The organism is Streptomyces sp. NPDC014006 (genome assembly GCF_043088925.1).
Taxonomy (GTDB): Bacteria; Actinomycetota; Actinomycetes; order Streptomycetales; family Streptomycetaceae; genus Streptomyces.
The window spans coordinates 1-56555 of the sequence record NZ_JBICAJ010000019.1; the positions used below are offsets into that span (position 1 = coordinate 1).

Genomic DNA, 56555 nt, shown 5'->3' on the forward strand with positions numbered 1-56555 from the left:
TCAACGCCCACAAGTCCGGCACCATCAAGGGCCTCACCGCCGAAGTCGGCGCCTCCCTCACCAGCGGCGCCGCCATCTGCGAGATCACGGACTGAGACACCCCGGGAAACCGGAAACCGAAACGCCCGGCGGGCCGCGGTGTCGCGGCCCGCCGGGCGGTCGTATGCCTTACGCCGGTGTCAGGCGCACCGGCACCTCCTGGTGGCCGTTGCTGATGAGGGAGGGCACCGGTCGCAGTTCACCGGCCGGCACGGCGAGGGCCAGCTCGGGGAAGCGGTCGAAGAGCTGCCGCAGCACCTCCACGACCTCCAGGCGGGCCAGCGGGGCGCCGAGGCAGAAGTGCACGCCGTGGCCGAAGGCGAGGTGCTCCTTGAGGGTGCGGGTGACGTCGAAGGCGTCGGCGTCGTCACCGTGCCAGTCGGGGTGGCGGTTGGCGGCCCCGTAGGAGGCGAGGATGGCCTCGCCGCGGGCGATGGTGCCGCCGCCGGGCAGCTCGACGTCGGTGACGGCGTAGCGCAGCGGCAGGTGCTTGACGGCGGGTGAGTGCCGCAGGGTCTCCTCGACGACGTCGTCCCAGCCGGCCTTGCCGGTGCGGACGAGCTCCAGCTGCTCGGGGTGGGTCAGCAGGGCGACCACGGCCTGGTCGATGACGTTGACGGTGGTCTCGTACCCGGCGCTGATCATCAGCAGCAGCGTGTCGCGCAGTTCCTCGGCGGCCAGGCCGCTGCCGTCCGTCTCCTCGTCGCGGGCCGCGATGAGCAGGGACGTCATGTCGTCACCCGGGGTGGCGGTCTTCGTGGCGATCAGCTCGTCGAGGACGCCGTACAGGGCGACGGTGTTGGTCTGGGACTCCTCCTGCGTGAGGGTGGTGTCGAAGACGCCGTCGACGAGCTGCCGAAAGCCCTCGCGCTGGTCCTCGGGGACGCCCATCAGGTGGCCGATCACGGAGATGGGCAGCGGGTAGGCCAGGTGTTCGCGCAGGTCCACGACCTGTCCGGCGGGCCGTGCGGCGAGCGCGTCGATCAGGTCGGTGACCATGGCCTCGATCGCCGGGCGCAGTTCGGCGATGCGCCGGGCGCTGAAGGCGGGGGCCACCATGCGCCGCAGCCTGCGGTGGTCGGCGCCGTAGGCGGTGAACATGTTCTTGACCGCGACCCACAGGGCGAGCGGCCACGTCGCGGCCCGCTGTTCGAACTCGGGCCAGTGGGCGCGCGCGTCCTTGGACACCGCCGGGCTGGTCAGCAGCTGCTTGAGCAGCGCGGGGTCGGTGACGGCCCAGGCCTGGACGCCGAGGATGTCCACGCGTGCGGCCGGGCCCTGCTCGCGCAGGATCCGCTGCTCCTCGGGGGCGGCGGCGCCGGTCGGGTCGAGGACGAGCGGGGGGTGCTGGGACATGCTGGTCTCCTTCGGGCGGCTGGCAGGGGAACGGGCTGGTTCAGACGACGGCCGGGAAGCGGACGGGCAGGCCTTCCAGCGCGCGGTGGAACGGGCCGGGCCGCCAGGTGAGTTCGGACTCGGGGCAGGCCAGGTCGATCTCCGGCAGCGCGTCCAGCAGGCAGCTGATGGCGGTCTCGGCGATGAGGTAGGCGTGGGTCCTGGCCGGGCAGGTGTGCGGGCCGATGCTCCACGACAGGTGGGCGCGGTTGCCTGCCAGCTGTGCGGCGGTGAGGCCGGCGGTGACGGCCGGGTCGTTGTTGCAGGCGGCCATGGAGATGACGACGGGCTGGTGGGCGGGGAGCAGCACGCCTTCGACGTCGATCGGGTACGGCGGGTAGCTGATGCAGTAGTTGGCCATGGGCGGGTCGGTGTACAGGACGGTGTCGAGGGCGTCGCGGACGGGCTGGCCGGCGTGCAGGCCCGCGGAGAACTGCTCGTCGGTGAGGATCCTGAGCACGGTGTTGCTGATCAGGTTGGTCAGCGGTTCGATGCCCGCGCCGTACAGCGTGACGAGCTGGTGGGCCATCTCGACGTCGTCCAGGCGGGCGGAGTGCGCGATCAGCCGGGAGGTGACGTCGTCACCGGGCTGCCGGCGCCGCAGGGCGACGAGATCGCCGACGGCCCGGCCGAGGATCTCGTTGCCCCGGGCGGCCGTCTCGGCCTCCGCCTCGAAGATCTTGGCCATGCCGTCGGCGATGCGACGGCCGATCTCGTCGGGGCAGCCCAGCAGGGCGCTCAGGACGCGGAAGGCGATGGGATAGGAGTACTGGGTGAGCAGGTCGGCGTGGCCGAGGGCGCGGAACTCGCCGAGGGCCGCGGCGGCGACCTGCTCCACCAGGGCGCGCAGCGCGTGCTGGTCGACGGCCTGCAGGCTCGCGGTGTTGGCCGCGCGGTAGCGGGTGTGCTCGGCGCCGGACGAGCGCAGCGCGTTGGGGCGCCACTCCATCATCGGCTTCACGGGGCAGGTCTCGGGGATCGACTGCTGCCAGATCCGCGGGTCGGCGGGGAAGTGCAGTGGGTCGTTGAGGATGCGCCGGGCCTGGTGGAAGCCGATGACCAGGGTCGCGGGGACGCCGGGGGCGAGGTCGACGGGGACCAGCGGTCCGACCTCGCGGCGCATGCGCTCGTAGGCCGCGTGGGGATCGTCGGCGAACTCGGCGTCGTAGAGCGCGATCCGCGTCGCGGGGCTCGCGCTGCCGGGGGCGTGGGTCGTCATGAGCGGGGCTCCACCAAGGGGGCTAAGGCCTGACGGGTGGTCAGGTACTCGAGGAGGGTGATGAGCGCGTACACACAGGAGCGCCGGTCACGCGCGTCGCACTCGGTCAGCGGTGTGTCGTCGTCCAGCGCGAGCGCCTGCCGGATCTCGTGCAGGGGGTAGCGGGGCGCGTCGGGGAAGACGTTGATGACGACGGCGTACGGCGTGTTCTGGTCCTCCAGCAGGCCCAGCACCTCGTGGCAGCCGTCGAGGTCGCGGGCGTCGGCGAGGACCACCGCGCCCAGCGCGCCTTCGGTCAGCCCCTGCCACAGGGGCCGGAAGCGGGTCTGGCCCGGGGTGCCGAAGAGGTAGAGCACCAGGCGGTCGCCGAGCAGATGGATGCGGCCGAAGTCCATGGCGACCGTGGTGGCCGTTTTGTGCGGCTTGCCGCGCAGATCGTCCACGCCGACGCTCGCCTCGGTGATCGGCTCCTCCATACGCAGCGGTGCCACTTCGGAGACGCTGCCGACGAAGGTGGTCTTGCCGACGCCGAACGCGCCGGCGACGACGATCTTCGCCGACCGGGTGACGCCGGGGGCGAGGTAGGAGAGGGCGGGCCGGTCAGACGATTTCGCGGAGTCCACGCAGCACCTCCTGTAGCAGGTCGAGTCCGGGCCGGTCCTCCTCGGCGGGGGCCGGTGCGGTGAGATGGCCGCTGTCCATGAGCGCGGAGACGAGGATGCGGACCGTGGACGGCGGCAGTTCCAGTGCGGCGGCGACGTCGGCGACGGCCAGTCCGCCGCGCCCGCCGGCGAACAGGCGCATCACCCGGCGGGCGTCCGGCCCCAGCCTGTCGGTGGGGCCGGACGCGGCGACGAGCACCGTCTCCAGGCGGACGTCGCGGCTGGGGCGGTTGCGGCCGCCGGTGCGGACGTACGGCCTGATCATGTCCGGGTCGTGCCGCGGACCGCTCACGTCGCGGTGCCGCCTTCCGCGGCCGGGCGGCGGCTGGCGACGTCCATCTCGTGGCCGAGCCGGGTCGCCAGGCGCACCATGTGATGGGTGATCAGGCCGACGTCCGCCTCGGGGCCGGTGGTGACGACCGAGAGCATGCTGTTCCTCGCGGCCGCGGTCGTCAGCCCGATGCGGCCCTGTGACTCGATCAGCAGCTGGCACATGCCCTTGCCGCCGACGTGCTCGTCCCATGCCTTGCCGGCGGCGCGCAGCGACGCGGTCACGGCGGCGAGCTTCTCGGCGTCCTCCTGTCCGATGGTCTGCGTACGGGCCTGCAGGAGGCCGTCGCCGCTCATCAGCACGGCGTACTCGACGCCCTCGACGGAGCCGAGTTCCTGGTCGAGCAGCCATCCGAGGCTGTTGCTGTGCGTGTCGCGCATGGTCAGTGTCCTTCGGTGGGTCCGTTGTCTTCCGGCATCCGGCGGCCGCGGCGGCTGCCTGCCGCCCAGGCGGCCGCGACGCCGGGCCGGCCCGGCACGACGGTGTCCTCGGCCGGTGGCGGGGGCGTGCTGCGTGGCCGGGCCGGGCGTTGGCGGACCGTCAGACCGCTGGCGGTGGTCCGGGCAGGCGCCGGATCGACGGCTTCCTGCGGGGCGGGGACGGCGGCGGGCGCGGCGACGGTGTCCCTCGCGGCGGGTGCGGCGGCGTCCTGCCGGGCGGGCACGGCGGCCGCTTCGGGTGCGGCGGGCCGCGCGACGGCGGGCCGGGGAGCGGTGGCCGGTGCGGCCAGGAGACTCTTGGGCAGCACCAGGACGGCCCGGGTGCCCTGGTAGATGTTCGGCGCGGTCAGCTCGACCCGGAAGCCGTAGTTCTCCGCGAGCAGCGAGGCGACCCGCAGACCGGTCTGCGGATGGGCGCCGAGCCGGGTGATGTCGTCGCGGTGCTTGCCGGACATGATGTCGCTGGCCCACATCAGCCGTTCGTCGTCCATGCGCAGACCGGCGTCGTCCACGATCAGGAAGCAGGCGTGGTGGCCCTCCTCGACGGAGACGTGCACGCGGGCGGTCGGCGGGGAGTACCGCAGGGCGTTGTCCAGCAGCAGCGCCAGGGTGTGCACGACGGCCTCGACCGCCCGGCTCTCCACCGCGACGGTGTCCAGCTCGTGGTGCTCGATGCGCTGGTAGCCCTCGATCCGGCCCATCGCGGCGCGGATCACATCGGTCAGGGTGGTCCGCGGCCAGCGCCGGGAGAGCTTGTCGCCGGCCAGGACGGCGTACCCCTGCGCGGTGAGGAGCATCTGCTGCGCGATGTGGTCGATGTGCACGAGGGTCGCGTACGCCTCGTCGTCCTGGTGGGAGCGCACGCCCTGGCTGATCTCCCGGCTCAGCCGGGACGCCTTGGCCACGACGTTGGAGGCGAAGCTGCGTACGGCGGCGCGGGTGGCCTCGCGTGCGTCGCGGTGCGCCTTTTCGATCTCCCGGTCGGCCGCGGAGCGGATCTGCGCGGTGTGCTCGTCGGCGGTGGCCTGCGCGGTCTCGCGCACCTGGGTCACGGTGGCGGTCACCTGACCGGTCAGGTCGCGCAGCCGGGCGGCGAGCGGCGTGTGGGCCAGCGACGGGGGCGGGAGGAGGTCGCCACCGGAAGCGTCGCCCGAGGCCAACGCGGGTAGTGTCGCAGTGAGTTGTCCAAGTGCGTACTCCGCGGCGCGCAGCTGCTCGGTGAGTTGCTGCGTGTGGCTTCGCAGTTGTTCGCCTCTGCCGCGTTCCCGCCGGTACGCGTGGCGGAAGTGCCAGGTGGTCCCTGTGGCCGCCAGGGCGACCGTGGCGCCGGCGGCCAGTAACAGGTCGGTCATCGAGTCCTCTCCAAGGTGTCCGGCCCGTGAACCGGCCGGCACGGGGCATGGCGACCGGGCGAGGTGATACCACCGGCTGGATGCGGGCATGACAGGCCGGACGCCGGGAGCCTCGTGAACCCGCGCACCCGAGGGCGGCCCTGCGCCGGTGCGGACACGGCATGGATCCGACCGGTGCCGACTGCGCTGGGGCCGAGGTGAACGGGCCTGCCGGCCAAGGCGGGGAAGGCGGCGGGCACAGTGTCCTTTCGGGTCCGCGGTCTCGTCGTCCTGCGCCGCATCAGCGACGCCCGGTGGCCGTTGCCGGTCCGCCCGGAGTTTATCGGCAAACCAGCAATGTGTTCGACGCTTCGGCCTGGAAGCTGTGAAAGATCCATGACGACCCGGCAGGGAGGCTGACCTGCGGGTCCGTTCCTTCGCCTATGTCCCGAACGACCCTGGAAAACAGGGAGGTTGACCCCTTTGCGGGCACGGTCCGGCATGGCCGCGTGAGCGTGGCCCGCCGGTCCGTACCGCACCTCGCACCGCCGCGGTCTGGTGTAATCGTCGCCGGAAGATCCCCCGGGGGGCGGGGGTGTCACTGGGGGGCGGGTTTGGAAGAGCTGACGGCGGCCGACCCACGGCAGGTGGGGCGCTACCGGATCCTCGCGCGGCTGGGAGCGGGCGGGATGGGCCGCGTGTTCCTGGGCCGCTCCACCAGCGGCCGGATGGTCGCGGTGAAGGTGGTGCGCTCCGAACTGGCGGAGGATCCCGAGTTCCGGCGCCGGTTCGCCCGCGAGGTGGATGCGGCCCGGCGTGTGACGGGGTTCTTCACCGCGGCCGTCGTCGACGCCGACCCCGAGGGCTCACCCGCCTGGCTCGCCACCGCCTACGTGCCCGGCATTCCGCTGGACGAGGCGGTCCGCGTCCACGGGGCGTGGCCCCGGCGTTCACTGCTCGTGCTCGGGGCCGGGCTGGCCGAGGCGCTGGAGGCCATCCACGGCACCGGGCTGATCCACCGCGACCTCAAGCCGTCGAACGTGCTGCTCGCGGCCGACGGCCCCCGCGTGATCGACTTCGGCATCTCGCTCGCCACGGAGGCGAGCGCCCTGACGCAGACGGGCATGGTGATCGGCACGCCGGGATTCATGTCGCCCGAGCAGGTGACGGGGAGAGCGATCGGCGCCGCCAGCGACGTCTTCTCCCTGGGCGCGGTGCTGGCCTACGCGGGCACCGGGGCGGCCCCGTTCGGAGCCGGCTCGCCGCACTCGGTGAACTTCCGCGCCGTCTACGAGCAGCCCGACCTTCGCGATCTGCCCGCGGGGACGGACTTCGTCGCCCGCCTGCTCGAGAAGGACCCGGTCCGACGGCCGACCGTCCCCGAACTGCTGGCCGAGTTCGCCCAGTTGCTCGCGGAAGGGGACGGACACGCCTTAGGGGGCCCGTTGCCGAAGGAGACCGACTGGCTGCCCGAGGCGGTGGCGCTCGCCCTCACCGAGCGCAACACCACCACTCCCCCGCTGCGGCCTGCGGACCCGGCGGCCCGGCAGGTCCCCGCCGACGCGGACGGCGGCCCGGGGGTGGGCTCGGGCACGGCACCGCCCACCCCCGATCCCCGGGTCTCCCTCGCGAAAAGCCCCGCGCCGCCGGACCCCTCCCCAGCGACGCCCGCACCGCAACCCGTCGTCGACGGCCCAGGGACACGGCGGCCCCTGCCGCCCCGCACTCCGGCACCGCCCACCCACGAGCCTTTCGTCCTCTCCCCCGGCACGCCCATCGACCCGCCCACGCCACCGCCCGGCCGTGCCGGGCGCCGCCGTCTCGTGGCGATCGCTCTCGCGGCGGCGCTCGTCACCGGTGGCGGCATCACCGCCCTGCTCGCCCAGCAGGGCCGGGACAAGGGCGAGACACCCCACAGCGGTCCGCGTGCCTCCGCCGCCGCCCCCACGGGCTTCGACGCCGCCGTCGGCCACGTGGTCAACGCCTCCGACCGCAAGGGCGGCACCCTGCGCCTGGTGAGCGGCGCCGACGCCGACTCCTGGGACCCGGGCCGCTCCTACTACGGCTGGGTGTGGAACATGCAGCGCCTCTACGCCCGTACGCTGCTCACCTACGCCCCCAAGCCCGGCAAGAGCGGTCTCACGCTCGTCCCGGACCTGGCCGAGGCCCAGCCGCAGGTCTCGGCGGACGGCCGGACGTACACGGTGAAACTGAGGTCCGGTGTGAAGTTCGAGGACGGCACGCCGATCACCGCGAAGGACGTCAAGTACGGCATCGAGCGCGTCTTCGCCCAGGACGTCGTCACCGGCGGCCCCACCTATCTGATCGAGACGCTGGACCAGGGGCAGAACTACCCGGGACCGTACAAGGACGGGGCGTCGGCGCGCTCCGGTCTGCGGTCCGTCGAGACGCCGGACGACCGGACACTCGTCTTCCGGCTGGCCAAGGCCGACTCGCGCTTTCCGTACCTGCTGGCCATGGGCGCCACCTCCCCCGTACCGCAGAAACGGGACACCGGCGCCGGTTACGGCGGCAGGCCCGTCTCCTCCGGACCGTACCGGTTCGCCTCGTACACGCCCGGACGGTCGCTCGTCCTCGTGCGCAACGAGAACTGGAGCCGGGCGACCGACCCGCTGCGCAGCGCGCTGCCGGACCGGATCGAACTGACCGTCACGACCGCCGGCGACGTGGCCGCGCGGCTCCTCGACGGCACCGCGGACCTCGACGTCCAGCAGGCCGGACTGGAGCAGAGCGCCGCGAGCAAGGTGGTGCAGGACCCGAAGCTCAAGGCCCACGCCGACGCCCCGCTCACCGGCTACCTGCGCAGCCTCGCACTCGTGTCGAAGACGGCGCCGCTCGACAACCCGCACTGCCGCAAGGCCGTGTTCTACGCCGCCGACACCACCGCGCTCCGTACCGCGCGCGGCGGAGTGACGGCCGGGTCCCTGCACGGCAACATGCTGCCCCCCACGCTGCCCGGCTCCGACGACTACGACCCGTTCGGCCTGACCGGCGGCAAGCCGCAGCCGGAGAAGGCCAGGGAGGAACTGCGGGCCTGCGGCAGAGCGCAGGGATTCACCACCAAGCTCGTCCTGCGTGAGGGCAAGCCGCAGGACGAGCGGACCGCACAGGCGCTGCAGCAGTCCCTGAAGGCCGTGGGGATCACCGTCGAGACCGAACGGCTGGACGTCTCGGACTTCTTCTCGGTCGTGGGCTCGCCCGGCGAGGTCAAGAAGAAGGGCTACGGCCTGATGCTGTTCGCCTGGGGCGCCGACTACCCTCACGCCTCCGGCTTCCTGCCGTCCCTGGCCGACGGGCGCCTGATCACGCCCGCCGACAACGTCGACTACGCCCAGATGAACGACCCGGAGGTCAACGCCCTCCTGGACCGGGCCAGGTCCGAAACCGATCCGGCGGGGGCGAACGAGCTGTACCGCCGGATCAACCACAAGGTCACCGACGGTGCCTACTACCTGCCGATCGTCGCCGACAAGGCGCTCAACTACCGCAACCCGCGGCTGACCAACGTCTACGTCGACGACGCGTACGGGATGGTCGACTTCCAGGCCCTCGGCATCGCGGACGGCACGTAGCTCACCGGCCCGGCGGCGAGGAGCGCACGCCCGCGCGGAACTTGGGGATGCGCACGGTGACCTTCATCCCCGCTCCGACGGCGGTCTCGATGACGAGTCCGTGGGTGTCGCCGTACACCTGGCGCAGCCGCATGTCCACGTTGCGCAGCCCGATGCCCGTGGCGGGCCCGCCGGATCCGTGCAGGATCCGGCGCAGCCGCTCCGGTTCCATGCCGACCCCGTTGTCCTCGATGATCACCCGGGCCTCGGGGCCGTCGTCCTCCGCGAGGATGGTGACGGAGCTGCGCTCCATGCTGTCCTCGAGTCCGTGCTTGAGGGCGTTCTCCACCAGCGGCTGCAGACACAGGAACGGCAGCGACACGGACAGCACCTCGGGCGCGATCCGCAGGTTCACCTCCAGCCGGTCGCCGAAGCGGGCCCGGGCCAGCTCCAGGTACTGCTCGATGGAGCGCAGCTCGTCGGCGAGCGTGGTGAAGTCGCCGTGCTTGCGGAAGCTGTAGCGGGTGAAATCGGCGAATTCGAGGAGCAGTTCGCGGGCCCGGTCGGGGTCGGTGCGGACGAAGGAGGCGATGGACGCGAGGGAGTTGTAGATGAAGTGCGGTGATATCTGCGCCCGCAGCGCCCGGATCTCCGCCTCGATGACGTCGGAGCGGCTGCGCTCGAGGTCGACCAGTTCCAGCTGCACGGATACCCAGCGGGCGACCTCGTCGGCGGCCCGGGCCAGGGCGGCGGACTCCTTGGGCCCGAAGGCTCCCAGCGCCCCGCTCCGGCGGCCGTCGACGGCGAGAGGGGTGACGGCACCCCAGCGCACGGTGCAGTCCGGACGGTCGCAGTCGACCTTGACGGCCCGGGTGCCGCCCTTGCCCACCACTTCGGGCAGCAGCCGCTCCACCAGGTCCCGGTGGTGGGCGCCCGGCCCCTCCCAGGCGAGCACCGCCTCCTCGTCCGTCAGGGTCATGGACGCCTCGCCCAGCAGAGGTCTCAGCCGCCGGGCCGCCTTGCGGGCGGTGTCGGGGGTGAGTCCGGCGCGCAGCGGACGCGCGGCGAGCGAGGCGGTGTGCAGGGTGTGGAACGTGGCGCGCTCCACCGGGGAACCGGGCCCGGGCGGCTCCCGGCGGCCCTGGCGGGCGGTCAGGTGACCCGCGCCCGCACCGAGGGCGAACAGCGCCGCGCCGCCGGCGGTGACGAGCGCGGTGGCCAGAGTACTCATGCGCGTTTCCTTACCGACGGTCGACGGGAGGACGGGAGGACTGGCCCGTCATGGTGACGAGGGGCGCGTACCGCCCGTCTCGGGGAGGTGCAGCCGGGCCATGATCGCGGCGGTGCTGTGCGGGACGCGGTGCCGGGTGGCGAGGGAGACCACGATCATGGTGGCGAAGCCCAGCGGCACCGACCACACCGCGGGCCAGGCGCACAGCACGTGCAGCCACCCGGAGCCGGGCGTGCCGCCCATCGCCGCGGCGACCGCGGCCAGCGCGCACCCCCCGCCCACCACGAGTCCGGCCGCGGCACCGGGCGGGGTGAGGCCCCGCCACCAGATCCCGAGCACGAGCAGCGGGCAGAACGACGAGGCGGAGACGGCGAAGGCCAGCCCGACGGCGCCGGCTGCGGGCAGGTCCGGCAGGGCGAGCGAGGCGGCGACCGGTACCGCGATGGCGAGCAGCGTGGCGAGCCGGAAGTGCCGTACCCCGAGGGTGGGCAGGACGTCCTGGGCGAGCACGCCGGCGACCGACAGGGCGAGCCCGGAAGTGGTGGACAGGAACGCCGCGAACGCCCCGCCGGCGACCAGCGCACCGACCAGGTCGCCGGCCATGCCGCCGATGAGCCGCTGCGGCAGCAGGAGCACCGCCGCGTCGGTGTCGCCCGACAGCATCAGATCGGGGGCGTACAGGCGGCCGAGCGCGCCGTAGACGGGCATGAGGAGGTAGAAGACGCCGAGCAGTGCGAGGACGATGACGGTGGTGCGGCGGGCGGCGCGTCCGTCCGGGTTGGTGTAGAACCGCACCACGACGTGCGGCAGCCCCATGGTGCCGAGGAACGTGGCCAGGATCAGGCCGTAGGTCGCGTACAGGCCGTGTTCCTCGCGGCTCTGCGCCACCGGTCGCGCCCAGCCGGCCGGCAGCGTGCGGGCCCGCTCCGCGGTCGCCGGCCGGGGCACGCCCGCTCCGGCGGGGAAGCTCAGCGAGCTGCCGGCCGCGACGCGGTGCGTGCCCGGGGCGAGCAGCAGCTCGTCCCGGTCGTGGTACGTGCCGTCGATCGTGCCCTGCGCGGTGACGCGGACGGGCCGGTCGATCGCGATGTCCTGCGGCGTGTCCAGGCTGACGAGCGTGGGCCGGTGGAAGGTGGCCGGGCGGTCCCAGGACGGCTGCGGGGTGTGGTCGGCCCGCCAGGCGGCGAGCAGGAAGACCACCGGGACGAGCAGCGCGGTCAGTTTCAGCCAGTACTGGAAGGCCTGGACGAAGGTGATGCTGCGCATGCCCCCGGCCGCCACCGCTGTCGTCACCACCGCGGCGACCAGCAGACCGCCGCACCACTGGGGGGCGCCGGTGAGCAGGCGCAGGGTGAGTCCGGCGCCGCGCAGCTGGGGCAGCAGGTAGAGCCAGCCGATGCCGACGACGAGCACGGAGGCGATGCGCCGCACCGCCTGCGATTCCATCCGTGCCTCGGCGAAGTCGGGCAGGGTGTAGGCGCCCGAGCGGCGCAGCGGGGCCGCGACGAAGATCAGCAGGACGAGGAACCCGGCCGTGTAGCCGATCGGGTACCACAGCATGTCGACGCCCTGGGCGAGCACCAGCCCGGCGACCCCCAGGAACGACGCGGCCGACAGGTACTCGCCGCTGATGGCGTAGGCGTTCAGCCGCGGTGGGACGCTGCGGGAGGCGACGTAGAAGTCGGACGTGGTGCGGGAGATACGCAGCCCGAGCGCGCCGACGAGCAGGGTGAGCGTCACGACCACCGACACCGCGGCTATCGCGTAGGCCTGGTTCAACCGCTCGCCCCCTGCGCGTCGTGTGGACCGGCCCGCGCCGTCTCACAGGGGTCCGGCACCGGGGCTCCGCTGGTCGTGCTCGCCGCCTTGGCGTTGATCACACGTGGCGGTGAGTGTACGCAGCGGTGCTGCGGTGGAACAGGTGCCGTGCCTTCTTCCCGGACGGCGGCGCGGGGCCGGGGAAGGCCGGTGCCCGGCGGGGTCAACGGCCGCGCCGAGGGGCTGCGTTCGCCCGTCGGACGAGCAGATCGCGCAGTTCGCGGGCGTTGCGCCGGCTCACCGCGAGGATCCGGTCGCCGATGCGTACGCTCAGGCTGCCGCCGTCGAGACGGAGTTCCTCGATGCTCGACAGACGGACCAGGTACCGCCGGTGGATACGGACGAAGCCGCGGGGGCGCCAGCTCTCCTCCAGGGCGGCCAGGGAATTGCGGATCAGGTGACCGGCGCCCTGGCGGGTGTGCACGCGGGCGTAGTCGCCCTGCGCCTCGACGTGGGTGATGTCGTCGATGTCGACGAAACGCGTCACTCCGCCGAGTTCCACGGGGATGTGGGCGACCTCCACGGCGGGGGTACGGGCCGGGAGGGCGCCGGTCCGCTCGGGTGCGGTGGCCGGGGTGCCCGGGCGTGCCTGCGCGGCGTGGGGGCCCGCAGCGGCGGCGAGGGTCTCGGTCACCCGCCGCACCGCCTCCGAGAACCGCTCCCTGCGGATCGGTTTGAGCAGGTAGTCGACGGCCTTCAGGTCGAAGGCCCGCACCGCGTGGTCCTCGTGCGCGGTCACGAACACGATCAGCGGGGGTGCCGCGAATCCGGCCAGCAGGTGCGCCATGTCGAGGCCGGTGAGGCCGGGCATGTTGATGTCGAGGAAGACCACGTCGATGCCGTCGTCCGCGCCCTGTCCCTTCCCGACGGCCCGGCCGAGCCGGCGCAGCGCCTCGGTGGCGCCCTGGGCTCCTTCGGCGTGGCCGACGCGGGCGTCGCCGCGCAGCAGGTACAGCAGTTCCTCCAGGGCCGGTGCCTCGTCGTCGACCGCGAGCGCCCGCAGGCCCGCCCGCCACTGCGCCTGCTCGCGTCCCTGTGTGCCGGCGGCAGTCCCCTCACCCATCCGACCCGTCCCCCCAGGCTCCGTCAGGCGGCCCACCCGTGCGGTGGGCTTCCCGCAGGACGATAGCCACGACTCGCCGGGGTCCGTCCAGACCCCGGACGGTCCGGGGCGCCGGGCTCACGGCTCCTTCGACGGCGCTGCTGCGACGTACTCGTCCTCGTGCCGTTCCGCGTGGCGGACGTACCAGCGCCCGATGCACAGCAGGACCGGATAGGGCGCCAGTCCGAGGGCGAGCCATACGAGGAGCGGAGCATGCCCCTGCGCATCGAGCGGCGGCACCAGACGCAGCAGCAGGGGCAGCAGCCCGAGCAGGGTGACGAGCAGCGCGACCGCACTCAGGGCGAGCCGGGCCTGTCTGCGCATCAGCGCCCGGACCGGTGGGACGTCCTCGGTGGCGCCGGCGTCGCTCGCGCGGGCCGGCCCCGGATGCGAGCCCGCGCTGCGTGTCGCCGCCGGCTCCCCGGTGACCACCTCGCGCCGAGGGACGGAGTCCGCGCCCAATTACGCACCCCCAAGATCCCCGGCTCGCACTGCTGCGGCGAGTGTACGCAGCCCCGCGATCTCGGACCAGACAGCGCAACGCACGGACACGCGGCGCGGGAACGGCGTCGGTCAGCGCTGTTCTCCGGTCAGCTTGAGGTCCTGGTGGGCGATCTCCAACTCGACGAAGCACTCCTCGGCCTTGCGGAAGGCGATCTCCAGCGCCGCCGCCGCGCGCGGTCCCGCGTGCGCCGCCGACCACCGCCGTACGTCGTCCAGGACGTCGGACCAGCGACCGGCGGCGCTCTTGACCCTGCCGACCGTGTCGGCGAGTTCCCGCGCGGTCCTCGGGGAGCTGGACGGAAGCCCTCGCAGCTCGTCCAGCAGTTCCTGGATCTCGGCCATGCGGCTCCTCCTTCGGGCCACCCGGGAGAAGGGGCCCTGACCCGCACGATAGGCCTCGGGGCCGCTCGCCTTCCGCACCCTGAGGCCGGAGGATCTGCGAGCGGTCCGTGTCATCGCCGGACGGTCGGCACCGGCGGACGAACGGGGGACGAGCCCGTCGGTGCCGACCGTCCGTGAAGCGGGTATACGGAGCGCCGGGTCAGCGGCCCGCCGCCGTCGCCTCGCGTGTGCCGGGATTCGGCGCGTCGTTGCCCAGCGCGTGCAGGATCTCATCGACGCTCTGCTTGGCGTCGCCGAAGAGCATGCTGCTGTTCTCGCGGAAGAACAGCGGATTCTGCACACCGGCGTAGCCGGAGGCCATGGAGCGCTTGAAGACGATGACCTGCTCGGCTTCCCAGACCCGCAGCACCGGCATGCCGGCGATCGGGCTGGACGGGTCCTCGGTCGCGGCGGGGTTGACGGTGTCGTTCGCACCGATGACCAGGACGACCGAGGTACCGGCGAAGTCGTCGTTGATCTCGTCCATCTCCAGGACGATGTCGTACGGCACCTTCGCCTCGGCCAGCAGCACGTTCATGTGCCCCGGCAGGCGCCCGGCCACGGGGTGGACGCCGAAGCGGACCTCCACTCCCCGCTCGCGCAGCTGACGCGTCAGTTCCGCGACGGGATGCTGGGCCTGTGCGACGGCCATGCCGTAGCCGGGGGTGATGATCACCGAGCGGGCTTCGGCGAGCATCTCGGCCACCTCCGCGGCCCGCACCTCGCGGTACTCGCCCTGCTCCTCGTCGCCGCCGGAGGGCGCCTCGATGCCGAAGCCGCCCGCGATGACAGAGAGGAAGGACCGGTTCATCGCCTTGCACATGATGTACGACAGGTAGGCACCGGAGGAGCCGACCAGCGCGCCCGTGACGATCAGCAGGTTGTTGTCGAGCAGGAAGCCGGCCGCGGCCGCCGCCCAGCCCGAGTAGCTGTTCAGCATGGAGACGACGACGGGCATGTCGCCGCCGCCGATGGAGGCGACCAGATGCCAGCCCAGGGCCAGCGCCAGCACGGTCACCGCGATCATCAGCGCCAGGTTCGGGGTGATGGTGAACCACACGGTCAGACCGACGAACGCGACCAGCGCACCGATGTTGAGCGCGTTCTTGCCGGGCAGCATCAGCGGACGGGACTTGATGCGCGCCGACAGCTTCAGGAACGCGACGATCGAGCCGGTGAAGGTGACGGCGCCGATGAAGATGCCGATGAACACCTCGGCGTGGTGGATGCCGAGCAGGTCGTCGCCGATCCGGGTCTGGGCGGCGCCGTGGGCCTCCACCTCCAGGTAGCTGTTCCAGCCGACCAGCACCGCGGCGAGGCCGACGAAGCTGTGCAGCACGGCGATCAGTTCCGGCATCTGCGTCATCTCGACGCGGCGGGCCCGCCACAGTCCGATCGCGGCGCCGAGCGCCATCGCCACCACGATCAGGGCCACCGCCGTGGCGGTGATGCTCTGTGCCGCCACCACGACGGTGGCGACCAGCGCGAGGGCCATGCCGGCGATGCCGTAGACGACGCCGGCGCGGGAGGTGCGGTGCTGGGACAGGCCGGCCAGGCTCAGGATGAACAGCAGCGCGGCGACCAGGTCGGCAGCGTGGGAGGCTGTCAGGGAGGTCATCTCGGCTCAGCCTTTCGAGAACATGGACAGCATGCGGCGGGTGACGGCGAAACCGCCGAAGACATTGACGCTCGTCAGCAGGATGGCCACGACCGACAGCGCGGTGACGAGCGTGCTCTCGTGCCCGATCTGCAGCAGCGCGCCGATCACGACGATGCCGGAGATCGCGTTGGTCACCGACATCAGCGGCGTGTGCAGCGCGTGGTGCACCTTGCCGATGACGTAGTAGCCGATCACCACCGCGAGGGCGAACACAGTGAAGTTCCCCGCGAGTTGGGCGGGCGCGAAGGCGACCAGCAGGAACATCGCGAGCATGCCGAGCCCGATCAGGGTGAAGCGTCCCGCGGGGGTCAGTCTCGGTCGTTTCGGCTCGGGCGGTGTCACCGGCTGCGCGGCGGCAGCGGCCGGCGCGGCCGAGACCGACACGGGCGGCGGCGGCCAGGTGACGTCGCCGTCGCGCACCACGGTCACGGCCCGCTGCACGACGTCGTCGAAGTCGATCGTCAGCCGGCCGTCCTTGCCGGGCGTGAGCAGCTTGATCAGGTTCACCAGGTTGGTGCCGAACAGCTGCGAGGCCTGGGCGGGCAGCCGGGAGGCGAGGTCGGTGTAACCGATGATGGTGACGCCGTTGTCGGTGACCACGGCCCGGCCGGCGACCGTGCCCTCGACGTTGCCGCCCTGGGCGGCCGCCATGTCGACGATCACGCTGCCCGGCTTCATCGCGGCCACGTCCCGGGCCGTCAGCAGGCGCGGCGCCGGCCGGCCCGGGATCAGCGCGGTCGTGATCACGATGTCCACGTCCTTCGCCTGCTCGTGGTAGAGCTCGGCGGCGGCGCGGTCGTAGTCGGCGGAGGTCGCCTTGGCGTACCCGTCGGTGCTCGCCTCCTGGGCGACGTCCACCGCCAGGTACTCGCCGCCCAGTGACTTCACCTGGTCCGCGACCTCGGGCCGCGGATCGGTGGCCCGTACGACGGCACCGAGGCTGGAGGCGGCGCCGATCGCCGCGAGGCCGGCCACGCCCACGCCCGCGACGAGCACCTTCGCCGGCGGCACCTTGCCCGCCGCGGTGACCTGGCCGGTGAAGAACCGGCCGAAGACGTGCGCGGCCTCGATGACCGACCGGTACCCGGCGATGTTCGCCATCGACGACAGCACGTCCATCGACTGGGCGCGCGAGATGCGGGGCACCGCGTCCAGCGCCAGCGCGGTGATGCCGGCCTCGGCGAGCGTCCGGAGCAGCTCGGGCCGCTGCGCCGGGGCCAGCACGGCGACCACGGTCGCGCCCCGCCGCAGCCGGGCGATCTCCGCGTCGGAGGGGGCGTTCACCTTCAGTACGACGTCCGCGCTCCAGGCCTCGCCGATCTCCGCGCCGGCGTCGCGGTAGCCCTGGTCCGTGAAGCCGGAGGCCGCCCCGGCCTCGGGCTCCACGACGACTTCGTAGCCGAGGCCGAGCAGCTGACGCACCGTGGCGGGGGTCGCCGCGACACGCGTCTCCCCGGAGGCGGACTCGGCTACGACGCCGATCCGCTGCGGTGGGTGGTGCGCGGGTTCATGGGCAGACATTCTCGTGATCTCTCCTCGGAGGAGGGTGACGGGTATCCCGATCGATGGGTGTCCCCTGGACCGTGTTCCCCGGATGGCCGCAGGTCGTAGGAACCTACCCGCCACAGTCGCCCGAGCAGAGGGGGCGGCACCGTGGTTTGTTTCACTGAATGAAAGACCGGCCTTGGTGTATGGCCATGGGCGTGCGCCGCCCCTGCGCCCTCGACCCGGGGTGCTGTCAGTGCCCACTGATAGCGTGCCACCCCCTGTAGAGAAGATCATGAAAGGACGGCGCCCGTGCGTGAAGTGACGCGTCATGCCGTCAGCGGCCGGCGTATGACCGAGGCGCTCGAGGACATCCACCAACGAGCCCGGGGGCGCCGGCACGGGCTGCGGTACGGGGACGCGTCCCCGCTGAGACTGCGGGAGATGGGCGACGAACTCGTCGAGCACGTGGCGGCCCGGACGGTGCGGGAGCCCCTGCTCGACGAGACGTCACGGGCTGCTCTGCGGACCGCGGCGGAGTGCGCGCTGGGCGCGCTGAGCATCGGGTGTTTCCCCGACGGTGACCAGGAGGTTTTCTTCCCGCTCATCGACGAGGAGCTCACCAGCGAGGACGTCGCCTTCGCCGACGTGGTCGATCACGCCCCGACGGCCCGGACATGGCTGGACGCGTTCGAGTTGTGCCTGGTCGGCGGGCTGGTGTGGGACTGGCAGCGCGCGATCGGCCTGACGCTGCGCGGCGACTGCGCGTCGGCGGTCCGGGACGGGGTGCCGTACCCGCGGTTCACCCAGGTGTCGGATCCGGCGGATCTCGCGGCCATGGACGCCCTGTGCGGCTACTTGACCGAGGCGGAAGGGCATCTGCCGCGGGACTGGCCGGCCGTACCGCTGTGCAAGCCGGACGACGACGCACGCGCCGAAGCCGCCCGGAGCCTGGATGCCGCGGGGCCGGTGACCCCCGACCAGCGCCTGCTGCGGATACTCCTGGACGACGACCGGGCCCGCTTCGAGGAAGCACTCGCGGACCGGCTCGTCGAGCACCGGCAGGGCGTCGGCGCCGATCCCTCCGCCGCGACCCTCCTTCCGCTCGGCGTGCTCGCCCTGGCCGTCCTCGCGGTCCAGGTGCACGGCTGGGAGCTCGGCGTCCGCTCCGGCTATCTGCCGCCCGATCTGCTGGGCTCGCCCGAGGCGCTGCAGCAGGCGGACGCCCTGGGCGTCAACGACCTGGGCTACTGGGCCGCCAAGTAGCCACCGCGGCCGGGAGGAAAGTCGCGTGGGCGGGGCCGAGGGACATCCGATGGTCGGACACCCCGGCTACCTTCGGCCGACGCGGCTGGGGCGAGGCCGTTCCTAACGTGGCCGGTATGGATATCGACGTACGACACAGCCCGTCGTTCACGGTGGCCAGGGTGCGCCTGGCCGCCGGTGAGTCGGTGCGGGCCGAGTCCGGGGCGATGATGGCGACCTCCGGTGGGATCGCCGTCGCGGCGAAGGCGGAGGGCGGGCTGCTCAAGGGCCTCAAGCGGAGCGTCCTGGGCGGCGAGTCGCTGTTCGTCACCCGGTTCACCGCGGACGCCGGCGGCGGCTGGGTGGATCTCGCCGCGCAGCTGCCGGGCGACGTGACGGCCATCGACGTCGACGGCGGGGTGAGCCTCGCCCGCGGCGCCTGGCTGTGCTCCTGCGACGGAATCGACCTCGACACCACATGGGGCGGGTTCAGGAACCTGGCCGGGGGCGAGGGCGGCTTCCTGGTGCGGGCCGAAGGGACGGGGCGGGTGGCCGCCGCCTGCTACGGCGCCCTGGACCGCGTCGAGCTGGGCCCCGGCCAGACGCTCGTCCTCGACTCCGGGCACCTGGTCGCCTTCGAGGACGGGCTGTCGTACCGCACCCGCAAGGTGACGCAGGGGCTGATGCAGACCCTGAAGTCCGGCGAGGGCCTGGTCTTCGAGTTCACCGGGCCCGGCCGGTTGTGGACCCAGAGCCGCAATCCGTCCGCGCTGGTCACCTGGCTCACCACCAAACTCCCCTTCAGCCGCGGCTGATCGATGCGAGATGTCATGAGGAACGACGGGATCAGCAGGGCACGCTTCCTGGGCCTCGCGGCCGGCGCGGCCGGCGCCTCGGTGGCGCTTCCACCAGTGCCCGCGGCGGCACTTCCGACGGCGCCCGCGGCGGCCGGCCTCGCCGTCTCGCGCGGCGGGCTGCGGCACCGGGGTGTCGTCTACGAGGTCGGCGCGGGCGAAACCCCGGCCACGGCATGGAGCCCGCTCCGCGCCGCCGCGGACTTACGGGCGATACGGCACCAGTTGCACGCCGACACCGTGAAGGTCACCGGTGACGGCGTCGAGCGGCTCACCGTCACCGCCACCGAAGCGGCGGAACTCGGCCTGAACGTCTGGCTGGAGCCGACACTGGGCGACGTGCCCGCCGCCGACATCCTGGACCACCTGGCGCAGACGGGCCGGTTCGCCGAGCGGCTGCGCCGCCAGGGTGTGCGGGTGCAGCTGAACGTGGGGTGCGAGTTCTTGCTGTTCGTGCCCGGCATCGTGCCCGGCGCCACGGCCCAGGAGCGCGTCGAGAACCTCCTCAAGGGTGCCTACGACCCGGGGCGTACGGCACGGCGGCTCCGCCGGTTCACCGCACGGGCCGCGGCCGTGGGCCGGTCCGTCTTCCACGGGCCGTTGTCGTACGCCGCCGCCCAGGACGAGGACGTGGACTGGGACCTGTTCGACCTCGTCTGCGTCGACTACTACGGCTCCCACCCCACCGCCCGGGATCACGTCCGCGAACTGCGCCGGTACCTGCGCCCCGGGAAGCCGCTCGCGATCAGCGAGTTCGGCACCTGTACGTTCCAAGGGGCACCGGAACTGGGCGGCATGGGCTGGGACGTCGTCGACTGCACGGCGACGCCGCCCGAGGTCAGGGCGGCCCTCGTCCGCAGCGAACGCACCCAGGCCGCGTACCTCACCGAGGTGCTGCGCGTCTTCGAGTCGATGCGTCTGCACGCGGCCATGGCCTACACGTTCGTCACCCCGGACGCCCCGCACCGTGCCGAGCCCCGGTTGGACCTGGACATGGCGAGCTACAGCCTCGTGAAGACGGTCCGGGACCGCCCGGGCGACCCGGACTCCCCGTGGCACTGGGAACCGAAGGAGTCCTTCCACGCCCTGGCCCGGGCCTACGGGGCAGGCCGCACCGATGTCCACGGCTGAGTCACTCCGTCCGCAGCCGCACCGCCGTGTCCTGCGGGAGCCTGCCGTCCGGGGTGAGGGGGCCGCCGGCCAGGAGCAGCCGTGCGTGCGGCGGCAGCTCCGCGGGAGCTGCCGCCAGGTTGACCACGCAGCGCAGGCCGCCCGGCCGGGCGAAGGCGAGGACGCCGTCCGGTGTGGGAAGCCAGGTCAGGGGGGAGTCGCCGAAGCCGTCCTCGCAGCGGCGCAGCGCCGGGGCCCGCCGGGAGAGGGTGAGCATCGGCTCCGGGTCGCCGCTCTGCCGGTCGACGGCGTACGCGGCCCGGCCGGCGGGCTGTGGCAGCCAGGGTTCGCCGTGCGAGCCGAAGCCGGCGTAGGGGGCGTCGGCCTCCCAGGGCAGCGGGATGCGGCAGCCGTCGCGCCCCGGGTCGGTGCCGCCGGAGCGGAAGTGCATGGGGTCCTGGATGCGGTCGAGGGGCACGTCGGCCTCGGCAGACCCAGTTCCTCCCCCTGGTAGAGACAGACGGATCCGGGCAGGGCCAGCGTCAGCAGGGCGGCGACGCGGGCACGACGGGTGCCGAGTTCCAGGTCGGTGGGTGTGCCGAAGTCCTTGGCCGCGAAGTCGAAGGCGGTGTCGCGACGGCCGTACCGGGTGACGGTGCGGGTCACGTCGTGGTGGCACAGCACCCAGGTGGCCGGGGCGCCGACCGGGGCGTGCCCGGCGAGGGTGTCGTCGATCGAGCGGCGCAGCCGGTCCGGCTCCCAGGGACAGGTGAGGAAGCTGAAGTTGAAGGCCGTGTGCAGTTCGTCGGGGCGCAGGTAGCGGGCGAAGCGTTCGGTGTCCGGGAGCCAGACCGCGCCGACGAACACCGCACCGTACTCGTCGGCGATCGCCCGCCAGGAGCGGTAGATGTCGTGCAGTTACTCCCGGGCGATGTAGGGGTGCGCGTCGACGCCCTCGGTGAAGTCGGCGAGTGCCGGGTCCTTCACGAGCAGGGCGGCGGAGTCGATGCGTACGCCCGCCACGCCGCGTTCGAACCAGAAGCGCACGATGTCCTCGTGCTCCCGGCGCACGGCCGGGTGCGCCCAGTTGAGGTCGGGCTGCTCGGGCGTGAACTGGTGCAGGTACCACTCGCCGTCGGCCACCCGGGTCCGGGTGGGCTGGGCGAACTGGGAGGGCCAGTCGTCTCGGAGCCGGCGTCGTCAGTTCTGGTGCCGGCGCCGCAGCAGGTGCCGGCCGAGGAACGCGGCGGCGAGGACGCCCAGGGCGATGAGGGCGTAGAGCTGGTAGCGGGTGATCTCGTCGTAGATGGCGGTGATGTGGGTGCCGGCCAGGTAGGCCAGAGTGACCCACAGCCCGACCCAGAGCGCGGCACCGAGGGCGTTGAAGACGAGGAAGCGGCGCCAGGGCATGCCGCTGGTGCCCGCGATGATGCCATTGGCCTGGCGCAGTCCCTCGACGAAGCGAGCCACAGTGACGATCTTGGCGCCGTTGCGGGCGAAGAACTCCTCGGCCCTGTGGAAGCGTTCGGGCGTCAGGAAGACGTAGCGACCCCAGCGGTGGACGAAGGCGCGTCCGCCGGTCCGCCCGATCAGATAGCCGACGTTGTCCCCGGCGACGGCCGCGACGAACGCGATCGCCGCGACGGCGACGATGTTCAGCCGCCCGGCTCCGGCGTAGATCCCCGCGGCGATCAGGATCGTCTCGCCGGGGGCGGGAATGCCGAAGTCCTCCACGAAGACGACGGCGCCGACGGCCCAGTAACCGTAGTGACTGAGCAGCGGCGCCAGGTGGGCCAGCGGGCCCGGGAGAGGCGGGGCCATGCGCCCACCGTACGTCACCGGTCCACGGGCCGGGACCGGCGCGCCGTTCAGCGGAGGTGACCGCGTGAGGTAGGTGATCGGTCGGACGGCTGCCGGCAACTGTCGCCACCGGCTTGGGCGTCCGCTCCGAAGCGGGCCTTCACCACGGGGTCGTCGCGAAGCCGAGCCGGGTAGCCCGGGCCGGTGCGTACCGTCACGTCCTCGCTGTCCAGGGGCTCACCGCAGGAGGAGCACACCACCCGGGCCCGTGTGTCGTGTCCGCACGCGGTGTGCCGCATGACCACCGGTACGCCCTCGTCGTCCGCCAGCCAGCGGTCGCCCCACGCGTTGAGGGCAGCGAGGACGCCGAAGAAGTCGCGGCCCTTCTCCGTGGCCAGGTACGCGTGGCGGACCGGTTCCGTCTGGTAGGCGCGGCGTTCCAGGAGGCCGGCGTCCTCCAGGCGCCGCAGCCGGTCGGTGAGGGTGTTGCGCGCGATGCCGAGCGAGTCGATGAAGCCGTCGAAGCGCGACTCGCCGTAGAAGATCTCGCGCAGCACCAGCAGGGTCCACGCGTCGCCCAGGAGGTCGACCGTGCGGGCGATCGAACAGGGCCAGCCGGCGAACGAGGTCCTTCTCACCCCATCGACCTTATCAGTTTCATCATGAGATGGACTTGTTCCGGCGCGGCCGCCCCTCTAACGTCAGCTGAGTCTCATCATGCAACTGACGAGGAGAAGCGATGAGTGCAGCCGAGGCGCGCCCGAAAACCGTCACCGTCGAACGCAAGGGGCACGTGCTGCTCATGGGCCTGAACCGCCCGGCCAAGCGCAACGCCTTCACCCGGGGCATGCTCGGCGAGCTGGCCGCCGCCTACGGGCTGCTGGAATCCGACGACGATCTGTGGTGCGGGGTTCTCTTCGCGCACGGCGACCACTTCACCGGCGGGCTCGACATGGTCGACGTCGGCTCCGAACTCGCCTCCGGACACTTCCTGCTCCCCGACGGCGGCCGCGACCCCTGGCGGCTGGACGGCCCCTGGACCAAGCCCGTCGTCGCCGCCGCGCACGGCTGGGTGATGACCCTCGGCATCGAGCTGCTGCTCGCCGCCGACATCCGTGTGGCGTCCCGTGACGCGCGCTTCGCGCAGTACGAGATCCGCCGCGGCATCTACCCGTTCGGCGGCGCCACGTTCCGCTTCCCGCGGCAGGCGAGTTGGGGCAACGCCATGCGCTGGGTCCTGACCGGCGAGGAGTTCGACGCCGCGGAAGCGCACCGCATCGGACTGGTACAGGAGGTCACGGCCGACGGCCCGTCGGCCGTGGCGCGGGCCACGGAGATCGCCGGCATCATCGCGGAGAAGTCCGCTCCCCTGGGCGTGCGCACTGTCCTGAACTCCGCCCACCTGGCTCACGAGCACGGCGACCGGGCCGCCGTCGAGCGCCTGCGCCCCGACATCGCCCGGCTGCTCACCACCGCCGACGGCGCCGAGGGCGTCCAGTCCTTCGTCGAGCGGCGCGACGCCGTCTTCACCGGCCGCTGACCAGCCCCCTCTGTTCGAGGAGTACCGCCGTGGCCGGTGGGCGACGCCTGGGCCCACGGCTTGGCGTGTACCGTCAACAAGGGTGGACGGCCAGTCTGTTCGGTGGACAGCGTTGGCCCGGGCACCTTGGATCCGTACCGGAGTCATGGTCCGCCGATGTCGGCGGGGGCCGGTCCGGGCCATTCGACGAGGAAGAGCGTGGCGTCGTCGGTCGTGCGCCCTTTGCGGGCTTCCTTGAGGGCATGGGACAGCGCGCGGACCATGGCTCGGGGTCCCATCCGGGTGCCGGCCAGCCGATTCACCCAGTCGATCAGCTGTTCTTCGCCGAACGGCTGCTCACGGCTCTGGTGCTCCTCCACGAGTCCGTCGGTGAAGCAGAGGATGCGGTCTCCCGCCTCCAGCGTGAACTCGGTGACCACCGGCTCCGGGCCGCCGAACCCGACCGGCAGGGTGGTGGGGGACTCCAGGCGGGCCACGACCCGCTTGTCGCGCAGCAGCAGGGGGGCGGGGTGCCCCGCATTGACGCACTGCAGGTTTCCGGTGACGGTGTCGAGGCGCATCATCTGCGCGGTGACGAAGTGGTCGGCGTCGAACTGTTCCCCGATCGCCTGGTCCATGAAGAAATAGATCTCGGCCAGATCGACGGCGCTGCGGCGGGCATGCCGGTAGGCGCCGATGGCGACGGTGGCCATCACGGCGGCGCCCAGGCCGTGGCCCATCGCGTCGATCATCGCCACGTGGAGAACATCGCCGTTCAGGGCGTAGTCGAAGCTGTCGCCTGCCACGTCGTAGGCGGGCTCGAGGATGCCCGCGACCGCCACCCGCGGCATGTTCATCGCCAGCGGCGGGAGCAGCGCGCCCTGGATTTCCGCGGCCACACTCATGTGCTGCCGGCGCCGGGCGAGGAAGAACTGGTCGGTGTAGCTGTGCTTGGTGACCAGCATGTCGGCCACCACGCATGCGATCCGGCGCAGCAGCCGCCGGTCGTCGTCGTCGATGGTGGCCAGGGTGACGGCGAGGACGCCCACCTGGTCCCCGCCGTCCAGCAGCGGGATGTAGAGCCGTACCCCGTCGCCCTGCGGGACTTCGACCGAGCGCGCTTCGAGAAAGGCCGTGCCGGCGTCGGACGCGTCGATCAGCTGCGGGTCTCCGGCGGCCAGGCCGGGCGCGGAGAAAGGCACCAGGACCCACTGCCCGTGGTCCTGGAGGAGCAGTGAGATGTCCCGCCCGCCGAGCCGGGCCGCCGCTTCCGCGACGATCGGGCCGACGCGGTCCGGCGGCAGCAGATGCGCACGGTCCAGCAGGGTCCCCAGGACCTCCTCCCCGAAGGACTGCGACCGATCCGCGACACTCCTCCCCTCCGCTCCTCCGTCTGCCGTCATGATCCGGGCACCCCCGGCGCAGGGGCGCAGGGCACGTGTGACGGGTGCCGGGTCGGAGCGGAAAAGTGATCCACCACAGTAGTGTGCACCGTAATGGTGCTTTCGACCCCATTCCTCCGTCGGCAGCGTGATCGGTTGCCTCCGAAGGAGGGGGCGAAGGCAACGTCCTCACCCCGTGCCGCGCCGGCGCACGCGCAGGCGTGGACATGGCCGACCGGCTCGCGTGCCGGGGCTGCGGCGACGGGCAGCGCCTGTGGTGGCGGAGGTGCTGGGGGAAGCGCGGCGGATCGGAGGGCCGGCCGGCGGGAAAGACGCCATGCCCGGGTGTGATGCACGTACCACGTGAGATCGGCGCAACTCGGGGAAAGAGTGGCGACACCGGATGGGAGGTTGCGATGGATGGTGAAGGCCTGGAACTCGGCGAGCTTCTGGCCGCCGCGGAAGCCGCGCCGCCCGGGGAGTCCGTCGGCGTGATCGCGCGCGATCTGCGCGAGCGCTTCGGGGCGGACCGTGTGTCCTTCCTCTTCGTCGATCTCCTGGGGCAGCGGCTGCTGCGCCTGACCGTGCCCGCCGAGGGCGGCAGGGCGGACACCACCGAGCGGATCGATCTGCAGGGCAGCGTGTACGACACGGTTCTGCGCAGCCAGCGCCAGCACGTGGAACCGGACGGCCACGGCGGCAGACGCGTGATCTCGCCGGTGACCAATCGCGGCGACTGCGTCGGTGTGCTGGAGGTGACGCTGCAGTACGCCGACGACACCGTGCTCCGGCAGATCGGCGACGCGGCTCACGCGCTGGCGTACATCATCGTCACGGACCGCCGCTTCACCGACCTCTACCACGCGGGCCAGCGCACCACCCGGACCAGCCTGGCCGCGGAGATCCAGCACCAGCTGCTTCCCTCGGCCCCGTGCTGTGAGGCGCCCCAGTTCACCCTGGCCGCAGGGCTGGTCCCGGCCGACGACATCGGCGGCGACACCTATGACTACACGCTCGATCGCGAAACGCTGCATCTGTCCATCACCGACGCCATGGGCCACGACACCAACTCCGCCCTCCTGGCCACGTTGGTCATGGGTGCGTTGCGCGGCGCTCGCCGAAGCGGCTGCGACGCGCTTCAGCAGGCCCACAGAGCCCACGAGGCCCTGCTGACCCACAGCCGTGGCCTGGCCACCGGCCAGTTGCTGTGCATCCGGCTCGAGACGGGCACCTGCGAACTGGTCAACGCAGGGCACCCCTGGCCGCTGCGCCTGCGGGAAGGCGCCACCGAGGTGGAGGAAGTCAAGCTGGCCGTCAACATGCCCTTCGGCGTGGCGGCGCCCACCGCCTACGAACTCCAGAAGGTCCAGCTTCACCCCGGCGACCGTTTGATCCTGCTCACCGACGGCATGCAGGAACGCGGTGCCGCGGCCGTGGATCTGGCCTCCCTTGTGCGCGACACCCGCACCTGCCATCCCAGGGAGGCGGTCCGCACCCTGACGACCGCCGTGCTGGAGGCCTGCCGGGGGAACCTCAAGGACGACGCCACTGTCCTCATCCTGGACTGGCACGGTGACCGTCGATGACAGCGGATCAGCAGCTGGAAAACCCACCCGAGGTTCTGGCTCAGGCCGGTCGGTGAAGGGGTCTACAGCGTCATGGTCCCCGCCGCGGGAGTCAGCGACCGCGCGGAACCGCCCACCCTCGAGGATTTCAGACACCAGTTGCGCGCCATCGCCGGAACCGATTTCGGCGTGCACTCCCCGCGCCGGCTGTCCCGCTTCGGGGATGCCACCCGGCTGGCCGACCGTTATCGGGTCGGTCGGGTGCTGCTGGCCGGCGATGCGGCACACACCCATCCACCCACCGGCGGACAGGGCCTCAACCTGGGCGTTCAGGACGCGTTCAACCTCGGCTGGAAACTGGCCGCGCAGATCCGCGGCTGGGCGCCCGAAACGCTGCTGGACACCTACCAGGCGGAACGTCATCCGGTCGCGGCGGACGTGCTGGACAACACCCGCGCCCAGATGGAACTGCACTCGACCGAACCGGGCGCGCAGGCCGTGCGCAGGCTGCTCACCGAACTGATGGACTTCGACGAGGTGAACCGCCATCTCATCGAGAAGATCACCGCGATCGGCATCCGCTACGACTTCGGTGAAGGGCCCGACCTGCTCGGGCGCCGCCTGCCCGACATCGACGTGAAACACGGCCGCCTCTACGGACTGCTGCACCGCGGCCGGGGCCTGCTGCTGGACCGCACCGAGCGCCTGACCGTCGGCGGCTGGTCGGACCGGGTCGATCACCTCGCGGATCCCACTGCGGCACTGGACGTTCCGTGCGTCCTGCTACGCCCGGACGGACACGTCGCCTGGATCGGCGACGATCAGCAGGATCTGGACGCCCACCTCTCCCGCTGGTTCGGCGAGCCCGCCGACTGATGTCGCCCGGGCAGGCCCGCTCCTACGACGAGCGGGCCGACACCGTCCCCGGCAGTTGAGCGAGCTCGGCGGGCCGCCGGCCGTGCCACTGCCCGGCGGCCCGCCCTGCGTGCCCTGAGTGGGGCCCGGCCCCACCCCGGAGCAGGTGCCGTTGTGCCACCGCCGCACTCTAGGCGGTGTTTTCGGCGTGCCGTTAGGGTGCGGACATGAGCAGGCAGACACCGACCCTGGAGGACGTCGCACGTGAGGCGGGGGTGTCACGGGCGACGGTCTCGCGGGTCGTGAACGGCGTGCGCAACGTCGATCCCGCGCTTCAGGAGATGGTGCAGCGGGCGATCGAGCTGACCGGTTACGCCCCCAACCGGGCCGCCCGGTCGCTGGTGATCCGGCGTGCCGAGACGGTGGCCCTCGTGGTGTCGGGGGTGGGGGACGCCGCGGGCGACGACACCCCGAACGCCTTTGCCACCCGGGTCTTCACGGACCCCTTCTTCGGTCGGGTGGTCGGTGGAGTCGTGGGGTTTCTGCGGCCGCGCTCGATGCATCCGGTGCTGATGTTCGCGGAGTCGGCCGAAGACCGGCAGGAGGTGCTGACCTACCTGCGGCAGGGCAGGGCCGACGGTGCGCTCGTCGTCTCGACGCATCCCGACGATCCGCTGCCCGCCCAACTGGCCGAGGCCGGGCTTGCGGCGGTGCTGTTCGCCCGCCCGGCACGGCCGGTCCCGTTGAGCCATGTCGACCTCGATCACCGGGCCGGGGGCCGGCTGGCGGCGCGGCACCTGCTGTCGCGAGGCTGCCGCAGGCCGGGCACCGTGACCGGGCCGCTCGACGTGCCCGCGAGCCGTGAGCGACTGGCCGGCTTCCGTGAGGTGCTGACCGGGGCCGGGGTCACGGACACGCCCCTCGTCGAAGGGGGTTTCACCCTCACCAGTGGAATGGAGGCGATGGCGGCGCTGCTCGCCCGGCTCCCTGAAGTCGACGGGGTCTTCGCGGCCAACGACCTCATGGCTCAGGGCGCCTGCCGGCTGCTCCAGGAACGCGGCAGGCGGATTCCCGACGATGTCGCCGTGGTCGGCTTCGACGACAGCGGCGTCGCCGCGACCTGCCGGCCCCCGCTGACCTCGGTCCGTCAGCCGGTGGAGCGGATGGCGGAGGAGATGGCCCGTCTCCTGGACGCCCACATCCGCGGTGAGCGCACCGAGCCTGCTTCGGTCGTCTTCGACCCGCAGCTCGTCACCCGGGAATCGGCCTGACTCGCCCTCGTTTCCTCGACCTTAACTCAGGCCATCCGTCGCCCCAGCGCCGCCTTCCATGGTGGCACAGGCACCGGCGTCCGTGTCCCCCTCGGGTCCGGGAGGCGCCCGCCGTGGGCGAAGAAGTCGGCCAGCGGCAGGGTGGCGGCTCCGACGGTCACCGCGTCCGGGCCGAAGCGGCCGAGCGCGATGCCGACGCGGGCGGCGGGATGCCGCAGGGCGCGGGACAGGGCGTGGTGGCGCACCGACTGCAGGAAACGGGCGCCGAGTTGAAGACCGGCCCAGCCGCCGACGAGGATGCGCTCGGGCCGGAAGAGGTTGATGAGGTCGGACAGGCCGGCACCCAGGTACTCGGCGGTCTCAGCGAGCACGGCCGTGGCCACCTCGTCGGACGCGGCGCCGTCCACCGGGTGGGCCGCGGCCAGGAGTTGCGTCAGCGCGGCCTCCTGACCGGCCCCCGGTGAGGGGCTGCCGCCCGCCTCACGCCAGCGGTCGACAAGTGCTTCGGCTCCCGCGTACGCCTCCAGGCAGCCGAGCGCGCCGCACCGGCAGCGTCGCCCCCGCACCCGTACGGTGAGATGGCCCCATTCGACCGCCTGGCCGCGGGCGGCGTCGTGGGTGACCACGCAGGCGCCGACACCGGATCCGAAGAGCACGACCACCGCGGAGCGGGCGCCGCGTCCGGCGCCGAACCACATCTCGGCCTGCCCCACGGCCTTGGCTCCGTTGTCGATGAAGTACGGCACACCGGGCGGCAGATGGCCCGAACCACGCAGGAGCCGTTCCAGGGGTACGGCGTCCCAGCCGATCGTCTGGCCGTGCACGACCGTGCCGTCCGTGGCGGTGGACTGGACGATCCCCGGCACTCCGACGCCGACGCCGAGCAGGCTGTCCGCCTCGATGCCGGAGGTCCGCAGGACCTCGGCGACACCTTCGTGGATGTGGCCGAGGACGACGCCGACGTCGTACTCGCCGGGCTGGGTGAGGGGCCGTTCGGTTCGGGCGAGCTCGGCGAGGGAGAGGTCGAACAGCTCGACACGTACCCGGGTTTCGCCGACGTCGACGCCGATCATGTGAGCGCTGCCGGCGGCGATGCGTACGAGAGTGCGGGGCCGGCCGCCCTGGGTGCCGGTTCCGCCGGAGTCCTCCAGCAGTCCGTCGGCGATCAGTTCGGCCACGACGTTGCTGATCGTGCCCGAGCTCAGACCGGTCGCGGGGATGAGCTGGAACCGGCTCATCGGCCCGCCGAAATACAACTGTTGCAATACGGCCGTTCGATTCTCTCTTCGCAGGTCACGTACTGTGCGACCACCGTGCGCTGCCACCTGGGTCTCCTCGTGTGCCGCCACCGTCGGGACAAGTGCCGCGCCGGACTCTTGACGACGCCCTCACCCCATGGCTTAACTCACGTTCTAAATTAAGCCATGGGGGGCTTCGGTGCCGAACGGGGTCGGCTCCGGTGACACCTTCACGGCTCTCGCCTCCCGGAAAGGGACACCCGGAGCCATGCGCAACATCAGAGCCGCGGCCCTCAGCGCCGTCACGCTGTCTCTCGCACTCACCGCCACGGCCTGCGGCGGCGGTTCGTCCACCGGTGGCGGGTCCAACGACTCGCCGAAGACGCTCACCTACTGGGCCTCCAACCAGGGCGCGAGCATCGAGGTCGACAAGAAGGTCCTCCAGCCCGAACTCGACAAGTTCGAGAAGCAGACCGGCATCAAGGTCAAGCTGGAGGTCGTCCCCTGGTCCGACCTGCTCAACCGCATCCTCACCGCCACCACCTCCGGCCAGGGCCCCGATGTGCTGAACATCGGCAACACCTGGTCGGCCTCGCTGCAGGCGACCGGCGCGCTGCTGCCCTGGGACGCGCAGAACTTCGGCAAGATCGGGGGCCGGGACCGCTTCGTCGACTCGGCCCTGGGTTCCACCGGCGTGGCGGGCAAGGACCCGGCGGCGGTGCCGCTGTACTCGATGGCGTACGCCCTCTACTACAACAAGCGGCTCTTCGCGGAGGCCGGCCTCACCAAGCCGCCGGCCACCTGGGGCGAACTGGTCGCCGACGGCAAGAAGATCGAGGCCAAGGGCAAGAACGGACTGGGCGCCGAGGGCTCGAACCTGTCGAACAACATCCACCAGGTCTTCGTCCTCGGCAAGCAGCACGGCGCCGACTTCTTCACCCAGGAAGGCAAGCCCGACTTCACCAGCGACGGCGCGGTCGCGGCGGTCAAGCAGTACGTCGACCTGATGGCCAAGGACGGAATCGTCAACCCCGGCAACGCCGAGTACGCGCAGAACCAGTCGCTAAGCGACTTCGCCAAGGGCAAGACGGCGATGGTGCTGTGGCAGACCGCCTCCGCCACCTTCAAGACGCTGGGGATGAAGGACTCCGACTGGGGCGTGGCCCCCGCGCCCGTGCAGTCGGGCGCCCCCGGGACGGACACCCAGGTCAACTCCATGGTCGCCGGCATCAACATGGCGGTCTTCAAGAACACCCACAACCTCGACGGCGCCACGCAGTTCGTGAAGTTCATGACCGGCGACACCGAGCAGAAGATCCTCAACACCGCCTACGGATCCATCCCGCCGGTCAAGTCCGCCCAGTCCGACCCGGCATTCAACTCCCAGGGCACCGCGGTCCTGCGGCAGACCCTGGCGATCAGCGCGCAGGCGCTGCCCCAGGTGGCCGACGAGTCGCAGTTCGAGACAGCGGTGGGCACGGCCGTCAAGGAACTCTTCGCGGACGCGGCGGCCGGACGCGCGGTGACCACCGAGTCGGTGAAGGCCAAGCTGGCCAAGGCGCAGCAGCAGATGCCCGCGAAGTGAGCCGGGACACCGTGATGACGACCACTGTCCCCGAGTCGGGCACCCGGGCGGTGCTCAAGAGCTCCTCCGGTGCGGCGCGCGGCCCCCGCCGCCGCACCGGGCGGATCCGCCGCGTCGGACTGCCGTACCTGCTCCTGCTGCCCGCTCTGCTGCTCGAACTGCTGGTGCATCTGGTGCCGATGGTCATCGGCATCGCCATGAGCTTCAAACAGCTCACCCAGTTCTTCATCCGGGACTGGAGCAGCGCGCCCTGGTCCGGCTTCGACAACTACCGTCTGTCGGTCGACTTCGACGGCCCCGTCGGCGAGGCGCTGCTCCACTCCTTCCTCGTCACGTGCGGCTACACCCTGCTGTCGGTGGGCCTGTGCTGGCTCCTCGGGACGGCCGCCGCGATCTGCATGCAGGACACCTTCCGCGGCCGGGGCCTGCTGCGCACCGTCTTCCTGGTGCCGTACGCGCTGCCCGTGTACGCGGCCGTCATCACCTGGGCGTTCATGTTCCAGCACGACAACGGCGCGGTGAACCGCATCCTGCACGACCAGCTGCACCTCACCGGCCGGCCCTCCTTCTGGCTCATCGGCGACAACAGCTTCTACGCCCTGCTGATCGTCTCGGTGTGGAAGGGCTGGCCGTTCGCCTTCCTCATCGTGATGGCCGGGCTGCAGAACATCCCCGGCGAGCTGTACGAGGCGGCCGCCCTGGACGGCGCCGGGATGTGGCAGCAGATCCGCCGTATCACGCTGCCCTCCCTGCGCCCGGTCAACCAGGTGCTGGTGCTGGTGCTGTTCCTGTGGACGTTCAACGACTTCAACACCCCGTACGTCCTGTTCGGCAAGGCCGCCCCGGAGGCCGCCGACCTCATCTCCATCCACATCTACCAGTCGTCGTTCGTCACCTGGAACTTCGGCACCGGATCGGCCATGTCCGTCCTGCTGCTGCTCTTCCTGCTCGTGGTGACGGGTGCGTACCTGCTGTTCACTTCCCGAGGGAGGAAGACGGCCGATGTCTAGCACCTCGTCCGCGCCGCGCTCGCCCATGGCGCCACCGCGCTCCTTCCTGTGGTCTCGGCGCATCTTCCTGACGCTGCTGACCACGTTCGTGCTGCTGCCCGTGTACGTCATGGTCTCCAGCTCGCTCAAGCCCCTGCAGGACGTCTCCGGGAAGTTCCGCTGGCTGCCCAGCGGGCTGACGATCCGGCCGTACGTCGACATCTGGTCCACGGTCCCGCTCGCCCGCTACTTCACCAACTCGCTGATCGTGGCGGGGGCGGCCACGGTCTGCTCGGTGGTCATCGCGGTGTTCGCCGCGTACGCGGTCAGCCGCTACGACTTCCGCGGCAAGCGCGTGTTCACGGTGACCGTGCTGTCCACGCAGATGTTCCCGGGCATCCTCTTCCTGCTGCCGCTGTTCCTGATCTACGTCAACCTCGGCAACGCGACCGGCATCGCCCTGTTCGGCTCGCGTGGCGGCCTGATCCTGACCTACCTCACGTTCTCGTTGCCGTTCTCCATCTGGATGCTGATCGGCTACTTCGACTCCGTTCCGCGCGAGCTGGACGAGGCGGCGCTGGTCGACGGCTGCGGTCCGCTGCGCGCGCTGCTGCGGGTCGTGGTGCCGGCCGCGATCCCCGGCATCGTCGCGGTGGCCGTCTACGCCTTCATGACCGCCTGGGGCGAGGTCCTCTTCGCCTCCGTCATGACCAACGACACCACCCGCACGCTCGCCGTGGGCCTGCAGGGCTACTCCACGCTCAACGACGTGTACTGGAACCAGATCATGGCCGCCTCGCTGGTGGTCAGCGTCCCCGTGGTCGCCGGCTTCCTCCTGCTCCAGCGCTACCTCGTCACCGGTCTCACCGCGGGCGCGGTCAAGTAGCCCCCTCCCTCGTTCCCTTCCGAAAGGTTCTCCGTGTCCGACTCGATCGACCTCGCCGCCTTTCCGCGCGACTTCGTCTGGGGCACCGCCACGTCCGCCTACCAGGTCGAGGGCGCCGTCGCCGAGGACGGCCGCTCGCCGTCCATCTGGGACACCTTCTCCCACACCCCGGGGAAGATCGCGGGCGACGACCACGGCGACGTCGCCTGCGACCACTACCACCGCTGGCCCGAAGACGTCTCCCTCATGCGGGAGCTGGGAACGGACACCTACCGCCTGTCCCTCGCCTGGCCCCGGGTGGTGCCGGACGGCGACGGCGCCGTCAACGCCAAGGGCCTGGATTTCTACGACCGGCTGATCGACGGCCTGCTCGCGGCGGGCATCACCCCGAACGTGACCGTCTACCACTGGGACCTGCCCCAGGTGCTGCAGGACCGCGGCGGCTGGACCGAACGCGCCACCGCCGAGCATCTCGCCCGCTACGCCTCGCTCGTCGCCGAGCGGCTGGGCGACCGGGTCACGCAGTGGTCGACCCTCAATGAACCCCTCTGCTCTGCCTGGATCGGCCATCTGGAGGGCCGGATGGCGCCCGGCCTGACCGACCTGACCGCCGCCGTCCGCGCCTCCTACCATCTGCTGCTCGGCCACGGCCTGGCCACGCAGGCCATCCGGGCGGCCGTCCCCGGTGCCCGCATCGGCCTCGTCACCAACCACTCCCCCGTCGCGGCGGCCTCCACGCGGCCCGAGGACATCGCCGCGGCCACCCGGATGGACGGCCACACCAACCGCTGGTGGCTGGACCCCGTCTACGGCCGCGGCTTCCCGGCCGACATGCGCGAGCTGTACGGCGTCGACCTCCCGGAGCGTGCGGGCGACCTGCAGACCATCGCCGCACCGCTGGACTGGCACGGGCTGAACTACTACTTCCCGGCCACGGTCGCCGACGACCCGGACGGGCCGGTCCCCCACGCCCGCGAGGTCCGGCTGCCCGGCGTCCCGCGCACCGGCATGGACTGGCAGATCGACGCCGACGGGCTGGAGAGTCTGCTGATGCGGCTCACCGACGACTACGGCATCCGCCGGCTGTACGTCACGGAGAACGGCTCGGCGTTCCCCGACACCGTCGGCCCCGACGGCACCGTCGACGACCCGGCCCGCGTGGCCTATCTGGAGCAGCATGTGGCGGCGTGCGCGCGGGCCCTGCGCAAGGGCGCCCCGCTCGCCGGCTACTACGCCTGGTCCCTGCTCGACAACTTCGAGTGGGCCTACGGCTACGACAAGCGCTTCGGTCTGGTGCACGTCGACTACGCGACGCAGAAGCGCACCGTCAAGGCGAGCGGCCGACGGTACGCGGAGCTGATCCGGGCGCACCGTCAGGGGGCCGCCACCGGCTGACCGTCCCCGCCGTCCCCGCTCGGGCCCCGGCCACCGGATGCGTTCCGGCGGCCGGGGCCCACGCCCGTACTCGAGGCCGCCGGGCGACGGCTCAAGGAGCCGTGGTGAGCGTCACCGGGCCCTCCCAGCGGATGTCCCCCGCCGAGCGGCCCACCGTCAGCCGGTAGGTTCCGGCCTCCGTGCGCCATACGTGGTTCCGGTGCGACCACTGCCGCAGCAGGTGAGGTTCCACCGCAACATCCACGGTGGCCCGCTGCCCCGGCTCGGCGCGCTCGGCGGTGCAGCCGGCGAACCAGCGCACGGGGTGCTCCACCGTCGATCCGGGGCACGCCAGGTAGACCTGCACCACCTCGCGTCCCACCCGGGCACCGGTATGCGCAGCCGTACCCGGGCCGTGAGAGCGCTCCCCTCGACGATCTGCGGGGGCACGTCCACCGACTCCTACGCCCAGGTCGTGCAGTCCGGTCCGTGGCCGAACCAGTAGGCGGGTTCCCGGCCCGCGCGCAGATGAGAGTGGGTGCGATTCCGGCTCCCCGGCGGCCCGCCAGGTCGTGGCGCCGGTGAGCAGGCGGACCTTCTGCACGAGGCTCAGTTTGTCGATCATGCGGTCGAGTTGTTCGTCGTCGGTCCCCGCCCCTTGGCTGACAGATGACGGCCGCCCACGTCCGGGCAGGCCGAGGGCCCGGCCGTCTCCGCTGTCCGACCGGGCCGTGCGGCACGACGGCGCTCAGGGCAGCCGGTAGTCGCTGTTCAGCGCCGCGCCCGCCTCCGGGTGCGTCTGATCGTAGCCGCGGGCGTCGCACTGCAGGCCGCCCACGATGCAGTGGCCGACCAGGGCCTTGAGCGTGCGGTCCTCCCAGGCGTTGAAGAAGTCGTAGTGGAAGGAGTAGCCGCGGCCGCTGGCCAGCCGTACCCGGGACATGTCGCCGTTGACCGGGAACGCCATCTTGAACTCGATCATGGGCAACGCGACCGGGTGGTCGGCGGGGCACATGTTGTCGTTGGTGCCGGGCTTGACGACCGGGTAGGCCATGTGGCTCTTGTGGTCCGGTGTGTCGAGGTACTTCCCGTCCCAGCAACTCGGCGCCTGGAAGCGGATGTTGAGCTGGACTTCGGGCCGGCTCGGGCAGGTGGTGGGGAAGTCGACGTTGAAGTAGCTGTCGCCGCACTCCCAGCCCTCGACGAAGCCACGGTGGTGACGGAACTCATCGGCGGTCTGCATCGGGTTGCCCACCACGAACCGCAGTCCCTTGGGGAAGGGCCGCACGCTGGTGTAGTCGGTGACGCCGGCCTTGTAGTAGATGGTCTGGGGGCCGACGGGCAGGATCTTCTGGTCGCCGTTGTACAGCGAGGGCATCCAGTACCCGGAGGCGTCGGCGGGCGCCTTGCATGTGGTGGCGCCTGAGTCGAGGGAGGCGGTGGTGCTGTCGGCGTTGGTCGACGTGTTGCCCATGAAGGTGTGGTCGTGGGACTTGCCGGGCTGCCCGGGGTAGACGATCGGGTCGTCGGAGGCGGTGTGGGTGACCGGGCAGTTGGCCTGGAACTCGTGGAAGTAGCGCGGCGGCGGGGTGGCCGTGGACGGGGCGACGCCGGTGACCTGCGGGACCGCCGGGATGTAGCCGTCGCCGTCCGGGTCGTCGCCGGAATCCTGGGTGGACACGGCCATGGTGTGCCCGGCGTGGGCCGCGGAGACGGGCGCGTCGTGGGCGGGGCCGCCGGATCCGGTGGACGCGGAGGCGATGGTGCCGACGCCGAGCACGCCGGCGACCAGTGCGGTGCCGAGGAGGAGTGCGGGGAGTCGTCGTGGACTCGATCTCATGGGATCTCCTGTACGTGGGGGGACGGCCGATCAGCCGTAGATGCCGATCTCGTGCAGGGAGTAGCCCCAGCCGGTGCCGCGGGCGGTCAGCTGCAGCCGGACGTAGCGTGCGGTGGCCGAGACGCCGAGGGTGTCGACGTCGCCGTCGCCGGCGGTCGTGGAGTACACCGGGCGCCAGGTGGTGCCGTCGTCGGAGACCTGCACCGCGTAGGACTTGGCGTAGGCGGGGTCCCAGACGAGCTGGAGCGTGCGCAGGGCCTTGGCGGCGCCGAGGTCGACCTGGATCCACTGGGGGTCGCTCCAGTCGCTGGCCCAGCGGGTGTCGCCGCGGCCGTCGACGGCCAGCTCCGGGGTGCAGGGGCAGTCGCCGTAGGACGCCTGGAAGGAGGAGGCGGTGACCGGGCGGTTCAGCGCCAGGTCGGTCCCGCTGACCGGTGGGGCGACCACCTTGACGGACTTGGTCTCGATGCCGGCGTTGCCGTGCCCGTCCTCGGCCTGCACGTACACCTTCCACACGCCGAGCTTCTGCGGGGCGGTGACCGCGAAGTCCCCGTTGCCCGTGGAGTGCCACTGCGCCGGGACGAGACTCTTGTCGCCACCGGCGTAGTTGCCGCTGAGGAAGATCTTGTACGTGACCGGATCGCCGTCGGGGTCACGGACGTCGGCGTGCACGGTGAACTCGCCGCCGGCCGGGGCGGAGGAGGCGGGGCTGACGGTCATGTTGCTGATGACCGGAGGGGTGTTGCCGCCGGCGGTGGTCCCGGTGTAGGCCCGCTTGACGGCGTAGTACGAGAGCCGCTTCAGCCCGTCGGGAACGAGGTTGAACCAGACGCCGCCGAAGTCGTGCTCGGTGCCGTAGTGGAAGAGGGTGGCGCCCAGGGCCACGCCCTGGTGGCCGGTGACGCAGTTCCAGGCCTTGGTGTACCCGTCGGCCTTCTGCACGTCGGTCGGCTCGTCGGGGATGCCGTTGACGTCGTTCGGGACCTCCCACTCCCCCGCCGGGCCGGTCTCGGTGATGATGTACGGCTTGGTGTAGCCGCCGTCGATCCAGTCCTGGCGGACCTTGCACACGTTGCTGTACGAGTTCATCGCGTACAGATCGAGGTCGGGCGCGTTGCGCTGGTAGTAGGGCCAGGCGCCGGTCCACGCGTCGGTGGAGGTCACCGGGTGGTCGGGGTCGATGCTGTGGATCTTCTGCGCGACGTCGTCGACGAAGCCGGTGTAGGCGTTGTGCTGTGCCTCCAGCCGGCTGCCGCTGTAGCAGTTCTGGAGCCCGAGGACCGACTCGTTGCCGACGTTCCACATCAACGTCGCCGGGTGACTCTTGTAGGCGTCCACCCACTTGGCGAACTCGGTGAGCGCGTTGGTCTTGTACGTGGTGTCCGTGACGTAGTCGACGCAGCCGCCGGCACCCGGCCCGCCACCCGGCTGGAGCCAGAAGCCGTTGATGACGCGGATGCCGTTGGCGGCCGCGCTGTCCAGGAGCGGCTTGGTGGATGCGTCGGTGCCCCAGGTGCGGATGGTGTTGGCGCCCATGGCCTTCACGTCCGGCATGTAGGTCGCAGCGGCCGAGACCGCCGGGCCCCATGTCACCCCCTTGACGGTGTACGGCTGCCCGCCGACGGTGAGCCGCCAGTTGCCCTGGGTGCCCTCGACCTTGACGACGCCGCCGGGCGGGGGCGGCGGGGTGGTGCCGCCGGCGGAGCCGTAGACCTGGAACTCCCACAGCGAGTACCCGTATCCGCCGGAGCGGGTGATGCCCTGCATGCGGACGTAACGGCCGGTCCCGGACACGGCGAGGTCGTCGGTGCCGCCGTCGCCGCCGGTGACCGTCTTCAGGGTGCGCCAGTCGGTGCCGTTGTCGGACGCCTGGATCGCGTAGTCCTTTCCGTAGGCGGCTTCCCAGGTCAGGACGACCCGGCCGAGGTCGGCCTGCCGGCCCAGGTCGACCTGGATCCACTGCTGGTCGCTCCACTGGCTGGCCCAGCGGGTGGTGGTGAGGTTTCCGTCCACCGCGGACGCGGCCGTGAAGCCGTCGCCTTCCTGCGAGGAGGCGGTGGCGGGGCGGCCCTGCGAGAGGAGGGTGTCGGCCGCGTGGGCACTCGGGGCCGGCGCGAGGGCGGTGAGGGACGAGACGAGGAGGGTGCCGAGCGCTAGCAGGGCTGAGCCGGCGCGGCGGCGGGGCGGTGAGACGGTGACGGATGGTCTGGGCACGGGTGCTCCTGACGGGTCGGTTCGCCGAGGGGAGAGCGGTGTGCGAGGGGGCCATGTGCTTCGCCTGCCCCGGTGGTCACGTTCGACGGTGACGCCGGCCGGTCGTTCGGGGGCGGTTGCCGGGGGCGGAACCGCGAGAGGCACGGCCCTGGGAGAGCGCTCTCCGAACCATGCCCGGCGGCCATACGCCGGTCAAGAAGCGGGGCACGTTTTTCTCAGGCCTTGATTCAAGAGGTGATCTACCGCGGAAGCAGCGCGGTGACGGGGCATCACTTCTTGTACACAGCCAGGGACTGTTCGAGATCCCAACACCCTTTCAGCGCCGGGGGCTTGTCATCCGACGGAAATCACTAGTTAACTCAAGTCTTGAACTAAGCGCGCGGCAACGCCTCCCCGCTGTGCCCGCGTGCGCCCGTGCACTTCAGCCCCACCCTCGTCCACCCCCACCCGCAGGGACTCGTATGAGACTCAGATCCCTGGGCGTCGCACTCGCCACCACGGCCGTGCTGAGCGCCCTGCCCCTCGCCCACACCGCGGCCTCCGCGGCCGAGACGCCCTTGTCGCAAGGGAAGACGGTCACCGCCTCCTCCCAGGAGAACAGCGGCACGCCCGCCGCCCACGCGGTCGACGGAAACACCGGAACACGCTGGTCCTCGGCCGCCACCGACGACCAGTGGCTCGAAGTCGACCTCGGGACCACGGCCTCGGTCAGCCAGGTGGTGCTGAACTGGGAGGCGGCCTACGGCAAGGACTACAAGGTCCAGATCTCGAACGACAACAGCACCTGGAGCGACCTGAAGTCCGTCAGCGGTGGTGACGGAGGGCTCGACACCCTGGCCGTGTCCGGGCAGGGCCGCTACGTGCGCATGCTCGGCGTGCACCGTGCGACCCCGTACGGCTACTCCCTCTGGGAGTTCCAGGTGTTCGGTTCCGCGAGCAGCGCCCAGCCCGGCTGTGGCACGGCCGACTCCGCGGAGGGCAAGCCCGCTTCGGCGTCCTCCACGGAGAACGCCGGCACCCCCGCCTCGGCGGCCTTCGACGGCAGCACCTCGACCCGTTGGTCCAGCCAGTCCGCCGACCCGCAGTGGATCCAGGTCGATCTCGGATCCGTGCAGGACCTGTGCAAGGTGGACCTGAACTGGGAGGCCGCCTACGGCAAGGACTTCCAGATCCAGGCCTCCTCCGACGGGCAGAGCTGGACCACGCTCAAGAGCGTCACCGGCGCGAGCGGCGGTACGGCCTCCTACGACGTCAGCGGCTCCGGCCGGTATGTGCGCGTCTACGGCACCGCGCGCGGCACCGGTTACGGGTACTCCCTGTGGGAGGTCGCGGTGCACACAAGCACCACCGGCGTCCCGCCCGTGCAGGGCGGCGGCGACCTGGGCCCGAACGTCATCGTCGTCGACCCCTCCACGCCCGATCTGCAGCGCAAGTTCGACGACGTCTTCGCCCAGCAGGAGTCGAACCAGTTCGGCACCGGCCGTTACCAGTTCCTGCTCAAGCCGGGCACCTACAACGGCATCAACGCCCAGATCGGCTTCTACACCTCCATCTCCGGCCTCGGTCTGAACCCCGACGACACCCAGATCAACGGTGACGTCACCGTCGACGCGGGGTGGTTCAACGGCAACGCCACCCAGAACTTCTGGCGCTCGGCGGAGAACCTCGCCATCACGCCGTCCAACGGCACCGACCGCTGGGCCGTGGCGCAGGCCGCACCGTTCCGCCGCATCCACGTCAAGGGCGGCCTCAACCTGGCGCCCAACGGCTATGGTTGGGCCTCCGGCGGCTACATCGCCGACTCCAGGATCGACGGCACCGTCGGCCCGTACTCCCAGCAGCAGTGGTACACCCGCGACAGCTCGGTCGGCGGCTGGACCAACGGCGTGTGGAACATGACCTTCACCGGCGTCCAGGGCGCCCCTGCCACCAACTTCGACAGCGGCCCGTACACCACCCTGGACACCACGCCCGTCTCGCGTGAGAAGCCCTTCCTCTACCTGGACGGCTCCGCCTACAAGGTGTTCGTCCCGGCCAAGCGCACGAACGCCCGGGGAGTCTCCTGGCCGGCGAACGCGGGCGCGTCCCTGCCGCTCGACCAGTTCTACGTCGTCAAGCCGGGCGCAACAGCGGCCACCATCAACCAGGCTCTCGCCCAGGGCCTCAACCTCCTGTTCACCCCGGGCGTCTACCACCTCGACCGGACCATCGACGTCACCCGCGCGAACACCGTCGTCCTCGGTCTCGGCCTGGCCACCCTCGTCCCGGACAACGGCGTCGACGCGATGCATGTGGCCGACGTCGACGGCGTGAAGCTCGCCGGATTCCTCATCGACGCGGGCCCGGTCAACTCCGACACGCTCCTGCGCATCGGCACCCCCGGCTCGACCGCCGACCACTCCGCGAACCCCACCACCATGCAGGACGTGTTCGTCCGCATCGGCGGCGCCGGCCCCGGCCTCGCCACCAACTCCGTGGTGGTCAACAGCAACAACGTGGTCATCGACCACACCTGGCTGTGGCGCGCCGATCACGGCAGCGGCGTCGGCTGGAACACCAACCGCGCCGACTACGGCCTGCGCGTCAACGGCAACGACGTACTCGCCACCGGTCTGTTCGTCGAGCACTTCAACAAGTACGACGTCCACTGGAGCGGAGAGCGCGGCCGCACGATCTTCTTCCAGAACGAGAAGGCGTACGACGCCCCGAACGCCGCCGCCATCACCCACGACGGCATCGTCGGCTACGCGGCCTACAAGGTCGCCGACACCGTCACCACCCACGAGGCATGGGGTCTGGGCAGCTACTGCAACTACACGGCCGACCCCTCGATCGTGCAGGCCCACGGCTTCCAGGTCCCCGTCAAGCCCGGGATCAAACTGCACGACCTCCAGGTGATCTCCCTCGGCGGCATGGGCCAGTACGCCCACGTCGTCAACGACACCGGCGCCCCCACCTCGGGCACGAGCACCGTCCCGTCGAAGGTGGTCCAGTTCCCCTGACCACCGCCCCCCCCTGACCGCCCGGCCCACGGCGCACCGCGACACGCGGCGCGCCGTGGGCGCGGGCGGCTGACTGCCTTCGCGGGCAAGAGCTTGAGTACGTTGCGAAGAGGGCGCCGGCCATGCGCATCTGCTACCGCCGGCTCCCCACCTGAGCCGCAAAGTCCTGCCTTACGGCCGTCCCTGGACGACTGAGTCCCCATCGGAGATTCTGGGGGCATGCTGCTGCCGCCGACCCATGGGAAGACCGAGTTCATCGAGGTCGTCCGCATCACCGACCCTGCCAGGCACATCACTTCGGAAGACCTGGTCGGCGACACTGCCGCAATCTGGAAGGGAGACCAAGCGCAGCAGGCCCTCTCTCTGATCACCGACCTGCCGGAAAGCGAGCTGTACCGCTGCTTCTTGCCGGGCTGGGGAATCCGGGCACACAGCTCCACCGAGCAGCTCTTCGAGATCGCCTTCTGCTTCCGCTGTCACGGTACCCGCGTCTGGGGGCCGGGTCTTCCTGCCGAACAACAAGGGCGGACTTTCGATGCGGAGAGCCCTGCCGCGCTCGAACTGCTTCGCAGATTTCGCTCCTGCCTGCCGGACTGATGAACGGGCCTCCCAAGCCTTTGGGTGACCGTCCATGCGAACACCGGGCCGAGAACTCGGCGTACTTTACGGCGGAGTCTCGGCCCGTCAATCGCTGCTCGTCACCGTGAGCCCGCGGCCACCAGCGTCGCGGTGATGGGTTCGAGCTCGGTGACCAGCTCGTCGAGCTCGGCGGGGGACAGGGCGTCGTACGGCGGGGCGGCGAGCTCGTCGGTAAGGGCTTCGATGCGTTGTCTGGTCTCGCGGCCGGCGTCGGTGAACCGGCCGTCGGCGCCGACGAGCCCGCGCTCGCGCAAGCCGTCCATGACCGCGGCCAGCCGCTTCTTCGGCAGGTGATGGATGCGCCCGAACGACTCCGGCGGGTGGATGCCCTGCGCCAGCGCGGACAGCACGTGGGCCTCCGTGCCCCCGATGCGCGCGCCGACGAGAGCGGCGACGTGCCCGTCACCGCGGTGCTCGCGCAGCATGGTCGCGGAATGCCACAGCCGGGCGACCGGGTCGCTCGGCACCGGAAGGGTGCGCATCCCGGCGTACATCACCCGGCCTTCTGTGGGCGCGTTCGTCGCGGCTTTGGTGGTCAGGTCGGCGGCGCGCACCAGGCCCGGGGAGCCGGCCAGTCCGTCGCCGAGGATCCGCCGCAGGGAGGCCGCGCTGCCCCGCTCCCGCGCGGCGACGGACGCCTCGGGCGAAATCGTCTCCCACGCGCCCGGAATGTGCCGCGCGGCCTCCCCGTCGGCGAAGCTGTAGAAGGCCGCGTGCACGACCTGCGCGGGCACCCGCCCCAGCGGCGCGGCGCGGCTGGCGAAGTAGCCGTCCCAGTAGGTGCGGTGGCCGAGTGCGGCCAGCTCCTCGTTGCACTCGTCGGCGAAGTAGGTGACCAGGCAGATCGGCTCCAGGAGCTCGAACATGCGGCGGGCGGTATGGGGCATGGCTTACATCATGCCTGCGGTCACGCCCCGTGGAGCAGTCTTCCGCTTGCTCCCTGCGCAGGCGGGAACGGCGCCGCGGCGAAGCGGGTCGATGAGCCGGCGCGTCCGCCCGGCCCTGATCGGGCGCGGGCAGAGGCCCCGAAGTGCTCGCCCCGGCCGCAGACCAGGTCACCGGTCACCGGGCCGATGAGCCTGAGCAGCCCGGGTGGCCTCCAGGCCCGCCTGCGCACGATCGGTGCCCCGTCCGGCGCGGTAGGACGGAGACCGTGCTCGGCGCCCCGACCGCGCTCCTCCTCGCCACCTGGCCCGTGGGGCGCAGCGCACGGCTCCGGCGCGGCGCGCCCGCCAACTGGGCGAGCGGGGCGGGCGGAGCGGCATGGTGCGAGTGCCCCAAGGGGGCAGCGGCCGGAGACTGGCGGCCCGGAGCCAGGCAGGAGAGAGAGCATGGACGACCGCAGCCGCCCGGGCGCCCGGGGCTCCGTGAGCGCCGTAGCGGACCGGGGAGCCGGCGATCGGGCCGCCGTTCTGGGGACCTCGCTCGCCGGCGTGCTCGCGTTCGCGCTTTCCTCCGGCTCGTGGCAGTGGTTCTCCACCTACCTCGGCGTCACGCTGCTCGCGCTGATCCTCTCCTTCGCCCGCCCGCCGGCCCCCGCGCCCGGCGCGAGGTTCGCGTACGTGCGGAGCCTGCTGGCCTATGCGCTGGTCGTCGGCCTGTGCACGGCCCTCGCGGTGGCCCCCGCCATGCAGCGCTGGGCCTGGTTCTTCCCGATGCCGGGCACCCGCACCAAATGCGCCCACCTCGGCAGCTACGCGGCGCTGCAGGCGCAGGCCGCCCTGAGCGATCTGAGCAGCCACGACAGGGCCGCACTGGCGTACGCGCAGAACGACCAGGGCCAGCGCGCCGTCAACGACTGCCTGGCGTCCACGACGACGCTCTGGCTGCCGGTGTACGCGTTGGCGGCCGCCCTCCTGACGGCGCTCGGCGCCTGGCTCCTGAGCAGGACCGGCGCGCTCCGGCGAGCGGCAGGCCGCCGGTGAGCCGTGGCTGACCGTTCACGGTCCGGGCCGGGCCTGCGCGTCACGGGCACGTTCAGGGCCCTCGCGCGCTGCGCAGTATCAGTCGTCGCCCACCATGTCCGGCCCGCGGTGCGTCCGCGGTGCTGTCCCGGGGGCCGACCCCTGCACCCGGGTGGGTCCTTTCGTCCCGGGACGCCGCGGTATTCGCCGGACGCGTTCGAACCTGATCAGCCGTCTCGATCCACTGCGGCAGCGGCCGGTACCGCCGCCGTCTCGCCGGCGTCGCGTGCTCCGGCCGCCTGCGCCGTCCTCACGGGCGCTGCCGCAGCGGTGCCCGGCACGGTGCTTCGGCGCCGGCCCACAGCGGCGACGGCCAGCAGCACGAGGCCGCTCACTCCGCCCAGCACGAGGAACGGCAGGCGGTCGGTCACCGCGTACAGGGCGACGCCGATGACGGGGCCGAGGACGTTGCCGAGGTCCGAGACCAGGCCGAACAGCCCGAAGGCCTTGCCGTCGTTCGCCGTGGCGGCCTTCAGTTCCACGATCCCGCGCCGGGCGGTGAGGAAGAGCGTCGCGTAACCGAACATGTAGACCATGAAGCTTCCGCCGACGGCCATGACTTGGGCGCTGGCGGCCATGGCGAGCAGACCGACGGCCGTGAGGGCCAGTCCGGTCGCCGCGAGCGTCCGCAGGGGCAGGGTGTGGCGACCCAGCAGCCACATCGTCAGGCCCGAGACGGCCAGTCCGGCGACGAAGACCGCCGAGATCGCCGTTCGGGCCGACGTGTGCCCTCCCGAGCTCAGGTAGACCGGCAGGAGCGGTTCGAGTGCCGAGTACACGAGGAAGGTGAACATGTCGAGCCCGCCCAACAGAAGGGCCCACACCCACCATCGGACCGGCGCGGGGCCCGCCGCGGGGGCGTCCGCCCCGGGGGCGGAATCCTCTTCCTCCCTGGGCTCTGCGGGCTCCTGCCCGGGGATGGCCAGCACAAGTCCGACAGCCGTCGCGGCGGTGATCGCGGCGCCCGCCAGGAACAGGCCCGTCAAGCCGACCGGCACGGCCACTCCGGCGATCAGCGGCCCGAGGAGAAACCCGGCCACCGCGGCCGACCCGAAGTTGCCCATCATCCGGCTCGTGGGGATACCGTGCTGCCGGCACAGCGCCGTCATGCCGGCGTAGAGCGCCGGGGACACCAGCCCCTCGCCGACCCCCCAGCACACCCGCGCGGACAGCAGGGTGAAACTGTCCCGGGCCAGCGCCGTGAGCGCGATACCGACCGCGGCGATGAGCATGGACAGCATCGCGACGCGGTCGGCGCGCCACTTGTCGACCCACCATCCGCCGAGCGGCTGGGTGAGCGCCTTGGCCCCGGCGAACAGCGCGAAGGTCAGGGCGACGACGACCGGCCCGGCCCCGGCCCGGTGCTCCAGGTCCGGCACGAACGGGATCATCACCGTGTAGGACGCGTTGACGCTGATTACGGCTGCCAGAAGCAGCGCGATGCGGCCTCGGCCCGCTCCCATGTCACTCTCCCCTGATGTAGGCGGACAGCACCTGGTGCATGTGGGCCAGCGCCGGTTCGAGGTCGGCACGGTGCTCGGGGGCGTACACCAGTGCCCACAGGTCGGTACCGGTCAGGGCGTGCCGCTCCTTGAACCGGTAGTTGTCGCGTCCCCACTCCAGGCGCCGCATGCCCTGCCGGTACGCCCACTCGGTGCTGCGGTACATCAGGGACACGTAGGTGCTCAGGTCGGGAAGCGTGGCGTAGTCGACGCCGCCGCACATGAAGGTCACTTCCGACCCGCGCCGGAAGGCGAAGAAGGCCCCGACGAGCCGGTCGTCCACCTCGGCGGCGACGAGCATCGCGCCGGGCACCCGCAGCATGCCGTGCAGCGCGTCCTCGTCGAACAGCGCCGGCCAGTCGTTCTTGTCACTGGTGTCGACGGTCAGCGGGTACGCGGCGGCCACCAGCGCGTGCGCCTGCGCTCCCTCGACCATCCGGATGCGCAGGCCGCGCTCGTCGGCCCGGCGCAGCCGCCTCTGCACATCCCGCCTGATCTTGTTGGTGACGCGGTACATGTGGTCGTCGAAGTCGCCGGACAGGTCGCAGCTGTAGGTGCGTTCGAGCAGGATGCGGCCGACCGGGGGGCCGGCCACCGCCAGCCAGTCGGCCACGCCCTCTTCGGTGAGGTTGGGCACCACGAGCGTCTCGGCCGCTCCCGACGCGATCCATTCCATCGCGGTGTCGTACGCGCCCCTGACGAGCGCGGCGGGCACGTGCCCGCGCTTGCCGTACATGGAGTACGGGGAGCCGGCGAAGATCACGGGGTTGCCGAACCGGCCCACCAGGCCGACCTGCCGCTCGTATCCGTCCCAGAACGGCGACTCGTGCACGGCGTAGAGCGGGAGAACCGAAGCTCCGTCGGGGCCCTCGGGGTCGGTGTGCACATACGCGTGCCGGGAGCGTTTCTCGATGCCGATGCCCTCCCAGGCGCGCAGCCAGTCCGCGGAGTCGTAGAGGCAGCTGGCGGCCACCCGCTCCGGCACCTCGTCGGACAGCCGCCAGCCGTCCGCGGTTACCACGCACTGGCCGGTTTGTGTGGTGTCCACCCCGCACACCTCCTGTTCGGGCCATCAGGTCGGGACGGGGACAGGGTAGGGACGGCCTCTCTCGCGGTGGTCTCACGTCGATCTCGTCTCCCGCGCCCCCGGTCCGCGACCACCGAGGGCACCGACGCGCATCCCAGCGCTCACCGGGGGAAGTGACCGGCCGGAGTTCACGGTGAGAACGCGACAAGAGCGGCGGGCCCTAGCGTCCACGGCGGGGCCGGCGGCCACAGCGCCGCGAACGGCTCCTGCGACATGGCGAGGCACACGGTGAGGTGTGCGCACATTCGGGTTCATGCATTCCGGCGACAGGGAGCAGGTGAGCCCTGTTCCGCTCACAAGGGGGAGAGACATGAAGGCGCAGCTGGCGATGTTCGGCAGCAAGCCCGTGGTTCGTCCGGAACATCGGCGGCTGGAGTGGCCGGTGGTGACGCAGGCGGACAAGGACGCCGTGCTGCGGGCCCTGGACAGCCGCAAGTTCACGGTCGGCGCGAAGAACGAGCAGGAGATCAGCGGGCTCGAGAGCGAGTGGGCCGAGTTCTGCGACACCCGGTACGCGGTGGCCGTCAACAGCGGCACGGTGGCTCTGGAGCTGGCGCTGACCGCCCTCGGCCTCCAGCCCGGGGACGAGGTGATCGTCCCGGCCCTCAGCTATGTGGCGACCGCGATGGCGCCCCTGTACCAGCTGGCGATCCCGGTGTTCGTGGACATCGACCCGGTCACGTTCAACATCGACGTGACGCAGATCGAGGCGAAGATCACCTCCCGCACGCGGGCGATCGTCCCGGTCCACCTCGGCGGTCTGCCCGCCGACATGGACGAGATCCGGGCGCTGGCCCGCAAGTACGACCTGCTGGTGGTCGAGGACGCCGTGCAGGCGCAGGGCGGCAAGTACCGCGGTGAGACCGCCGGCTCCATGGGCGCCGCCTCGGTCTTCAGCCTCAACGTGGAGAAGTCCGTCCCGACCTGCGGCGAGGGCGGCCTGATCGTCACGGACGACGAGAGCGTCGCCGAGCGCTGCCGGAGCCTGCGCATCCTCGGCGAGGACCTCAGCACGGACGAACGGCTGTACGTGTCCGCCACCCGCGGGTCGAACCTCAAGCTCAGCTCCGTGCTGGCCGCCTTCACCCGGTCGCAGCTGGCGAGGTTCTGGGAGTACCAGGAGCGCCGCGACAAGAACATCCCCCTCTTCCTGGCCCGGCTCGCGGAGCTGCCGGGCATCGTCGTCCCGACCGTCCCGGACGACCGAACCCACATGTGGCACATGCTGCGCTTCCGCTTCGACCCGCAGGCGGCGGGCCTGGACGGGGTCACCCCGGGGCGGTTCCGCCAGGCGCTGCGCCGGGCGCTGCTCGCGGAGGGTGTGCCGCTGACGCACTACCAGATCATCCCGCTGCCCGGTCAGCCGGTGTTCCAGGAGCAGAACGCCTACGGCAACGGCTTTCCGTGGTCGCTGCCGGGGGCCAATCCGCAGCGTTACGACCTGGCCGACTACCCGGTGACCTGCCAGGTCATCGAGGACTCCCTCTGCCTGCGGCGCATGCACCTCAACCCCGACGCCGGCCCCGCGCTGGAGGAGTACGCGGCCGCCTTCGAGCGGGTCTGGGGAAACCTCGACGTCATCGCCCGCTTCGCTCGCTCGCTCGACTACGAGCCGCCGTGGGCCGCCGTCAAGGGGTACGGCCAGAAGGCCGGTGTGCCGGCGTGAGCGTTCAGATCGCCGAGGCGGTCACGGGCGAGGCCGCGCCCTGGGACGACCTGCGGTACCGGGCGACGGCGGTCCGCGAGCACGTGCTCAGGATCGGGGCCGGTGCGATCGGCACGCACGTGGGCGGCTCCCTGTCGGCGACCGACATCCTCGTGGCGCTGTATTTTGCGGTTCTGCGGCTGCGCCCGGAGGAGCCGGACTGGGCGGGGCGCGACCACTTCGTGCTCAGCAAGGGCCATGCGAGCGCCGCGCTGTACGCGACACTCGCCGAGCGGGGGTTCATCGCCCCCTCGGAGCTGGACACCTACGGCTCCCCCAGCGGGCGGCTGATGGCGCATCCCACGCCCGCGGTGCCGGGCGTGGAGTTCGCGACCGGCTCCCTCGGCCACGGTCTGTCGCTGGCCACCGGACTGGCTCTGGCCGCCCGCCGCGCCGAACGCCCCAACCGGGTCTTCACCCTGATGGGCGACGGCGAGCTGCAGGAGGGGTCGGTCTGGGAGGCGGCCATGGCGGCCTCCCACCTGGAGCTGGACAACCTCACCGCCGTGGTGGACCGCAACCGTCTGCAGATCAGTGGTCCGACCGAGGGCCGGATGGGGCTGGAGCCGCTCGTCGACAAGTGGCGGGCCTTCGGCTGGCAGGTGGCGGAGGTGAACGGCCACGACTTCTCCGAACTGGTTCCGGCGCTGCGGTCCGCCCCGGTCCCGGGGCGCCCGGCCGTACTGATCGCCGAGACGGTCAAGGGACGCGGTGTGCGCCATCTGGAGCACCGCAAGCAGAGCCACTTCGCCAAGCTCGGTGAGGCGGCGTACGAGCGAGCCCTCGCCGCCCTGCGGGGCGCCTCATGAGCGGCACGCCGGCCTCGGTGAGCACGGCGCGGCAGGGCGCCGGCCAACGGCAGGACGGCTCCGACCGGGCCGCCTACCGCGCCACCCTGCTCGAACTGGCGCAGGCGGACCGGCGGATCTGGTGCCTCGACTCCGACATGGGCGGCCTGGAGAAGCAGTTCGAGGCAGTGCTGCCGGAACAGTACGTGGACCTCGGTATCGCCGAGGCCAATCTGATGTCCGTCGGGGCCGCTCTGGCCAGCACCGGCCTGCTGCCCTTCGTCAACACCATGGCCGCCTTCGCCTCCGCGCGGGCCCTGGAACAAGTCAAGATCGACATCGCCTACCACCGGCTGCCGGTCCGTATCGTCGCCACGCATTCCGGCCTGTCCGCAGGCCACCTGGGGCCGACCCACCACGCCCAGCAGGACCTCGCCGTGATGCGGTCGCTGCCCCATATGACGGTGATGACGCCCGCGGACGCCGACGAGACGGTACGGATGGTCAACGCTGCGGCGTATCTTCCGGGCCCGGTGTACATCCGGCTCGGCCGCGGCCCGACCGCGCCCGTCCACCACGGCGAGAGCGGCTTCACCGTCGGCAAGGCCGTGGAGCTGCGCCCCGGAGGCGACGTGACGATCATCGCAGCCGGCTCCTGCCCCGTCCTCTTCGCGCTGGAGGCGGCCGACCAGCTCGCCGGGCAGGGCATCGAGGCGGCCGTGCTGAACATGCACACCATCAAGCCGCTCGACGTCGCGGCGGTGGTGCGGGCCGCCGACAGCACCGCCGGCATCGTGACCGTCGAGGACCACTCGGTGCTCGGCGGGCTGGGCGGCGCGGTCGCCGAGGCCGTCGCCGAACACCGCCCGGCCCGGGTGGCGCGGGTCGGGGTGAGCGACGCCTTCGCTTCCCGGCCGGGCGATCACCGCACCCAACTCGGCGCCGCCGGCGTCAGCCCGCGCCACGTCGTCGACGCCGCGCGGGCCGTCCTGAGCGGCCGGCCCCGCACGACAACCGTTCCTCACCACAGTCACACCACGAAGGAGAGCGCGTCATGACCACCGCCACGACGAACATCTGCCCGGAGTGCACCGAGACGGTACCGACGGCGCCGGACATGCGCGTGACGTCGATCGTCGTGTGCCCGGCCTGCCAGGTCGAGCTCGAGATCATCTGCCTCGACCCGGTCGAGTTCGCGCTCGCCCCGGAGATCGAGGAAGACTTCGGGGAGTAACGGGTGACCACAAGCGTGTCGCAGGACGGCCTCCTGGCCGTCCTGACCACCCGCGTCCGTCTGGAGGAGCGGCTGATCTTCGCCGCCCTGGAACGACGCGGTGTCCCGTACGTGTCGGTCGACGACCGTACGCTGATCAGCGACCTCCACGCACCGCCCCCGGTGCGCTACGGGGGCGTGCTGAACCGGATCATGTCGCACACCCGCAGCGTCTACGCGGCCCGTCTGTTCGAGTCGACGGGCCATCAGGTCCTCAACCCCAGCAGCGTCATCGAGGTCTGCGGCGACAAGATCCTCACGTCGCTGGCCCTGGTGCGCGGCGGGTTGCCGACCCCGCGGACCGTCGTCGCGGTGACCCCCGACGCGGCGCTCGAGGCCATCGAGGAGATCGGGTATCCGGCGGTGGTCAAGCCCGCCGTCGGGTCGTGGGGCCGGCTGCTGTCGAAGGTCAACGACCGGGACGCGGCGGAGACGCTCGTCGAGCACAAGCAGGCGCTGCGGTCGCCGGGGCACTCGGTGTTCTACGTCCAGGAACTCATCGACAAGCCCGGCCGCGACATACGGGCCATCGTGCTCGGCGACCAGGTCGTCGCGGCCGTCTACCGCAGATCGGACCACTGGATCACCAACACGGCGCGCGGCGCCCGCACGGAGCCCTGCGAGGTCACGCCGGATCTGGCCAAGCTCGCGCTGCGGGCGGCGGAGGCGGTCGGCGGCGGCATGCTCGCGGTCGACCTGATCGAACGCTCCGACGGCGAAGTACTGGTCACGGAGGTCAACCACACCATGGAGTTCCATGGACTCGCCTCGGCCACCGGGCTGGACATCGCCGGTCTCCTCGTCGACCACGTCCTGGAAACGGTGGGCCCGTGAGAGCCTCAGTGATCGGCGCCGGCGGCTACATCGGCGGTGAACTCCTGCGGCTGCTGCTTCAGCATCCGCACGTCGAGCTGGCCCAGGCCACCTCGACACGCCACCGCGGGCGTCCCCTCAGTGCCGCGCATCCCAATCTGCGCGGCCAGAGCGACCTGTCCTTCGTGGCCGAGGAGGACCTGTCGGAATCCGACGTGGTCTTCCTGGCGGTGCCGCACGGCGCGTCGGCGAAGAGCATCGACACCTGGTCCGCGCTCGCACCGATGGTGGTGGACCTGAGCGCCGACTTCCGGCTCCACGACCCCGTCCGGCGAGAACGCTTCTACTCCGGCCCCGCGCCGCAGGAGTCCTGGCTCACGCGTTTCCAGCCGGGCATCCCCGAACTGCACCGCGAACGGCTGCGCGGGGCGAGCCACATCGCGGTGCCCGGATGCATGGCCAACGCCGCTATCCTCGCCCTGCATCCGCTCGCCGCAGCCGGGCTGGTCGCGGGCACGGCCCTGGTGGACGCCCGTACCGGCTCCAGCGGCGGTGGCAGGACCCCCGACGAGGGCAGCCACCATCCCGAGCGCAGCGGCGCCCTGCGCATGGCCAAACCGCACGGTCACCGGCACACCGCGGAGATCGAACAGGCCTGCAACGTACCCGTGCACATGACGGTGACCGGCATCGAGGCCGTGCGCGGCATCCAGGTGGCCTGCCACATCACCCCCTCGCGGACCGTCACCGAGCGCGAGCTGTGGGCGCTCTACCGCGCGGCCTACCGGGACGAGCCCTTCGTACGGCTGGTCAGGGAGCGGTCCGCCCTGCGCCGGATACCGGATCCGAAGATCCTCAGCGGCACCAACTACTGCGACATCGGCCTGTCCCTCAACGCGGAGGGAGATCACCTCATCGTCGTGGCGGCCATCGACAACCTGGTGAAGGGAGGTGCGGGCAATGCCGTCCAGTGCTTCAACATCGCCGCAGGCCACGACGAGTCCGCGGGACTGCGGTTCGCCGGACTCCACCCGGCCTGAGCGTTTCGTGATCAAGGTGGGCGGATCGCTCGGCGCGGAGATGGCCCGCGCGTGCGCCGACATCGCCCGTCTCGCCCAGCAGGGCGCCGACGTCGTCGTCGTACACGGCGGCGGGGCCGAGGCCGACCGGCTCGCCGCCGAACTCGGCCGGCCCGTCCGCACCATGACCGCGCCCAACGGCCGGCACAGCCGCTACACCGACGCTCCCGCGCTGGACGCGCTCGTCATGGCGATGCTCGGCCGCGTCAAACCGAAGCTGGTCGCGGAGCTGACCGGGGCGGGACTGCGCGCCGTCGGCCTGTCGGGGATCGACGGATCCCTGGTCACCGCCCGCAGGACCCCGCCGGCCAGGGCCGTGGTCGACGGGGTCGAGCGGGTCGTCCGGGACGACTTCTCCGGTCGGATCCACGAGGTCGATCCGGCTCTGCTGCTGACGCTCCTGGACGGCGGTTTCGTCCCCGTGGTGTCGCCTCCGGCCCGGGATCCGGCCGACGGCATGCTCAACGTCGACGCCGACCGGTTCGCCGCACGGCTCTCGGTGGCCCTGGCGGCCGACTGGCTGGTCATCCTGTCCAACGTGCCCGGGCTGCTGCGCGACCCCGCGGACCCCGCCAGCCTGGTGGCCGAGGTGCCCGGCGAGGAGCTGGGCCCCTACCTGGACGGCGCGGGCGGGCGCATGAAGGTGAAACTCCGCAGCGCGGGTGAGGCCTTCCTGGCCGGGGTCCCGCATGTCGTCCTCGCCGACGGCCGCCTGGACTCCCCGGTGCTCGCCGCGCGCGCCGGGGCCGGCACGACGTTCGTCCGCGGGTCCCGTTGACCTGCTTCCCGCCGTGCAGGGAGCCCGCAGGCCTGCCCTGCGCCCTGCACGGCGGGAAGTCCCCTCCCCTCGCGGGACCCCCCTCTCCACGCAAGGAGTTTCGATGAGTACACGTGCCGAGTCATTGCTGCGCCGCATGGTCGACATCCCCTCGCCGTCGGGCGAGGAGGCCGAACTGGCCGCCTTCCTGGCCCGCGAGCTGAAGGACTGGGGCTTCGAGACGCACCTCGACGAGGTCGGCAACGTCATCGCCGGGCGCGGCCCGGACTCCGGCCCCACCATCATGCTGATCGGCCACATGGACACCGTGCCGAGCCAGGTGGAGGTGCGACGGGAGGGCACGCTGCTGTACGGGCGTGGCACGGTGGACGCCAAGGGACCGCTGGCCACCATGATCTGCGCCGCCGCGGCCGCCGACGTCGGCCCCGTGCGCCTCGTGGTGGCGGGGGTGGTCGAGGAGGAGACCTTCGGGCGAGGTGCGACACACCTCCTCGAGGGGCACCGGCCCGACGTCGCCTTCGTCGGGGAACCCAACGGGTGGTCCGGCGTCGGCATCGGCTACAAGGGACGGGTCGTGGTGCGGTACGACGTGCGCCGTCCCGCCGTGCACACGGCCAGCCCCGAGGAGAAGGCCACCGAGGCGGCCGCCGCCTTCTGGAACAAGGTGGTCGCCTACTGCGAGGCGCGCGCGGAGGGGACCCGCGCCTTCGACCGGCCCGTCCCGACGCTGACGGAGATGGGCGGCACGATCGAGGAGGCGAGCATGACCGTCGCCTGCCGCACTCCCCCGGGGTTCGACCTGGCGGAGTTCGAACGGTTCCTGGCCGACGCCGCCGGCGACGCCGTGCTGAAGATCGACGACCGGACCCCGGCGGTGCGCGTCGACACCCGGGGCGCCGCGGTGCGCGCCCTGTGCTCCGCGATACGCGCTCAGGGCGCGCGTCCCACGCTGAAGCTCAAGACGGGCACGGCGGACCTCAACATCGTCGAGCCGCACTGGAACGTGCCGATGGCCGTCTACGGCCCGGGCGACTCCGCGCTCGACCACACCGACCGGGAGCACATCGATCTCACCGAGTACGCGAAGGCCGTCGAGGTGCTCCGGCACGCGCTGGAGACGCTCGCCGGGGAGCTCGTACAGCCTGAGGAGGCGGCAGCGGCCGGTGTCCTGTGACGCCGCGATCGCTCAGGACACGCCCCGCAGGACGAGCCCCGGATACGCGACGGTCTCGGGCTGGAGGACCGGGTCGCCGGCGATGATCCGCTGGTGCAGGTCCTGCAGGCGCGCGCAGGGGTCGAGGCCGACGTGGCTGATCAGTGCGGCCCGCCCCGCGTGGTAGACCGCGAGGGCGTCGGCCCGGCGGTCGGACAGGTACAGCGCCGCCATCAGGTGCCAGCGGAACTGTTCGCGCAACGGGTGCTCGTCCACCAGGAGGCTCAGTTCACCGACCAGTTCCCGGTGGTGGCCGAGGGCGAGTTCCACGTCGAAGCACTCCTCGAGCAAGGTGAGGCGGCGCTCCGCCCAGTACGCCGCGACCGGCTCGAGGGCCCGGCTCGCCAGCCCGGCCAGCGGCTCCCCCCGGAACAGGGCCAGAGCGGCGCGGTAGTCGCCGACTGCGCCCACCGGATCACCGGCCCGTGCCCGGGCCCGGCCGCGCTCCCTGAGCTGTTCGAAGAGCTGGGTGTCCACGCACCCGTCGGGCAGGCGCAGCCGGTAGCCGCCGCGGACGGTCTCGATGAGATCGGCTCGCGAGCCGGCCTGGACCAATGCCTTGCGTACCCGCCACACACAGGTCTGTATCTGTTTGTCCGCGGTGACCGGCGGCGTGTCGCCCCACACCGCGTCGACCAGCCTGCCGAGCGGCACCGCCTTGTTGACCTCCGTCACCAGCACGGCCAGGACGGTGAGTTGACGACTTTCCGGGAGGACGGCCTCCCGTTTCCCGAGACAGACCCGCAACGGCCCCAGGACTCGGAAGAAGATCTTGCGGGCGCTGTCGGACGACGATTCGACGATCATGGGAATCCTCGGTTCGGTGAGGGTGCCGAGTGCGCGGTGTCAGTTCTTGTCCTCGTCACCCTCGGTTTTGAAGATCGAGACGTACCTCAGAGGTGTTTCGGCGATGAAGTGCGTGTGTGCGGAGCCCGCCGCGGCGGCGAAGGCGTCGCCGGTGGTCATGGTGCGGCCCTGGTTGGTGCACGTGCCCTCGATGACGTAGAGGAACTCCGCGTGCCGGTGCATGTGCGGTTCCGTCCGGTAGCCGGGCTCGGCCTCGACGATGGCCACGTGGTAGCCGTCCGCACGGGCGGCGATCCTGGCCCGCGCCTTGCCCTGGCTGCCCCAGGGGATCCACGGGAGCTGGTCGTCGCCGTCGGTGCGGGCGATGTCCCAGCCGTCGAGTGAGGGTTCCATGACTTCTCCTGGCACGAGGTGGCGCGGGTGCCCGCGGGGGTTCGGGCACCCGCGCCGGTCGGGGGGTGGGTGGTCAGGCGGTGGCTGCCGGGGTGCGGTCCGCGTCGGAGGCCGCTGCCTCGGACTCGGTGTCCGGGACGTCGGCGGTGGCCTGCGGCCGGCGCGGGATGCCGAGTGCGCACAGCGCGCCGGCGAGTACGACGCCGACGCCCACCCACACGGCCGGGTGCATGCCGTCGACGAAGTCCGTGGGCGACGCGGTGCTGCCGTGGCCGGCGAAGACGGTGCTCAGTACGGCGATGCCGAGCGCGCCGCCCACCTCGCGGACGGTGGTGTTGGCACCGGACGCCTTGCCCGCGTGCTCCTGGCTGACCGAGCCGAGCACCACGGCCGCGGTGGGCGCGAAGACGAAGCCCATGCCGACACCGGCGACCACCATGGGCGCGACCAGGGTCGCGTAGGACGTGTCGGTGTCGGCGATCACGTTGATCCAGGCCAGGCCGGCGCCCTGCAGGAAGAGGCCGAGGGCCATCAGCCGTCCGCCGCCGACCTTGTTGGTCAGCATACCCGCGACGGGGGCGACGAACATCGGCATCAGGGTCCAGGCGAGCGTGC

48 protein-coding genes and 2 pseudogenes (1 of these 50 running past the window's edge) are annotated in these 56555 nt (G+C 71.7%); 23 read left to right on the forward strand and 27 right to left on the reverse strand.

Annotated elements, in window-relative coordinates; translation table 11 throughout:
* Nucleotides 1–168: 168 nt before the first annotated feature.
* The 6 genes from ACF1GV_RS38535 to ACF1GV_RS38560 are packed head-to-tail and all read right to left on the reverse strand — an operon-like array spanning nucleotide 169 to nucleotide 5438.
* Nucleotides 169–1395: a cytochrome P450 gene (locus tag ACF1GV_RS38535; RefSeq protein WP_391690974.1), complete on the reverse strand. Its 1227-nt coding sequence runs from the start codon at nucleotides 1393–1395 to the stop codon at nucleotides 169–171.
* Between the two features lie 40 nt (nucleotides 1396–1435).
* Nucleotides 1436–2653, reverse strand: coding sequence for a cytochrome P450 (locus ACF1GV_RS38540; RefSeq protein ID WP_391690977.1), 1218 nt, complete (start codon nucleotides 2651–2653; stop codon nucleotides 1436–1438).
* Nucleotides 2650–3276: an ATP/GTP-binding protein gene (locus ACF1GV_RS38545; protein WP_391690980.1), complete on the reverse strand. Its 627-nt coding sequence runs from the start codon at nucleotides 3274–3276 to the stop codon at nucleotides 2650–2652. The genes ACF1GV_RS38540 and ACF1GV_RS38545 overlap by 4 nt, the downstream gene beginning before the upstream one ends.
* On the reverse strand, nucleotides 3254–3580 hold the full coding sequence (locus tag ACF1GV_RS38550; protein ID WP_391691178.1) for a DUF742 domain-containing protein: 327 nt from the start codon (nucleotides 3578–3580) through the stop codon (nucleotides 3254–3256). The genes ACF1GV_RS38545 and ACF1GV_RS38550 overlap by 23 nt, the downstream gene beginning before the upstream one ends.
* 23 nt (nucleotides 3581–3603) lie before the next feature.
* Nucleotides 3604–4026, reverse strand: a complete 423-nt coding sequence (locus tag ACF1GV_RS38555) for a roadblock/LC7 domain-containing protein (protein ID WP_391690983.1) — start codon at nucleotides 4024–4026, stop codon at nucleotides 3604–3606.
* Between the two features lie 2 nt (nucleotides 4027–4028).
* The gene (locus ACF1GV_RS38560) at nucleotides 4029–5438 is read right to left on the reverse strand and encodes an ATP-binding protein (protein ID WP_391690986.1); all 1410 of its coding nucleotides are present in this window, start codon (nucleotides 5436–5438) and stop codon (nucleotides 4029–4031) included.
* Nucleotides 5439–6031: 593 nt separating this feature from the next.
* On the opposite strand from ACF1GV_RS38560, the gene ACF1GV_RS38565 reads away from it, so the two are divergent.
* Complete coding sequence (locus ACF1GV_RS38565) at nucleotides 6032–9010, forward strand: ABC transporter substrate-binding protein (RefSeq protein WP_391690989.1); 2979 nt, start codon at nucleotides 6032–6034, stop codon at nucleotides 9008–9010.
* A gap of 1 nt (nucleotide 9011) precedes the next feature.
* On the opposite strand, the gene ACF1GV_RS38570 is transcribed toward ACF1GV_RS38565, so the two are convergent.
* From ACF1GV_RS38570 to ACF1GV_RS38600, 7 genes are all read right to left on the reverse strand, one after another.
* The gene (locus ACF1GV_RS38570) at nucleotides 9012–10220 is read right to left on the reverse strand and encodes a sensor histidine kinase (protein ID WP_391690992.1); all 1209 of its coding nucleotides are present in this window, start codon (nucleotides 10218–10220) and stop codon (nucleotides 9012–9014) included.
* 48 nt (nucleotides 10221–10268) lie between these two features.
* Complete coding sequence (locus ACF1GV_RS38575; protein ID WP_391690995.1) at nucleotides 10269–11999, reverse strand: cation acetate symporter; 1731 nt, start codon at nucleotides 11997–11999, stop codon at nucleotides 10269–10271.
* Between the two features lie 202 nt (nucleotides 12000–12201).
* Nucleotides 12202–13101 (reverse strand): LytR/AlgR family response regulator transcription factor, encoded by a 900-nt coding sequence (locus ACF1GV_RS38580; RefSeq protein ID WP_391690998.1) that lies wholly within the window; start codon nucleotides 13099–13101, stop codon nucleotides 12202–12204.
* 117 nt (nucleotides 13102–13218) lie between these two features.
* Entirely contained in the window at nucleotides 13219–13602 is a 384-nt protein-coding gene (locus tag ACF1GV_RS38585) for a hypothetical protein (RefSeq protein ID WP_391691000.1), read from the reverse strand.
* A 111-nt stretch (nucleotides 13603–13713) separates the two neighbouring features.
* Nucleotides 13714–13986 carry a hypothetical protein gene (locus ACF1GV_RS38590; RefSeq protein ID WP_391691003.1) on the reverse strand — a complete coding sequence of 91 codons (273 nt, stop codon included), beginning with the start codon at nucleotides 13984–13986 and terminating at the stop codon, nucleotides 13714–13716.
* A 199-nt stretch (nucleotides 13987–14185) separates the two neighbouring features.
* A complete protein-coding gene (gene pntB / locus ACF1GV_RS38595; RefSeq protein ID WP_391691005.1) occupies nucleotides 14186–15643 on the reverse strand; it encodes a Re/Si-specific NAD(P)(+) transhydrogenase subunit beta in 1458 nt (485 codons plus the stop codon).
* A 6-nt stretch (nucleotides 15644–15649) separates the two neighbouring features.
* Nucleotides 15650–17206, reverse strand: coding sequence for a Re/Si-specific NAD(P)(+) transhydrogenase subunit alpha (locus ACF1GV_RS38600; protein WP_391691008.1), 1557 nt, complete (start codon nucleotides 17204–17206; stop codon nucleotides 15650–15652).
* A gap of 276 nt (nucleotides 17207–17482) precedes the next feature.
* Here ACF1GV_RS38600 and ACF1GV_RS38605 point away from each other — a divergent pair, with 276 nt between their 5' ends.
* The 3 genes from ACF1GV_RS38605 to ACF1GV_RS38615 all read left to right on the forward strand — a co-directional run bounded on the left by ACF1GV_RS38605 (nucleotide 17483) and on the right by ACF1GV_RS38615 (nucleotide 20400).
* A complete protein-coding gene (locus tag ACF1GV_RS38605; RefSeq protein WP_391691011.1) occupies nucleotides 17483–18436 on the forward strand; it encodes an immunity 49 family protein in 954 nt (317 codons plus the stop codon).
* Nucleotides 18437–18552: 116 nt separating this feature from the next.
* The gene (locus tag ACF1GV_RS38610) at nucleotides 18553–19230 is read left to right on the forward strand and encodes a TIGR00266 family protein (RefSeq protein ID WP_391691014.1); all 678 of its coding nucleotides are present in this window, start codon (nucleotides 18553–18555) and stop codon (nucleotides 19228–19230) included.
* Nucleotides 19231–19245: 15 nt separating this feature from the next.
* Nucleotides 19246–20400: an abortive phage infection protein gene (locus tag ACF1GV_RS38615; RefSeq protein ID WP_391691016.1), complete on the forward strand. Its 1155-nt coding sequence runs from the start codon at nucleotides 19246–19248 to the stop codon at nucleotides 20398–20400.
* Between the two features lies 1 nt (nucleotide 20401).
* Here the strand turns inward: ACF1GV_RS38615 and ACF1GV_RS38620 are convergent.
* From ACF1GV_RS38620 to ACF1GV_RS38630, 3 genes and pseudogenes are all read right to left on the reverse strand, one after another.
* Nucleotides 20402–21564, reverse strand: a pseudogene (locus tag ACF1GV_RS38620) (alpha-amylase family glycosyl hydrolase); the annotation flags it as partial.
* Nucleotides 21565–21579: 15 nt separating this feature from the next.
* The gene (locus ACF1GV_RS38625) at nucleotides 21580–22200 is read right to left on the reverse strand and encodes a DedA family protein (protein WP_391691018.1); all 621 of its coding nucleotides are present in this window, start codon (nucleotides 22198–22200) and stop codon (nucleotides 21580–21582) included.
* Between the two features lie 47 nt (nucleotides 22201–22247).
* Nucleotides 22248–22817 (reverse strand): winged helix-turn-helix transcriptional regulator, encoded by a 570-nt coding sequence (locus ACF1GV_RS38630; protein ID WP_391691021.1) that lies wholly within the window; start codon nucleotides 22815–22817, stop codon nucleotides 22248–22250.
* Between the two features lie 101 nt (nucleotides 22818–22918).
* Here ACF1GV_RS38630 and ACF1GV_RS38635 point away from each other — a divergent pair, with 101 nt between their 5' ends.
* Nucleotides 22919–23719 carry a crotonase/enoyl-CoA hydratase family protein gene (locus tag ACF1GV_RS38635; protein ID WP_391691024.1) on the forward strand — a complete coding sequence of 267 codons (801 nt, stop codon included), beginning with the start codon at nucleotides 22919–22921 and terminating at the stop codon, nucleotides 23717–23719.
* 143 nt (nucleotides 23720–23862) lie between these two features.
* Here the strand turns inward: ACF1GV_RS38635 and ACF1GV_RS38640 are convergent, their stop codons facing one another.
* Complete coding sequence (locus ACF1GV_RS38640; RefSeq protein ID WP_391691027.1) at nucleotides 23863–25101, reverse strand: PP2C family protein-serine/threonine phosphatase; 1239 nt, start codon at nucleotides 25099–25101, stop codon at nucleotides 23863–23865.
* A gap of 395 nt (nucleotides 25102–25496) precedes the next feature.
* Between ACF1GV_RS38640 and ACF1GV_RS38645 the strand changes: the two genes are divergently transcribed.
* The 3 genes and pseudogenes from ACF1GV_RS38645 (at nucleotide 25497) to ACF1GV_RS38655 (ending at nucleotide 28771) form a co-directional block, all read left to right on the forward strand.
* Nucleotides 25497–26666, forward strand: coding sequence for a PP2C family protein-serine/threonine phosphatase (locus ACF1GV_RS38645; RefSeq protein ID WP_391691030.1), 1170 nt, complete (start codon nucleotides 25497–25499; stop codon nucleotides 26664–26666).
* An 18-nt stretch (nucleotides 26667–26684) separates the two neighbouring features.
* Nucleotides 26685–27521 (forward strand): annotated as a pseudogene (locus ACF1GV_RS38650) (FAD-dependent monooxygenase); the annotation flags it as partial.
* A 206-nt stretch (nucleotides 27522–27727) separates the two neighbouring features.
* Complete coding sequence (locus tag ACF1GV_RS38655; RefSeq protein WP_391691032.1) at nucleotides 27728–28771, forward strand: LacI family DNA-binding transcriptional regulator; 1044 nt, start codon at nucleotides 27728–27730, stop codon at nucleotides 28769–28771.
* 26 nt (nucleotides 28772–28797) lie between these two features.
* Here ACF1GV_RS38655 and ACF1GV_RS38660 read toward each other — a convergent pair whose 3' ends face one another.
* Nucleotides 28798–30096 (reverse strand): ROK family protein, encoded by a 1299-nt coding sequence (locus ACF1GV_RS38660; protein ID WP_391691035.1) that lies wholly within the window; start codon nucleotides 30094–30096, stop codon nucleotides 28798–28800.
* Nucleotides 30097–30277: 181 nt separating this feature from the next.
* Here ACF1GV_RS38660 and ACF1GV_RS38665 point away from each other — a divergent pair, with 181 nt between their 5' ends.
* From ACF1GV_RS38665 to ACF1GV_RS38680, 4 genes are read left to right on the forward strand one after another with little or no spacing between them, the layout of a single operon-like run.
* Nucleotides 30278–31594, forward strand: coding sequence for an ABC transporter substrate-binding protein (locus tag ACF1GV_RS38665; RefSeq protein ID WP_391691038.1), 1317 nt, complete (start codon nucleotides 30278–30280; stop codon nucleotides 31592–31594).
* Between the two features lie 14 nt (nucleotides 31595–31608).
* Entirely contained in the window at nucleotides 31609–32604 is a 996-nt protein-coding gene (locus ACF1GV_RS38670) for a carbohydrate ABC transporter permease (RefSeq protein ID WP_391691041.1), read from the forward strand.
* Nucleotides 32597–33469 carry a carbohydrate ABC transporter permease gene (locus ACF1GV_RS38675; RefSeq protein WP_391691044.1) on the forward strand — a complete coding sequence of 291 codons (873 nt, stop codon included), beginning with the start codon at nucleotides 32597–32599 and terminating at the stop codon, nucleotides 33467–33469. The genes ACF1GV_RS38670 and ACF1GV_RS38675 overlap by 8 nt, the downstream gene beginning before the upstream one ends.
* Nucleotides 33470–33502: 33 nt before the next feature.
* The gene (locus tag ACF1GV_RS38680; protein ID WP_391691047.1) at nucleotides 33503–34864 is read left to right on the forward strand and encodes a GH1 family beta-glucosidase; all 1362 of its coding nucleotides are present in this window, start codon (nucleotides 33503–33505) and stop codon (nucleotides 34862–34864) included.
* Nucleotides 34865–34955: 91 nt separating this feature from the next.
* Here ACF1GV_RS38680 and ACF1GV_RS38685 read toward each other — a convergent pair whose 3' ends face one another.
* The 3 genes from ACF1GV_RS38685 to ACF1GV_RS38695 all read right to left on the reverse strand — a co-directional run bounded on the left by ACF1GV_RS38685 (nucleotide 34956) and on the right by ACF1GV_RS38695 (nucleotide 38897).
* Nucleotides 34956–35225: a fibronectin type III-like domain-contianing protein gene (locus ACF1GV_RS38685; protein WP_391691050.1), complete on the reverse strand. Its 270-nt coding sequence runs from the start codon at nucleotides 35223–35225 to the stop codon at nucleotides 34956–34958.
* A gap of 366 nt (nucleotides 35226–35591) precedes the next feature.
* Nucleotides 35592–36683, reverse strand: a complete 1092-nt coding sequence (locus ACF1GV_RS38690) for a DUF1996 domain-containing protein (RefSeq protein ID WP_391691053.1) — start codon at nucleotides 36681–36683, stop codon at nucleotides 35592–35594.
* Nucleotides 36684–36713: 30 nt separating this feature from the next.
* Nucleotides 36714–38897 (reverse strand): discoidin domain-containing protein, encoded by a 2184-nt coding sequence (locus ACF1GV_RS38695; protein WP_391691056.1) that lies wholly within the window; start codon nucleotides 38895–38897, stop codon nucleotides 36714–36716.
* Between the two features lie 461 nt (nucleotides 38898–39358).
* On the opposite strand from ACF1GV_RS38695, the gene ACF1GV_RS38700 reads away from it, so the two are divergent.
* Nucleotides 39359–41899 (forward strand): discoidin domain-containing protein, encoded by a 2541-nt coding sequence (locus ACF1GV_RS38700; RefSeq protein WP_391691058.1) that lies wholly within the window; start codon nucleotides 39359–39361, stop codon nucleotides 41897–41899.
* A gap of 219 nt (nucleotides 41900–42118) precedes the next feature.
* Entirely contained in the window at nucleotides 42119–42496 is a 378-nt protein-coding gene (locus ACF1GV_RS38705) for a hypothetical protein (RefSeq protein WP_391691061.1), read from the forward strand.
* Nucleotides 42497–42597: 101 nt separating this feature from the next.
* Here the strand turns inward: ACF1GV_RS38705 and ACF1GV_RS38710 are convergent, their stop codons facing one another.
* Nucleotides 42598–43425, reverse strand: a complete 828-nt coding sequence (locus tag ACF1GV_RS38710) for a MarR family transcriptional regulator (RefSeq protein ID WP_391691064.1) — start codon at nucleotides 43423–43425, stop codon at nucleotides 42598–42600.
* Nucleotides 43426–43869: 444 nt separating this feature from the next.
* Between ACF1GV_RS38710 and ACF1GV_RS38715 the strand changes: the two genes are divergently transcribed.
* Nucleotides 43870–44463 carry a hypothetical protein gene (locus ACF1GV_RS38715; RefSeq protein ID WP_391691067.1) on the forward strand — a complete coding sequence of 198 codons (594 nt, stop codon included), beginning with the start codon at nucleotides 43870–43872 and terminating at the stop codon, nucleotides 44461–44463.
* A 206-nt stretch (nucleotides 44464–44669) separates the two neighbouring features.
* Here the strand turns inward: ACF1GV_RS38715 and ACF1GV_RS38720 are convergent, their stop codons facing one another.
* Both ACF1GV_RS38720 and ACF1GV_RS38725 read right to left on the reverse strand, forming a co-directional pair.
* On the reverse strand, nucleotides 44670–45965 hold the full coding sequence (locus ACF1GV_RS38720) for an MFS transporter (RefSeq protein WP_391691070.1): 1296 nt from the start codon (nucleotides 45963–45965) through the stop codon (nucleotides 44670–44672).
* 1 nt (nucleotide 45966) lies between these two features.
* Nucleotides 45967–47052 carry a GNAT family N-acetyltransferase gene (locus ACF1GV_RS38725; RefSeq protein ID WP_391691073.1) on the reverse strand — a complete coding sequence of 362 codons (1086 nt, stop codon included), beginning with the start codon at nucleotides 47050–47052 and terminating at the stop codon, nucleotides 45967–45969.
* A 349-nt stretch (nucleotides 47053–47401) separates the two neighbouring features.
* Here ACF1GV_RS38725 and ACF1GV_RS38730 point away from each other — a divergent pair, with 349 nt between their 5' ends.
* The 8 genes from ACF1GV_RS38730 to ACF1GV_RS38765 all read left to right on the forward strand — a co-directional run bounded on the left by ACF1GV_RS38730 (nucleotide 47402) and on the right by ACF1GV_RS38765 (nucleotide 54701).
* Nucleotides 47402–48757: a DegT/DnrJ/EryC1/StrS family aminotransferase gene (locus ACF1GV_RS38730; RefSeq protein WP_391691075.1), complete on the forward strand. Its 1356-nt coding sequence runs from the start codon at nucleotides 47402–47404 to the stop codon at nucleotides 48755–48757.
* Nucleotides 48754–49605 carry a transketolase gene (locus tag ACF1GV_RS38735; protein WP_391691078.1) on the forward strand — a complete coding sequence of 284 codons (852 nt, stop codon included), beginning with the start codon at nucleotides 48754–48756 and terminating at the stop codon, nucleotides 49603–49605. The genes ACF1GV_RS38730 and ACF1GV_RS38735 overlap by 4 nt, the downstream gene beginning before the upstream one ends.
* Nucleotides 49602–50642: a transketolase family protein gene (locus tag ACF1GV_RS38740; protein ID WP_391691081.1), complete on the forward strand. Its 1041-nt coding sequence runs from the start codon at nucleotides 49602–49604 to the stop codon at nucleotides 50640–50642. The genes ACF1GV_RS38735 and ACF1GV_RS38740 overlap by 4 nt, the downstream gene beginning before the upstream one ends.
* Nucleotides 50639–50818: a lysine biosynthesis protein LysW gene (locus ACF1GV_RS38745; RefSeq protein ID WP_363268089.1), complete on the forward strand. Its 180-nt coding sequence runs from the start codon at nucleotides 50639–50641 to the stop codon at nucleotides 50816–50818. The genes ACF1GV_RS38740 and ACF1GV_RS38745 overlap by 4 nt, the downstream gene beginning before the upstream one ends.
* Nucleotides 50819–50821: 3 nt before the next feature.
* Nucleotides 50822–51691, forward strand: a complete 870-nt coding sequence (gene lysX / locus ACF1GV_RS38750) for a lysine biosynthesis protein LysX (protein WP_391691084.1) — start codon at nucleotides 50822–50824, stop codon at nucleotides 51689–51691.
* Nucleotides 51688–52710 (forward strand): N-acetyl-gamma-glutamyl-phosphate reductase, encoded by a 1023-nt coding sequence (gene argC, locus ACF1GV_RS38755; protein WP_391691087.1) that lies wholly within the window; start codon nucleotides 51688–51690, stop codon nucleotides 52708–52710. The genes lysX and argC overlap by 4 nt, the downstream gene beginning before the upstream one ends.
* A gap of 7 nt (nucleotides 52711–52717) precedes the next feature.
* Entirely contained in the window at nucleotides 52718–53527 is an 810-nt protein-coding gene (locus tag ACF1GV_RS38760) for a [LysW]-aminoadipate kinase (RefSeq protein WP_391691089.1), read from the forward strand.
* A 103-nt stretch (nucleotides 53528–53630) separates the two neighbouring features.
* Nucleotides 53631–54701: a [LysW]-lysine hydrolase gene (locus tag ACF1GV_RS38765; protein WP_391691092.1), complete on the forward strand. Its 1071-nt coding sequence runs from the start codon at nucleotides 53631–53633 to the stop codon at nucleotides 54699–54701.
* Between the two features lie 12 nt (nucleotides 54702–54713).
* Here the strand turns inward: ACF1GV_RS38765 and ACF1GV_RS38770 are convergent, their stop codons facing one another.
* From ACF1GV_RS38770 to ACF1GV_RS38780, 3 genes are all read right to left on the reverse strand, one after another.
* Nucleotides 54714–55547 carry a BTAD domain-containing putative transcriptional regulator gene (locus ACF1GV_RS38770; protein WP_391691095.1) on the reverse strand — a complete coding sequence of 278 codons (834 nt, stop codon included), beginning with the start codon at nucleotides 55545–55547 and terminating at the stop codon, nucleotides 54714–54716.
* Between the two features lie 39 nt (nucleotides 55548–55586).
* Nucleotides 55587–55940 (reverse strand): cupin domain-containing protein, encoded by a 354-nt coding sequence (locus tag ACF1GV_RS38775; RefSeq protein WP_391691098.1) that lies wholly within the window; start codon nucleotides 55938–55940, stop codon nucleotides 55587–55589.
* A 73-nt stretch (nucleotides 55941–56013) separates the two neighbouring features.
* Nucleotides 56014–56555 carry the 3' portion of an MFS transporter gene (locus ACF1GV_RS38780; RefSeq protein ID WP_391691101.1) on the reverse strand. Its footprint extends 913 nt past the window's final position, so only the last 542 of its 1455 coding nucleotides appear in the window; its start codon lies beyond the right edge, outside the window — the gene reads right to left on this strand; its stop codon occupies nucleotides 56014–56016.

Bases quoted from the DNA above. Each gene is read 5' to 3' on its own strand.
- ACF1GV_RS38675 (WP_391691044.1), top strand. From the start codon at position 32,597: ATGTCTAGCACCTCGTCCGCGCCGCGCTCGCCCATGGCGCCACCGCGC.
- ACF1GV_RS38540 (WP_391690977.1), bottom strand. From the start codon at position 2,653: ATGACGACCCACGCCCCCGGCAGCGCGAGCCCCGCGACGCGGATCGCG.
- ACF1GV_RS38700 (WP_391691058.1), top strand. From the start codon at position 39,359: ATGAGACTCAGATCCCTGGGCGTCGCACTCGCCACCACGGCCGTGCTG.
- ACF1GV_RS38580 (WP_391690998.1), bottom strand. From the start codon at position 13,101: ATGGGTGAGGGGACTGCCGCCGGCACACAGGGACGCGAGCAGGCGCAG.
- ACF1GV_RS38570 (WP_391690992.1), bottom strand. From the start codon at position 10,220: ATGAGTACTCTGGCCACCGCGCTCGTCACCGCCGGCGGCGCGGCGCTG.
- ACF1GV_RS38720 (WP_391691070.1), bottom strand. From the start codon at position 45,965: ATGGGAGCGGGCCGAGGCCGCATCGCGCTGCTTCTGGCAGCCGTAATC.
- ACF1GV_RS38690 (WP_391691053.1), bottom strand. From the start codon at position 36,683: ATGAGATCGAGTCCACGACGACTCCCCGCACTCCTCCTCGGCACCGCA.
- ACF1GV_RS38640 (WP_391691027.1), bottom strand. From the start codon at position 25,101: ATGACGGCAGACGGAGGAGCGGAGGGGAGGAGTGTCGCGGATCGGTCG.
- ACF1GV_RS38550 (WP_391691178.1), bottom strand. From the start codon at position 3,580: ATGATCAGGCCGTACGTCCGCACCGGCGGCCGCAACCGCCCCAGCCGC.
- ACF1GV_RS38610 (WP_391691014.1), top strand. From the start codon at position 18,553: ATGGATATCGACGTACGACACAGCCCGTCGTTCACGGTGGCCAGGGTG.
- ACF1GV_RS38655 (WP_391691032.1), top strand. From the start codon at position 27,728: ATGAGCAGGCAGACACCGACCCTGGAGGACGTCGCACGTGAGGCGGGG.
- ACF1GV_RS38745 (WP_363268089.1), top strand. From the start codon at position 50,639: ATGACCACCGCCACGACGAACATCTGCCCGGAGTGCACCGAGACGGTA.
- ACF1GV_RS38770 (WP_391691095.1), bottom strand. From the start codon at position 55,547: ATGATCGTCGAATCGTCGTCCGACAGCGCCCGCAAGATCTTCTTCCGA.
- ACF1GV_RS38625 (WP_391691018.1), bottom strand. From the start codon at position 22,200: ATGGCCCCGCCTCTCCCGGGCCCGCTGGCCCACCTGGCGCCGCTGCTC.
- ACF1GV_RS38535 (WP_391690974.1), bottom strand. From the start codon at position 1,395: ATGTCCCAGCACCCCCCGCTCGTCCTCGACCCGACCGGCGCCGCCGCC.
- ACF1GV_RS38615 (WP_391691016.1), top strand. From the start codon at position 19,246: ATGAGGAACGACGGGATCAGCAGGGCACGCTTCCTGGGCCTCGCGGCC.
- ACF1GV_RS38670 (WP_391691041.1), top strand. From the start codon at position 31,609: ATGACGACCACTGTCCCCGAGTCGGGCACCCGGGCGGTGCTCAAGAGC.
- pntB (WP_391691005.1), bottom strand. From the start codon at position 15,643: ATGACCTCCCTGACAGCCTCCCACGCTGCCGACCTGGTCGCCGCGCTG.
- ACF1GV_RS38710 (WP_391691064.1), bottom strand. From the start codon at position 43,425: ATGCCCCATACCGCCCGCCGCATGTTCGAGCTCCTGGAGCCGATCTGC.
- ACF1GV_RS38705 (WP_391691061.1), top strand. From the start codon at position 42,119: ATGCTGCTGCCGCCGACCCATGGGAAGACCGAGTTCATCGAGGTCGTC.
- ACF1GV_RS38775 (WP_391691098.1), bottom strand. From the start codon at position 55,940: ATGGAACCCTCACTCGACGGCTGGGACATCGCCCGCACCGACGGCGAC.
- ACF1GV_RS38555 (WP_391690983.1), bottom strand. From the start codon at position 4,026: ATGCGCGACACGCACAGCAACAGCCTCGGATGGCTGCTCGACCAGGAA.
- ACF1GV_RS38600 (WP_391691008.1), bottom strand. From the start codon at position 17,206: ATGTCTGCCCATGAACCCGCGCACCACCCACCGCAGCGGATCGGCGTC.
- ACF1GV_RS38715 (WP_391691067.1), top strand. From the start codon at position 43,870: ATGGACGACCGCAGCCGCCCGGGCGCCCGGGGCTCCGTGAGCGCCGTA.
- ACF1GV_RS38665 (WP_391691038.1), top strand. From the start codon at position 30,278: ATGCGCAACATCAGAGCCGCGGCCCTCAGCGCCGTCACGCTGTCTCTC.
- ACF1GV_RS38740 (WP_391691081.1), top strand. From the start codon at position 49,602: ATGAGCGGCACGCCGGCCTCGGTGAGCACGGCGCGGCAGGGCGCCGGC.
- ACF1GV_RS38635 (WP_391691024.1), top strand. From the start codon at position 22,919: ATGAGTGCAGCCGAGGCGCGCCCGAAAACCGTCACCGTCGAACGCAAG.
- ACF1GV_RS38560 (WP_391690986.1), bottom strand. From the start codon at position 5,438: ATGACCGACCTGTTACTGGCCGCCGGCGCCACGGTCGCCCTGGCGGCC.
- ACF1GV_RS38730 (WP_391691075.1), top strand. From the start codon at position 47,402: ATGAAGGCGCAGCTGGCGATGTTCGGCAGCAAGCCCGTGGTTCGTCCG.
- ACF1GV_RS38590 (WP_391691003.1), bottom strand. From the start codon at position 13,986: ATGGCCGAGATCCAGGAACTGCTGGACGAGCTGCGAGGGCTTCCGTCC.
- ACF1GV_RS38645 (WP_391691030.1), top strand. From the start codon at position 25,497: ATGGATGGTGAAGGCCTGGAACTCGGCGAGCTTCTGGCCGCCGCGGAA.
- ACF1GV_RS38765 (WP_391691092.1), top strand. From the start codon at position 53,631: ATGAGTACACGTGCCGAGTCATTGCTGCGCCGCATGGTCGACATCCCC.